This is a genomic window from Paenibacillus sp. J23TS9, from assembly GCF_018403225.1.
Taxonomy (GTDB): domain Bacteria; phylum Bacillota; class Bacilli; order Paenibacillales; family Paenibacillaceae; genus Paenibacillus_AQ.
Genome location: NZ_BOSG01000004.1, coordinates 1 through 57,671, shown reverse-complemented (window position 1 = coordinate 57,671; position 57,671 = coordinate 1). Strand labels below are relative to the sequence as shown.

Sequence of the window (57,671 nt, the reverse complement as noted above, 5' to 3'; positions counted from 1 at the left end):
TACTCTGCACAGTGACCCTAAACGAGATCTTTGAGGACGGAAAAGACATCAAGAAAGCATTGGATGATGCCCAGGCCCAAATCGAACAAGAATTGAAATAAGCAATCATGGTACCAAAACTTGAGAGCTGCTCTGTACCAGAGTAGCTCTCTTTCCAAAAGGGGTAGGAGGCTATGATAAAAAGATTTCTGTATTCGCAAAAAGTTGCTCCTTATGTGTTCGTGCTGCCATTCATTTTGGTTTTTCTTATTTTCTGGGTATATCCGCTGGGGAGTTCTCTGAGCATGAGCTTTCAAAAGGTGACGCTTGGACAGGATGCGCAGTGGGTGGGCTTGGATAACTATACCAAGCTCATGGGTGACAAGACCTTTTTCAAAGCAGTCGCCAACAGCGCGGTATACATGCTGCTGACACTTGTCATTTTGATTCCGTTTCCGATGCTGTTTGCCGTGCTGATCAACAGCAAGCTGATGTGGGCAAGGGAATTTTTTAAATCCTCCTTCTTCTTCCCGGCGCTTACTTCGGTTGTTGTTGCGGGTACGATTTTCCGGCTGATGTTTGGTGAGATGGAAGGGTCGATGATCAACAGCATTCTGGGCCTCTTCGGCATCGAACCCATGAAGTTTTTGAAGGGACAGGTAACAGGATATATTGCTTTGGTGGCGCTCGCCACATGGAGATGGACCGGGGTGAATATGCTGTATTTCCTTTCGGGGCTCAAGAATATTCCGGATGATTATTACGAAGCTGCTTCGATTGACGGTGCATCCAGATTCCAGAAGTTCACGAAAATCACGATGCCGCTGCTTAAACCAACTTCGATTTACGTCCTTACGATAAGTATCTACGCCGGTCTTGCGATGTTCATCGAGAGCATGATGCTGTGGAACGGAAATAACTCGCCCAAAAATATCGGTCTTACCATCGTGGGGTATTTGTACCGTCAAGGGATCGAGAAGAACAATCTGGGCTATGCGGCGGCAGTCGGTATTGTACTGCTTGCCATCACGATGATTATTAACCTGACTCAACTGGCATTCTCCGGAATGTTTAAGAAGGAGGATTAAGCATGAAAAAGGATATGGTGATGAAAACAGTCCTCTTTATCTTTTTTGCAGTTCTGGGTCTGCTTATTCTCATTCCATTCTATGCGGTAACGATTGCTTCGTTTAAGCCGGGCGGGGATCTCATTCGCTATGGTCTTAACCTGCGGTTTGATCTGTCCGTGATGAGCCTGGACAACTTCGCTTATTTGTTTACGGGAGATCATGCCTATTTTACATGGTTCTTTAATTCCTTATTTTTGACGGTTGCTCAGGTCGCTCTGACGTTAATCGTAAGCGCGACGGTTGCCTATGGCTTTTCGGCATATGAATTTAAGGGGAAAAACATTCTTTTTATATGTGTGCTTCTCATTATGATGGTTCCATTTGAGATTTTGCTGCTTCCGCTCTATACGCTGATTTTCAACATTGGACTGATGAACTCTTACTCTGCGATTATTTTGCCCGGGGTCGCGAGTGCGGCTACGATTTTCTTCTTTAGACAATATCTCAGTGGCATTCCCAAGGAAATTATTTCGGCAGGCCGTGTGGATGGCGCTTCCGAATACGGAATATACATTCGTCTGATTTTGCCGATCATGAAGCCGTCGTTTGCAGCCATGGCGATTTTGAACGGAATGAACAGCTGGAATAATTTCCTTTGGCCGTTCATGGTTCTCAGCGATGATAGAAAGTACACGCTGCCCATTGGTCTGAAGACGCTGCTTACTCCTTACGGCAACAACTATGATCTGCTTATCGTAGGCTCCTTCTTTTCGATTATCCCTATCTTTATCCTGTTCGTCGCCTTCCAGAAGTACTTTATCGATGGCATGACGGCAGGTGCGGTTAAAGGCTAGACCGTTTTGAAAAAAAAGTGATTTTCAATAAAACAACTGGCAGAGAGCGAGGAAGATTTGATGATTAAAATGCATATTAACACACAGCAGACCCATGGAACGATCAGCCGTTATTTGTACGGACAATTTGCCGAGCATCTTGGCCGATGCATCTATGAAGGCATATGGGTGGGAGAAGATTCGCCTATCCCGAATACGGAGGGTTACCGTAATGATGTTCTGAAGGCACTTCAGAATCTGAATATCCCGGTTCTGCGCTGGCCGGGCGGCTGTTTTGCGGATGAATATCACTGGATGGACGGCATCGGCCCCAAATCAAAACGGGCACGGATGATTAACAATCACTGGGGGGGCGTAGAGGAAAATAACCACTTCGGTACGCATGAATTTTTGCGCTTATGCGAGCTGCTGCAAACCGAGCCCTACATCAGCGGGAACGTGGGAAGCGGTACGGTACGTGAGATGCAGCAGTGGGTGGAATATATGACTCTTGACGGAGAATCGCCGATGGCCGGCCTGCGTAAGGAAAATGGGCGTGAGGAGCCGTGGAAGCTGCCCTTTTTCGGTGTGGGGAACGAAAACTGGGGCTGCGGCGGGAATATGAGGCCGGAATACTATGCTGATCTGTACCGCCATTATTCTACCTATGTCCGAAATTACGGCGGTAACCGGATATATAAAATCGCTTGCGGACCCAATACAGCCGACTATCACTGGACAGAGGTCCTGATGCGCGAAGCCGCAGGACTGATGGACGGTCTCAGCCTGCACTACTATACACTGCCTACGGGCGATTGGTCCGGAAGCAAAGGCTCTGCGACGGAATACGGCGTGGATGCGTGGTTCTCTACGATGAAGAACACGTTGTATATGGAAGAACTCATCGTCAAGCATTCCAAAATCATGGATAAATACGATCCTGAGGGCAGAGTCGGGCTCATCATCGATGAATGGGGCGGCTGGTATGATGTCGAGCCGGGTACGAATCCGGGATTCCTGTATCAGCAAAATACGCTTCGCGATGCATTGATCGCCGGTATCAATCTCAACATTTTTCATAATTACAGTCAACGCGTGAAAATGGCAAACATCGCCCAAGTGGTCAATGTGCTGCAAGCCATGGTGCTGACAGAGGGGGATCAGATGCTGCTCACCCCGACGTACCATGTATTTCATATGTATAAAGTACATCAGGATGCCGAACTGCTGAACGTATCGTTTGATAGTCCAATGTATAAGCATGGAGCAGAGATGATTCCGCAGATTAACATGTCTGCTTCGGTGGATGCAAATGGCGCCATTCACTTGTCAGTCTGTAACCTTCATCATGCGGAAAGTGCTTCAATCCGCTGCCTCCTGGAAGGAGCGGAAGGCAAGCAGGTGACAGGTACCATCCTTGCGCATTCTTCACTGAATGCCCATAACACATTCCAACAGCCTAACGAGGTTGTACCCGTGACATTTACTGGAGCCAAGCTGGAAGAAGGCGAGCTGATCGTTGAACTTCCGCCTGCCTCGGTAGTTGTTCTGGAACTGAAATAAGGTGGCTTATGATGGAGCAGCGTCAGAATCATTGTAAAGGATGCATGGAGAGTGTCCAGATCTCATCTGAAAAACTGGAACGGCTTGTGGAAATTGCGACCCGTGGCAGAGAAAGCGTGCCAGACGAAGAATACGCACGGCGTATGGAGCAATGTCAACAATGCCCTGGACTTCAGTATGGAACCACCTGCCGCTATTGTGGCTGCCTGATCGCCGTAAGGGCCCGCTTGCAGGATTCTGTCTGCCCGTTTCCGCTTGTTCCGAAATGGGATTCGTCGGCAGCCATATGATTTCCAATTAGACAAAACTGTGCTACATAAAGGAGAAACCAACATGAATACAAACCAGGAATACAACAATCCTATCGTATGGCAGCGAGCCGACCCGTGGGTGTATCAACACAGCGATCATTATTACTATTTTACAGCTTCCGTGCCGGAGTATGACCGGATTGAGATTCGCAGATCCCGAACCCTGCAGGGATTGGGTGAAGCTGAGCCTGTAGTGGCATGGCGAAAATATGACAGCGGCCCGCTCAGCGCGAATATTTGGGCGCCGGAGCTTCATTATATAAGCGGCAAATGGTACATCTACTTTGCAGCTGCGCGGACAACGGAGACAAAAGAAGGCCTGTTCGATCATCGGATGTACGTGCTGGAGAATGACTCTGCCAATCCAATGGAAGGGCAATGGGTTGAAAAGGGACAGGTTCGTACAAAATGGGAATCGTTCGCACTGGACGCAACCACATTTGAACATCAGGACGTCCTGTACTACGTATGGGCGCAGAAGGATCCGGAAATCGGGGGGAATTCGAATCTGTATATCTCGGCCATGAGAAATCCGTGGACGTTAACGGGGGAGCAGGTGATGATCTCGACACCGGAATACCCATGGGAAGCCATTGGTTTTAAAGTCAATGAGGGAGCGGCGGTTCTGAAGCGGAATGGGCGCATTTATATCAGCTATTCAGCCAGTGCTACAGATCACAACTATTGCATGGGTCTGCTGTATGCGGATGAATCGTCGGACCTGCTGAATCCTGCCTCCTGGGTGAAATCACCTCAGCCCGTATTCCAAACATCGGAAGAAAATGGTCAATATGGACCAGGACATAACAGCTTTACGGTTTCGGAGGATGGAAAAGATGTGATCGTGTATCATGCCCGCAATTATAAAGAAATTACAGGTGATCCGCTGTATGATCCAAACCGTCATACCAGAGCTCAGGTGTTTACCTGGAAAAAGAACGGGATGCCAGACTTCGGTGTTCCGGTTCCGGATGCATCGGTTAAGGAAATGAAGTAAGAAAATACCGGTCAAAGAGTCCGCTTTCCAAACAGCGGGCTCTTTTTTTATGAATTGATGCATCGTAACGGCTGATATGAACTGTTTGCAAATAAAATGTATACTACTGCTGAAGGAGACTTTATGTTGGAAGGAACTGAGCGGAGCGTGAAATAACATGAATTCCGTTTTTTATGATGGATTTTGGCTGTTTAAGGTTAAAGGGTATTATAGAGGAATAAAGTTATTGGAAGAAAATAGTTGGTCATACTAAGACATGATGGAGTCGATTGCCGTTGAATCATACAGAGCTGGATGATAAAAATGTTCAAATCGGCCTTTCGGGCTGGGGAGATCATGATGAAATTTATCCAAAAGGGACCAAAGCGGGAGAAAAGCTTCAGGTATACAGCAACCGCTTTCCGATTGTGGAGCTTGATAGCTCCTTTTATGCTGTTCCTTCACCGGAAAGAATGCAAAAATGGAGCGAACAAACGCCCGGTTCCTTCGGTTTCATTGTCAAAGCATATCAGGGAATGACGGGACATGCCCGTGGGAAAATTCCCTTTGCGGACACCAGGTCCATGTTTCAGGCTTTCCGGGAGTCGGCAGAAGAGATGCAAAAGGCGGGCAAGCTGAGGGCGATATTGTTTCAGTATCCGCCATGGTTTGATTGTGATCGGAAGCATGTTGAAATGCTGCGCAGAACCCGGGAATGGATGGACGGATTTCCGCTGGCTCTCGAATTTCGGCATCAAAGCTGGTTCCATGGGGAAATGATGGACAAGACACTCGCTTTTATGAGGGAGGAAGGCTGGATTCATTCGATTTGCGATGAACCGCAGGCAGGTGAAGGGTCCGTACCGATGATTCTTGAACCGACTCGAGACGATTTTACACTCGTCCGCCTTCATGGCCGGAATGCAGCCGGTTGGCATTCGAGCGGACAGCCCAATTGGCGGGAGGTCAGATACCTGTACCGGTACAATGAACAAGAACTTTTGGAATGGAAGGGAAATATTAGCAAATTACTCGAGTCGACCCAGAACTGCTGGGTCATATTTAATAATAACTCCGGCGGTGATGCTGCGGGTAATGCCATACAGCTGATGAATTTATTAGATTTGGATGCTCCCGAGCTGCCACCCGATCAATTGACGCTTTTTGAAGATTAAAGAAACCTATAAGTTTTATTGAAGATCTGACCCGTGTTGTAAACATTTTCATATGTAAAATGCCCTTTTGTCCTGATTGATCTGTTTTTTAGATCATAACTATATTAAATGGTTATTTCAGGTATGGAGAAGATATGTTTATAATAGAAGTTGAGCCGCTTTCATTTATGGTGAAACGGCTTACAAGAATCATTTTTTCAGATTTCCGTCCAACGCATAGAAGAATGGTTCGAAGAACAACTCATTCTATATGACTATTAAAAAATCAAGGCGGAGGTATCACTTTAGCGATGATAACCAATAAGAATGACACACAAACGCAGGGAGCCTGGGAAAACTACTACGGCCCCAACCTGGGATATGTTCAGGAACAGTATGAACGTTACGTGAAAGATCCTGATTCTGTGGATGAAACGTTCCGCAAAGTGTTTCAGATGTGGGGCGCACCTCCAATTGCGCCGGCTGCACTGGCACCGGTAAACGCAGCATCCGCCAGCGCGCCAATCGACAGCAGCATGCTGAAGAAGGGTGTGGATGCCGGCAAGCTTGTATGGAATATCCGTGCATACGGCCATCTGGCAGCAGACATCGATCCACTCGGCATCATTCCGAAGCCGGACACACGCATACTTGAACCTGAACAATACGGACTGAGTCAGTCCGATCTGACGGCTTTCCCTGCATCCCTGATCTGGGACGGGGCGCCTGAGAATGTTAGAACCGGTTGGGAAGCCATCCAGAAGCTGCGTCAAACATATACAGGAACCATTGCCTTTGAATTCAGCCATGTGCATGATACGGAAGAGCGCGTATGGCTGAACCGTCATGTCGAAAGCGGAATTTTCCCTGCTCCACTGAGTGAGTCGGAGAAAACGAACCTCCTTGAGAGACTGATCGAAGTTGAGCAGTTCGAGGAATTCCTGCACCGTACCTTTGTAGGGCAGAAACGCTTCTCTATTGAAGGTAATGACGTGCTGGTTCCAATGCTTGACGAAATGGTGCGCATCATGTCCGACGAAGGCGCAGAGCATATCCTGATGGGTATGGCACACCGCGGCCGTTTGAATGTTCTTGCTCATGTACTCGGCAAGCCATACGATAAGATTTTCTCTGAATTCCACCATTCGCCAAACAAGAAGCTGTTCCCTTCGGAAGGCTCGATGGGCATCAACTTCGGCTGGACCGGCGACGTGAAATACCATCTGGGCGCCAAACGTGTCCTGAAGGATGGCAGTGTCGTGCAGACCCGGATTACGCTTGCCAATAACCCGAGTCACCTTGAATTTGTAAATCCGGTTGTTGAAGGCTTTGCCCGCGCAGCGCAGGAAGATCGCACACAGCCAGGCTATCCGCAGCAGGATGTGAACAAGGCTGCGACAGTTCTGATTCACGGCGACTCCGCCTTCCCTGGCGAAGGCATTGTGGCGGAAACACTGAACTTCAACAAGCTTCCTGGCTTCCAAAATGGCGGTACGATCCATATCATCGCCAACAACAACATCGGTTTCACGACCGAAAGCCGGGATTCCCGTTCGACTCATTACGCCAGTGACCTGGCGAAGGGCTACGAGATTCCGATCGTCCATGTGAATGCTGATGATCCGGAAGCATGTATTTCCGCCATCCGCCTTGCGAGCGAATACCGCAATAAATTTAAGAAGGACTTCCTGATTGATCTGGTCGGCTACCGCCGATATGGTCATAATGAAACGGATGATCCGGATACAACGCAGCCGCTCATTTATAACAAAGTGAAGAGCCACCCTCGTGTTGTCAGCATCTATGCAGATGTACTGAACCAAAAAGGCGTGGTGAATAAAGAGCAGTCCAATGATATGATCCAGCAGGTTCAAAACCGCATGAAGGATGCTTACGACAAGATTAAGGATCTGGAGCAGGAGCCGGCGAATTCTCATCAGCAAACACCTGCTGAAGACCGGATCAAGGCGATTAAGACGGGTGTGCCACTGAACACGCTGCGTGAAATCAATACGGATCTGCTGAAGCGTCCCGCTGACTTCAATGTCTATCCGAAGCTGCAGCGTATTCTGGAACGCCGCGAATCCGCATTAAACGATGGTGAAAAGGTAGACTGGAGTCTAGCGGAAACGCTGGCCTTCGCAAGCATTATCGCTGACGGTAAACCGATTCGTCTTACAGGCCAGGATGCCGAACGTGCGACGTTCGCACACCGTAACCTGGTGCTGCATGATACGAAGAACGGTTCAACCTTCTGCCCGATTCACGAGCTTCCGCAGGCGAAGGCATCCTTTGCGATCTACAACAGTCCGTTATCCGAGGCTTCGGTGCTCGGATTTGAATATGGATACAACGTATATTCTCCAGAGACGCTTGTCATCTGGGAGGCCCAGTTCGGTGATTTCGCGAACTGCGCGCAGGTTATCACGGACCAGTTCATTTCGGCTGGACGTTCCAAATGGGGACAGAAATCAAGTCTGGTAATGCTGCTTCCTCACGGTTATGAAGGACAGGGACCAGAGCACTCCAGTGCACGTCTGGAACGTTTCCTGCAGCTTGGCGGCGAAGAGAACTTTACTGTTGTCAATCTGTCCAGTGCGGCTCAGTACTTCCACTTGCTTCGCCGTCAGGCAGCATTGACCGAAAGTGAAGATGCACGCCCGCTGATCGTGATGTCGCCGAAAAGCCTCATCCGTAATACGCGTGTTGCATCAAACGGGCAGGAGCTTAGCGAAGGACACTTCAAGCGTGTGCTTGAACAACAAGGTCTTGGCGGAAATCCTGAGCGTGTTGAGCGCCTGGTTCTCTGCAGCGGTAAAATTGCCGTGGAGCTTGAGGAAGCACTCGATAAAGAAGAAGAAGCGAAAGATTGGCTGCATATCCTCCGTGTAGAGCAGCTTTATCCGTTCCCTGAACAAGAAGTTCGTGAGATTCTCGCACGTTTTACAAATGTTAAGGAAATATTGTGGGTACAGGAAGAACCGGAAAACATGGGTGCTTGGCGTTATATCGAGCCTCATCTCCGTAAAGTGGCCCCGCAAGGTACGCCAGTAAATTACAACGGTCGTCCGGAACGTTCGAGTACCGCCAGCGGCTTCCAACAGATACACAGCTTTGAACAACAACAAATCGTATCTACGGCATTGAACCAAAAATCTATTAAGCATAACATCGCACTGGGGAGGTAGCAGGCAGTGAGCGAAATTACAGTACCGGCAATGGGTGAATCTATCACAGAGGGAACTATTTTTAAGTGGCATGTCAAAGAAGGGGACGCAGTTAACCAGGGGGATGTTCTTCTGGAGCTGGAAACAGATAAGGTCAATCTTGAAATCAGTGCCGAGGAATCCGGCATGGTCGAGAAGATTTTGAGAAATGATGGTGACACCGTTCAAATCGGCGAAGTTCTGGGCAGAATTTCTGCAGGTGGTGAAGCGGCTGCAGCTGCTCCAGCCAAAGAAGAGCCGAAGGCACAAGAGAAGGCAGCACCAGCACCAGCTGCTCCTAGTACGGCTGCACCAGCTGAATCTGCAAAAGAAGGGGATTCTTACCTCGCAGCATCACCGGCAGCACGCAAGCTTGCACGTGAGCAAGGCATTGATCTGGAACAGGTTAACCGTGATCCGAAGGGACGCATCTTCCAGGATAACGTGAAGAGTCACACGGAAGCACCGGCTCCGCGCCCATCGGCTCCAGCCCCTGCAGCAGCACCGGCTGAAGTAAGCCAGCCAGGCAAACCGGCTGAACGCACACGCATGTCCCGCCGCCGGGCAACGATTGCGAAGCGTCTGGTTGAAGCACAGCATACTGCTGCGATGCTGACAACCTTCAATGAAGTGGATATGACGGCTATCATGGATGTCCGCAAACGCCGTAAGGATGCTTTTAAAGAGAAGCATGAGATCGGTTTGGGCTTCATGTCCTTCTTTACGAAGGCGGTTGTGGGTGCGCTCAAGAAATTCCCGCATCTGAATGCTGAAATTGACGGTGAGGATATCATCGTGAAGAAATACTATGATATCGGCATCGCCGTATCGGCGAAGGAAGGTCTCGTCGTTCCGGTCGTTCGTGACGCGGATCGTCTGGGATTTGCCGAAATCGAGAAGGAAATTGCTTCGCTTGCTTCGAAAGCACGCAATAACTCTCTGGCATTGTCTGAGCTTCAAGGAGGCACCTTCACGATTACGAATGGTGGTACATTCGGTTCCCTGATGTCTACACCAATCCTGAATGCGCCGCAAGTAGGTATTCTAGGTATGCATAAAATCCAGCTTCGTCCGGTAGCGATTGACGCCGAACGCTCGGAGAACCGTCCGATGATGTACATTGCGTTGTCTTATGACCACCGGATCGTGGATGGCAGTGAAGCCGTCCGCTTCCTCGTAACGGTTAAGGAACTGTTGGAAGATCCAGAATCTTTGCTGCTTGAAGGCTGATCATTCGGTATCATATGAAAAAAGCCGAACCGTAATTTACGGTTCGGCTTTTTGTTTTGCATGAGAATACGTTCATCCGTTGACTTTTCAGTAGGACTGGACTATGCTGTATATATACCCTGTGGGGTATTTAAACCATACACATATTTTTGCTCCAAGAGAAGAAAAGGGGATTATCTATGACTTCATCAACCATATTTTATATCGTACTGGCACTCTTCGTCGTATGGATGCTCTACCGCATGTTCGCTCCTGTAAAAGGGCTTGTACAGCTTCGGGACGAGCCCTTTCGCAAGAAGTTGGAGGAGTCCAAGCAGAAGCATCTGATTGACGTCCGGGAAGTCCATGAATTCAAATCAGGGCATATTCCGGGCGCTGTGAACATTCCACTGTCCCAAATTGGAAGCAGAGCTTCAGAAATCTCCAAGGACAGCGATGTTTTCCTTTATTGCCAGAGCGGCATGAGAAGCAAGCAAGCATCTAAAATGCTGCTGAAGAGCGGTTTTCCGGAAGTGAATAACCTAATGGGCGGTATATCTTCCTGGACTGGAAAACGTATCCGTTAGAATAAGCTTCAACGTTAAAAGGGGCATCTCCAGAACTCCGCAAGTCGGATCTGGAGACGCCCTTTTTTTTAATCATATCACAGCGGTATTGCCTTCATTCACTGGCCGCTGGCATTTGAACCATCCTCCATCGATGGCTGCATCAGCTGGTCTGCAGGCGTGCTTGGATCATGCCAGTTGGTAATCAGCTTACGGATGTATTCGATATCCTCCTGATCCGGATCGTAATACCAGACGGAGTCACGCATAGCTCCTTTACCTTTAAGCATATAGTTGCTGAAGGTAGGCATGCTGCCTTCGTAGAAGGATTTGGCCAAGTCGATCATGAACGTGGAGTTCATGTTGGTTTTGAAATTGCTTCCGGCGACCTTGATCAGGTCCGGGATTTTCGTAATGTTTTTGATCTCAAGCGCTCTGGCCATGACGGCATCAATAAGAACCCGATGTCTCATGGTTCGATTGAAATCAGAATCCTCACGATAGCGGGCATAACTTAGTGCGTCGTCACCGTCATAAATTGATTTGTTAGGCTCGATCCGCAGCTTCTCATGAATCTTCTGCTTGTTTTCAATGACCTTGGTAATCGGCAGATGCACACCGCCAAGCTTGTCTACCACGTCTTTTAAGCCTTGAAAGTTAATGGTGGCATAGAAGTCGACATTGTTTCCAACCAGATTTTCAACCGTATCCACGCTTCGTTTAATTCCTCCGCGCGCATAAGCGGCATTAATTTTGCTCTTCTTATTTTCTTCAGCAATCTCGGTGTATGTATCTCGTGGTATAGAAATAAGTAGAATCTTGCTATCCTCTGGGCGTACGACAGAATAAATGACCGTATCGGAGCGTCCAGGTTCATTTTTGCGTTCATCCGTTCCAAGCAGGAGTAAGGAAAACGGGTTTTGAACCTTATCCGGCTTAACCTCTTCGTCGATTTTTTCATAGGATTGATCTAATGTTTCCGTAACGGTATCTTTCATTAAGGTGTCAAAAGCGAGTAATGCGGCTTGTTTCCTGAATATGTAACCGGCTCCTGCTATGAGTAGGAGGCAAACAAGCGTGATAAGCAGCCAGGTTCCTTTGCGCTTCTTTTTCTTTCTTTTTCGGGGGCGTGTTAGCCTTTGCGGCTCTTGATTTTCCATTTAAATCTCCTGTTTGGTTCGTCATGGGTCAAGCTGCTGGACAACAATTTACAAAATTTTCTTCTACTATTAAACTATTTTATAGTATTCTCTTAAAAAAAATCAACACATTGGGTCATGTCACTCGCCAGCAATCGATATTTTTCAACATCAAGGCAGCAAAAAAAGACGACATGATGTGCCGTCTTTTCAAATGAGCGTAGAATGGATTATATATAAAGGGGGACCATTCCTTCTAGTACAGGGCAGGGGTTTGCAGTCTATCGTTAAGCCGTTCTAATTTGCGGATAATTTCCTTTTGCCATCGGATGTCACCCAGCTGTTTTGCAAGATTCAGAAGATCCAAATAATCGTCAATCCGCATCTCTGCGCATTGCGCCGATGTTTTCACCATGCTCGTCGACTCCTTAACCGTTGATTGTAAATTACTTCTCTGAGAATCATTGTATCATAAACTCATTCTCAATGATAATCTTTCTCAATAAAAACATAAATTTTTTTTGGAGAGGAACATGCACACGATGGAAGCAACGTTAAAATGGCTGGATTGGGCCAAACAAATTCAGGGGATTGCTCAGACAGGTCTGGCATATACCAAAGATGTTTATGACAAGGAACGCTATGAGCAGCTCCGTGCGCTCAGTCTCGAGATCATGGGACAATACACGGATGTGGAGAGCAGCAAGCTGCTGGACCTCTTCGCAGGCGAATATGGCTATGCTACACCAAAGGTGGATATCCGCGGCGTTGTGATTCAGGATGATCGGATTCTGCTGGTGAGAGAGAAAGAGGAAGGGGAGTGGTCACTGCCTGGAGGCTGGGCCGATCTGCTGCTCTCCCCGTCGGAAATTGCGGTGAAAGAAGTCAGAGAGGAGTCGGGTTATGAGGTCAGGACGCTGCGCCTGCTTGCTGTGCTTGATAATCACAAGCATAATCCGCCCGCTCCTTATCATGCGTACAAGCTGTTTATTCACTGCGAAATTATCGGCGGCAAAGCTCAGGAGGGAGTGGAAACCAGCGGCGTAGCGTTTTTTGGCAAAGATGAGCTGCCGGAGCTTTCACAAAGCCGGAATACCGAAGAACAGATTAAGCTCATGTTTGATCTTCTGAAGAATCCGCAGCGTATTCCGGTATTTGATTGATGAATATATCTGATCAAACTGCTGCCTGTCGCAGCAGTTTTTCTTTTGCCTTAAACGTTCTACCATCTTCCTCGCCTATAAGCTTTATAGAAATTAACTGTTGGACGGATGGTAGCTGGTTTTGTAGTATTGTAGCTGCTATCCAATTTATACTGCTGAACGCTGCAACTGAGGAGGGTCATCATGCTGTCTACTTTTGTCCATACCATATATCAAGTGTTTCTTCCTATATCCTTGCCTGTGATCGGCGGGGCTCTGATTAAGCGTTTTAAGAAAATGGAAACAAAGCCGCTCTCCACACTATCCCTTTATTTGCTCAGCCCTGCGCTTATTTTTGAGACGCTGATGCACGCGGATATTTCATATGGAGATATAACTCAGACTGTACTGTTTACGATATTGAACATGCTGCTGCTCTGGGCGCTCGCGTCCGGGCTCGGCAAGGTGTTGATCCTGCCTGCGGCGGAACGTTCGGGTCTTACCCTGGTGGCCCTCTTCACCAACTGCGTCAATTACGGTCTGCCGCTTGTATTGCTGGCCTTCGGCCAAGCCGGAATGGATAAGGCCTCGGTGTATGTTATTTTACAGATTATCATTGTGAATACGATCGGGGTATATTTTGCGGCACGTTCACATTTTTCCATGAAGCAGGCAGCACTATCCATCTTCAAGCTGCCATCGGTGTACGCCGCTGCGCTGGCCGTTTTACTTCGCATGAGCGGATGGTCACTGCCAGAGGGCTTGGAGCAGGGAGTATCCATGGTATCGGGAGCCTATTCTTCGGTTGCCCTGTTTATCCTGGGTGCGCAGATGGTCAGTGTGAATGCCGGGGACGGTGCGAAGGCTGTTTATTCAGCTACAGTGCAAAAGGCATTTTATGCCGGTATGTCGCTCCGGCTGGTGCTTTCCCCGCTGGCATCCATGCTGCTGCTATTTTTGATGGGTGTACATGGTACGCTGTTTAACGTTATTCTGATTCTCAGCTCTATGCCGGCTGCGGTAAATGCGGTCATTCTGGCAGAGCAGTTCGATGCAGCGCCGAAGGTTGTGACACGCTGTATCTTATGGACCACACTGGCTTCGTTCATCCTGCTGCCGCTCATGATTGGCTGGCTTTCCTGACATTTACTTACGGCGCGGTTACCGTGTACTCCGGATTGTTAAAATGGATTTGATCCTTCAGACCAGAAGATTCGTAGATCCGGTTGTCATCCGTGATGAAAAAAGCCTCTACGCCAGCTTGTTTCTCGATATATTTCAAACCTTCTTCAAGCCCCATAATAAACACGGCGGTGGATAGCGCATCGGCATCCGCTGCCGAATCGGAAATAATGGTCACGCTTTTGAGCCCGCTTTGGCTTGGATAGCCTGTCCGCGGGTCGAGAATATGATGGTATTTGACTCCGTTTTCCACGAAAAAGCGTTCATAAACGCCGGATGAGTCAATCGTTTTGTTAATGATTTGTACGTTGCCAAGTGAAGTGCCGCGGCTTTGGTCGGGATCCTGCAGACCGATATTCCAGCTAAGCCCACCGGGCTTGCTCCCCATAGCGATAATGCTGCTTCCCCCAAGATTAATCATCGCGCTTTCCACCTGTTGTTTCTTCAGATATGCGGCCACACGGTCGGCGGCATACCCCTTGCCAATCCCCCCGAGATCAAGTGCCATTCCAGGCCGGGTCAGTTTAATCGTTCTCTCCCCAGCATTCAGAAGAACATCCTTATACCCGATCAGGTTCATAGCCTGAGTAAGCTCATTGCTGGCCGGAACATGTGCCCCCTCGTTGCCAATATTCCAGAGGCTGACCAGCGGTCCGACAGTGGGATCATACAAGCCGCCGGTTTGTACGGCATAATCCAGAGCCTTTTTCACCACTTCAAACGTATCCTGCGATACATGTACCGCTTGCTTACCCGCACTCTGGTTGACTTTATACAGCTCACTGGTCTGCAATGTACGGCTCAGCCCGTGGTCCATGGTTTCCAAAAGATTCTTAATGTCATCAAGCTGCTGAGGCAATGCATGCTCCCCGTACAGCTTCACATTCACAACGGTATCGAAGATAAAGTAGGTTTCTGAAATGGCTGCCGCCTGTTTAGCCTCGGCTTTAGCCTCTGGACCGGCTCCGGATAAGAAAGGGAGGCTGCCCCGTCCAGAAACGGCCGCACCGGCTGCGATGAGTACCAATGCAAGTATCCCTATCATCCATTTTCGTTTCATCATCCATCCCCCCATGGCTCTTATCTGTTTCATCATTTCTTCTAATCACATCATACTTGCGGGTGGGGGATCCCGCTGTGTCATTCCTCATGTAGACAAAATTTAAAATTATCCTTTTCGGTATTTGAGAATGCATCCGAGGATCGTGAGCATAATGAGAAGCGATACGGAGTTCGTAATCAGAAAGGCAAACCCTACGCCTCCGAGTGCCATATGAACGGCATACACCTCCATGAGTGCAATACCGGCCACAAGAAACAGGAATGTTTTATTATTGAGATCCTTAACGGATTTGGTCCGCAGAATTTGAATGATTTGTGGGATCCAGGCAACGGCCAGGATTAGCCCGCCAATAAGCTGCATGATTGCATATATCATCTAAAAGCTCTCCTGTCTGATCTTTTTGGGGTTAATATATGCAGCAGATGCCCAGAAACGTGAATGTTCTGCTTGATGTCTGTTAGAATAAGAAGTAATGGCAAAATATGACCTTCTAAGAAAAGAAGCTGAATTTGGAAAGGATGACATGATGCTGACGATTACGGAATTTCAGGTAGAACATATCAAGGACCCATTCCGCATTTTGGAGGGCAAGCGTTATGAGTATAAGCTGGACATTGAAGTACCGGAGGATGATGAGCTTTATTCGGAGAACGGACTGTTTGTTCGGGCTTTATACAGTGTCCAGGAGGATGGAGGCAAACTCGTTAAATACGACTTGTATGAGAAGTCAACAGAAGTCTACCTCGATTTTGACCTGGAGGACGATGAGGTACAGGTGATCGAGGCATTCTGTCGTGATCATCTGGGAGATGCTGAGGAATGAAGCATGTTGCTACGACCGTGCCCTACGGGTATGAACCGCCAAAAGAGCAGTACAAAGGTACGCTGATCTACTATGACATCTTTGAGGATACAAGCGATCAAGAATTGGATAAGGCGGAGAAAATAGCGGAGGAACGTAATTTCTCGCGATTTGTGTTGTACCCGCTGCATGAAGAAACGGTAAGACGTATGCTGAAGCATCCGGTCATAGCTTATTACAAACGGGAGCAGCAGCTTGAAAGCTGGAAGCAGGATCGCGGTTCTCAAGCGGTTATTGAGGGTTTTGAAGCGAAACGAAAAAAATATACCCCGATGGATTCAGCTCTGCGGCATCTGACCGAGAAATATCCTGCGCCGCATTTTCTTTACCTCACACCTGAGATGGCTAATTTATTTGCTTCCTATTCTTCATTTGCCGAATGGATCGTAAAGCTGCGTCTCATTTTGGCGGACAAGCCGGACGATCTGCACCCGCTGCTGGAGAAATACCGGAGCCGGTGGGATGTGGCAGGGGAACCGAAAGAAGAAGGATAGGCGTCTCAATCTGCAAAAGAAAGCCGGCAGTTCCCTGCCGGCTTTTTGTATGCCATCATACATGTTTCCAAAAAATGTACATGCAGTTGCTCATTCCTGTAAAGCCCGTTAAACTTAAGGGTAGTCGTTTTCATAAGATTTTAAGAAGCGATCGTATTCTCTTGAAAATTTCAAAACCATTTTCCAATAGATTTCGTTAGGAGTTCTTAAGTTTATGAGTGTAGAGATGATGACACTGGAACGGGCACAGCAGCTGCTGCAAACCTATTATGGCTATCCGGATTTCCGGGAAGGACAGAAAAGAATCGTCCTCAGTTTGCTCGATGGTAGCGACACACTGGGTATTATGCCGACGGGCGGAGGCAAGTCGATCTGTTACCAGATTCCTGCGTTAATGCTTCCTGGACTGACGCTGGTCGTTTCGCCTCTCATCTCGCTGATGAAGGATCAGGTGGATGCGTTGACCGCGATGGGCATCCCGGCTGCGTATATCAACAGCACACTGAGCGGCAAAGAGGTTAACGAACGGATTCGCGCGGCGAAACGCGGGGATCTGAAGCTGCTTTATGTCGCGCCTGAACGGCTTGAAGTGGATTGGTTCCGGGACGAGATGAACACGTTGTCCATTTCCTGCGTAGCGGTCGATGAGGCTCACTGCGTATCCCAGTGGGGGCATGATTTCCGGACAAGCTACCTGTCGGTGGCCCCATTCGTCCAGAGTCTGCCTGAGCGCCCGATCGTAGCAGCCTTTACGGCTACGGCGACACAGGAAGTTACGGGGGATATGGTTCGGCTCCTGCGCCTGGAGCAGCCGGAAGTATTTGTTACGGGTCTGGGCCGTGACAATCTGGCCATGTCGGTGCTGCGCGGAGAGAACAAGCGTGAGTTTGTGCTGAAGTACGCCGCAGTTCATGCACATGAGCCAGGGATTATATACGCTGCGACCCGCAAGGACGTAGATGATTTATATGAACGCCTGAGAAGTTCTGGAATTGCGGCAGGAAGATACCATGCCGGTATGACCGATGATGAGCGGGCTGCAAGTCAGGAAGCTTTTTTGTACGATGATATTCGGGTTATGGTGGCAACGAATGCTTTTGGCATGGGAATCGACAAATCCAATGTGCGGTATGTCATTCACTTCAATATGCCGAAAAACATGGAGGCTTATATTCAGGAAGCCGGACGTGCGGGACGTGACGGTGAGCCCAGCCAATGCATCCTGCTGTTCAGTGCCCAGGACATTATGACACAGAAGTTCTTGATTGAGCAGAACCCGCAGGAGTCGGAACGTAAAGCGAATGAATACCGCAAGCTCCAGCAGATGGTGGATTACTGCTATACGACGAGATGTTTGCGCAATGCCATGCTGGATTATTTCGGTGAAGAGCATCAGGATGAACCGTGCAAGATCTGCAGTTCATGCACGGATGAGCGTGAGCTGGTGGATATGACCATTGACGCGCAAAAGATCTTCTCATGCATTCACCGCATGCGGGAGCGCTTTGGCGTATCCATGGTGGCTTCTGTGCTTAAAGGCTCCCGCAATAAGAAGGTGCTCCAGTATGGATTCGATGATCTGTCGACTTACGGGGCGATGTCCAACCGGACGGAAAAGGAGATATCTGAGATCATCAATGTCATGGCTTCAGAAGGCTACCTGGTACTCTCCGAGGGGCAGTACCCGGTGCTGAGGCTCCAGCCGCCGGCAGCAGAGGTATTGAAGGGGCAGCGCCACGTGATGCAGCGCATGCCTGCCAAGGGAGTTACAGAGGCTGCGGGTGGCCGCTCCGGTGGCTCGCGCAGACATGACCATTCGCAATCGGCTGTCAATGAGACGGTATTCGAGCAGCTTCGTCTGATCCGGCGCGAGCTTGCGGGTAAGGAGCATGTACCTTCTTATATTATTTTTAATGATGCAACGCTGCGGGAGATGAGCGTGGTATGTCCGCAGACCGAAGTAGAAATGCTGAATGTTAAAGGTGTCGGCGAAGTAAAATTCCGCAAATATGGCCAGCCCTTCCTTGATTTTTTCCGGGAACAGGGCGAGGTTCAAGACGACAGCGATTATGAATAACAGAAGGAATGTGAATCCATGAAAGTCATTTTAACTACCCTGAATGCCAAATTCATTCATACTTCATTGGCGATCCGCCTTTTGAAGGCTTACAGTGAGCATGAGTTTGATATTGAGCTGACTGAATATACGATTAAGGATCCGGTGATGAATATCGTTTCGGATCTGTTCCAGCGGAGGCCCGACGTGATCGGCTTCTCATGTTACATCTGGAATATTGAAGAGACGCTAAGAGTCATCGACATTGTCCGAAAGGTCATGCCGGAGGTGAAGATTATCCTCGGCGGACCTGAGGTTTCCTATGACACAGGAATCTGGATGGATCGCGCGCGTGGTGTGGATTTCATCGTCATGGGAGAAGGCGAAGAGACGCTGCATCATCTGCTGCAGATGATCGAGGGAGACCGGAAGTATCATTTTGTGTACGGTATCGCTTATCGGAAAGGTGACGAAGTCATCATCAATCCTCCCCGTCCGAAAAGTGATCTGAATTTGCTTCCGACCCCGCACCGTTTTCAGGAGGATATTTCGAATCTCGGCAAGCGTATCGTTTATTTTGAAACGAGCCGCGGCTGTCCGTTCCAATGCCAGTTCTGCCTGTCGAGTATCGAAAATGGCGTGCGCTATTATGATATTGAGCGGGTCAAGGCTGACATCACGTATCTGATCGATAACGGGGCGAAGATCATCAAGTTTTTGGACCGGACCTTTAATATCAACCATACCTATGCGATGGAAATGTTTAAATTCCTGATTGAAAATAATCGGGGCTGCGTATTCCAATTTGAAATAACAGCGGATATTATGCGGCCCGAGGTGCTTCAGTATCTGGCGGACAACGCCCCGGAAGGCATTTTCCGGTTTGAAATCGGCGTTCAGTCCACGAATGATCCGACGAATGTGCTGGTGAAGCGCAGGCAGAACTTCGAAAAGCTGTCGCGGACCGTCAATATTATCAAGAACAGCGGAAGAATCGCTCAGCACTTGGATCTTATCGCTGGTCTGCCTGAAGAAGATTATGATACATTCCGTAAAACCTTTAATGATGTGTTTGCGCTCAGACCGGAGGAACTGCAGCTTGGATTTTTGAAGATGCTGCGGGGAACCGGGCTCAGAATGAATGCTGAAAAATACGATTATACGTATATGGACCAAGCCCCGTATGAAATTTTGGGCAGCCATAAGCTTTCATTCGGAGATATTGTCCGTTTGAAGCGGCTGGAGGATGTGTTGGAGAAATACTGGAATGCCCACCGCTTGGACCACACATTAAATTATTTAATGAAACATGAGTTTGAATCGCCATTCGATTTCTTCCAGGAGTTCGGGGATTACTGGGAAGGGCAGGACTGGCAGAAAATCGGCCACCAGCTTGAGGATTTATTCACCCGTTTGTCTGCGTTCCTGACGTACCGGGGAGTGAAACGGATGGATGTGGTGCTCGGACTGATGAAGCTGGATTATTTCCTCAACCATAAATATAAGCCGCGCAAAATCTGGTGGGATACACCGATTACGAAAGACGAGTGGAGCTTGTTTATGAGGACGGTTATGGAGCAGCCGGAGGCGGTATCGGGTAACTTCGCTGAGCTCCATTTGAGCGAACGAGAGCTGCAGAAGCATGCGGTACTTGAGGTGCTTCCGTTCTCTCTGAATGATGTGCTGGCAGGGGGAACAGGAGAGCCGCAAGAAGAAGAGGACCGTGAGAAGCAGCTGCTGATGGTGCTCTACCAGCAGGATGAAAGCGAACAGCCGATCTATTACACTATGAAGCTGTCATCTGCAGGCTCTGCTGCCCAGTAATAAAGCTGATCATTCAATGCATGCAAAAAATGCTCTTGGCCGTGAAGGAAGATCTTCACGGAACCAAGAGCATTTTCTTTTGTCCATCCCAATGGATGATGATATCATTCACACTTTAGCCGGGATATGCCGCTCCAGCCAATCCAGTACGTCGGCTGTAACCTCGTCCCGGTTAATCTCATTCAGCATTTCATGACGCCCTTCCGGATACAGCAGGCATTCCACATCGGAGACGCCAAGCTTGCGGTACACAGATTCCAGCCGGCGGACGCCCTTGCCGTTCATACCGACAGGATCCCGCTCACCGCTAAAGAGATAGACGGGCTTATTCCTCGGAATGCCCTCGTATCTGGCTGGCTGCTGTATTTCCTGAAGCAGACCGAAAAAATCCCTGAAAAAGGCGGTTGTACAGATTGCCCCGCAGAATGGATCCTCAATGTAACGGTCGACTTCATCCGGGTCCCGTGACAGCCAGTCAAACCGCGTACGAGACGGGGAGAAGGAGCGGTTGAATCCGCCGAAGACCATGGCATTCATCATCAGGCTGCGGTGTGTATCTCCCTGAATCGAGCGCTGGATGGAAGACAAGACTTTGCCGGCCTGCAGCATGCCGCGAGGTCCGTTGGTTCCGGATAGTATAAAGCCGTCGAAGCCTTCAGACTTCGTCATCATGATCTTTTGGACCAGGAATGAACCCATGCTGTGTCCCATCAGAAAGAGAGGAACCCCGGGATGATTGTCTCTCACCATCCTTCCCAGCTGCGCGAGATCCTCAACCATCAGCTGGAAGCCGTTTTCTCCAATATCTCCAAGCCGCTCGATCGAGCCAGCAGTTAGCCCATGACCGCGCTGATCAGGTGCATATACGGCAATACCTGCCTGAGTCAGAGCAGAAGCAAAGCGAGTGTAACGCTCCGCTGTCTCACACATGCCATGTGCAATCTGCAATACTGCCTTGATGGAAACTCCCGGATCGGGAAGCCACTTATACACATGTAATTTTGTTCCATGCGGGTCAGTCATCGTAAAGGTTTGCTCGAGCAATACCATCACTCCCTCATCATCCAATCGGAACCCATATTCTAATCTATGCTTCTTTCAGGAAGGGACGATCATCATTCCGGCAAATAAGAACGAAGTACAGTAGCCTGTCCTTCCAAAGTGTAGGAACCCAGATTTGCCGGAAGGAGGAAGCATTGGCCCGCTTTATATTCCATTGAGCCGTTGTTCCAGCTGAGTGTACCAGCGCCTTCGCATATAACAAGAATGGTGAAACTTTCTGGCGTGGTCTCCAGATTCCAAGATCCGCCCACTATTCCCTTTTCAACAATGAAGTAAGGAGACTGGGCAAGCTGGAGCCATTCCCCGGCGTTGAGTCCGTCTGTTTTCATGGTGGTGGCGCCGGAGCCTTCAAATGCGGTTACATTTAAGGAATCCTCAATATGAAGCTCGCGCGGCTTGCCGTCGAGTCCGGGACGGTCGTAATCGTAAATGCGGTATGTAGTATCCGAGTTTTGCTGGATTTCCGCTACGACTACGCCTGCACAGAGGGCATGGACCGTTCCGGCCGGAATATAGAAGGTGTCTCCGGCTTCAACAGATACCTCTTGCAGCGTATCCATTACGGTTCCATTTTCCAAAGCCTCTTTCATGCTCTCGCGTGTGACGCCATCCTTCAAACCGTAGATGATTTTGGCTCCGGGTTTGGCATCCAGCACATACCACATTTCGGTTTTGCCAAGCTCGCCTTTCGGGAGGCCTTCATAATCATCGGTTGGATGTACTTGTACCGAAAGATTGTCATTGCAATCCAGCAGCTTGATCAGCAGCGGAAAACGTCCGTTTTTTTCGGAAAAGCCCTTGCTGCCAAACCATTCCTTGCCCAGCTGCTCACGAATCTGGTCGAGTCCTTGCCCAGCCAGCTCGCCGTTCACGACAGAAGTCGTTCCGTTTGGATGATCGGCGATCATCCAGCCTTCACCGATATGTCCTTCGGGAGGGGTGAGCCCGAATTGCTCAAGGGCGCGGCCGCCCCAAACGCGTTCTTTGAATTCAGGTTGGAATTGTAATGGATAAGGTTGTGTCATAGTTGCATCTTCCTTTCATAGTGAAATAATCTGATTAATGAATTAAACCGCATATCTATCTATGTTAAGGTGCACATGATGAATGTGTCACTGCGGTCTACCGCTTTTTCTCAATGGCAATAACGTAAGGTGAATCACTGCGCTGGAGCTGTCTGTACATCACGGATTGATAGTGATCCTGCGGCAGACGGGAAGCCCATGCTGTAACAGCATCAGCTTCTGTTTCTCCGCCGGCATGGCCGGGGTAGAGCACCGCCGTAATGATACCCTTCGGTCGAAGCAGTAATAACGCTGCGTCCAGAGCGTGGAGAGTACTTTCGGTCTCCGTAATAATTTTCTTGTCGGCTTCCTGCGAAGGCAGGTACCCAAGATTGAACATGATGGCGCCGATGCTGCCCTGGGATTCGGGAGGAAGAGATTCCTTCATCCGGGCATGGCTGGCAAGGAACAGGGAAACGGAAGCCAAGCTGTCAGCCGGCTCCCGGGAGATACGTTCCTTTGCAAGCTCAAGTGCCTGCTCCTGGATATCAAAGCCGTAAATACGGCCTTTAGAGCCAGCTAATTTGGCGAGAAATACGGTATCGGCCCCTGTACCCACCGTGGCGTCTATGGCAGTATCACCCGGCTGTAAGCGGCCTTCAATCTGCTTGTGCGCGAAGCTGAGCACGGATAGAAAGCCCATTATGCGTTCCTCCAGTATTTACCCTGCCATGAGTCGCGTGATTTCAGCTCGGCATCAATGCCATTGAGCACTTCCCATTTCTTCATGCTCCACATCGGACCGATGAGCAGCTTACGCGGAGCATCGCCTGTGAGACGGTGGACGATCATTTCCGGCGGGAGCATTTCCAATGTATCGACGATCAGCTTGATGTATTCATCCTGTTCCAAAAACCGCAGGAGGCCGGCTTCATACTGCCGTACCATCGGCGTACCCTTCATAAGATGCAGAAGATGAATTTTAATTCCCTGCACATCCATCTTCGACACGGCACGACCGGTTTCAAGCATCATTTCATGAGTTTCCTGAGGCAGACCGTAAATGATGTGTGCGCACACCCGTATGTTGCGCTTGCGGAGCTTTTCAACAGCATCGATGAAGCACTGTGTGTCATGTGCGCGGTTGATTAGCTCGGATGTCGAGTCATGTACTGTCTGCAGCCCCATTTCTACCCAAAGGTATGTCCGCTCGTTCAACTCGGCCAGGTATTCGATGACATCATCCGGCAGGCAATCGGGACGGGTAGCGATGGATAAACCGACGACACCAGGCTGCTCTAAAATAACCTCATAATATTCCCTCAGCTCTTCAACCGGAGCATACGTATTGGTGTATGCCTGGAAATATCCGATGTATTTGGCTTGGGGCCATTTCAGATGCTGCTTGTCGCGTATATCATTGAATTGGGTTACAAGATCATCACGGCGTTTGCCGGCAAAATCACCCGATCCTCTGGCACTGCAGAAGGTGCATCCGCCTCTGGCGATTGTGCCATCGCGGTTGGGACAGGTAAAGCCTGCATCGAGCATGACCTTAAAGACCTTTTCGTCAAACACCCCGCGCATTTCGGTATTCCAGGTATGAAATCTTTTATCTCCCCACAGAAGCGGAGAGTCAGTTGTTGGTAAATTCATTCGAGGTACTCCTTTTATGCATGTAAACCAGGCTGCAACCCGGCAAGCTTTTCGATGATATATTCGCAATGAAAATAACATCAAAAAGAGGTTCGGCACTTCTGTGAAAGTACGCCCGAAAGGCGTTTTCTCTTCACTTGATCTATTGTAGCAAAAAAAATCTATAAAGGGTATGAGAGCACCGAAGAATCAAGTCATGATAGGCGAAAAACGGGCATATGATTTATTGAAATAACTTACACGAAATGTTATATTTATTTTAGCGTCAGCAGCTCTCATCTTGGGTAAATACATTATAGAATTCATAAAAGCATGACGTCTCGGCTACCATATGATCCGTGAGGTGATAATGATGAATTCTTTAACCGCAGAAGCTTTAGAGAAGGGTAAAATTGCCGTGGAATTGACTCCCGAGGAAGCGCTTGCGCTGACAGGCGTCAAATTTAACGGTAATCCAGAAGTGACGGCGGAGGCACGCCGCAAAATTCGAAAAGCCTTCGAAAAGACATTTGATTTTCAGTATCAAGATAGGTTAGACTAGCAACAATGAATTCGTTGGACCCCAATTCCAAATAGATATGGAAAAGGAATTCTGCGCCTTTCTGCTTACAGAGAGGCCGGGATTCTTTTTTCTTTTTTTCGGAGATACGACCCGCTTACGTGTAATTTGTTCGCAGGAGCTCTTTACATTTGGCCGCATCTTCGGCACAATATTGCAGTAGCTGTCCGCAGCAGAATTCCTTATATTGCTCGGATATCAGACAGTTCAGTATGAAAGCGGAGGTATATCATGCGTTTACGCGGCAGAAAAGGAATCCGGGAGAATCTGGAGGAGCAGGAAGGCTTCGTTATTCTCGATCCCCGGTCGTATAAAGGGAAATGGCATACATTATTCGGTAATGATCATCCCATTTATGTAGAGCTTGGTATGGGGAAAGGACAGTTCATCAGTCAAATGAGCTTCCGTAATCCCGACATTAATTTTATTGGTATCGATATGTACGATGAGCTGATTCGCCGGGCTAGTGAAAAGGCTCGCTTGGCCTGGTCCGAGCGCAATGTCGAGGATCCTCCGAATTTGCGTCTGGCTTTGGCAAATGTGGAGTTTCTGGAGGAAGTTTTTGCAGAAGGGGAACTTGAACGGATCTTCCTGAATTTCAGTGATCCTTGGCCAAAAGCAAAGCATGCACGCCGCCGTTTGACTCATCCGCGGTTTTTGGAGAAATATCGGGGTTTATTGAATGCAAACGGTGAAATTCATCTGAAGACGGACTCGCAGACTTTATTTGAATTTTCATTGAATGCCTTTGCCGACTATGGTCTGCAAATGACGAATATTTCGCTTAATCTTCACCGGGAAGGGCCTAATGAAGCGCATGTCATGACCGAATACGAAACGAAATTTTTCGGACAGGGCGTTCATATCCACCGCTGTGAGGCAATTGTGGGGGATGAGGCGCTTGAGCGTTATCAGGAGCACCGTCTCGACAATTACCGCATGCAGGACAAGCCGCAGGCGGGGGAGCAGCAGCCAGACCAAGAATAATGTCTGTATTTAAGAGAAGCTATTTATTCATCTATAAAAAGAAGGTGCCTTCCTATGAAGGCACCTTCTTTGATTCCAGCATATCAATGATGCTTTGCGCGCTTTCCATGGGGCGGTAAAGAGCGATGCTCTTCAACTGTTCCTCCCTGCGCTGGCGTATGACGTTCAGCTCGTTCATGAGCATTTTCATCCATTTAACGATGACTTCCAGGGAAGAAATAAGCTCACCTAAACCTTGGGCGGTGAAATATTGACAATTTTCTTCCTCTTGGCCCGGCAGGGGATGATGAAAGAGCATTGGAATGCCCTTCGCGAGTCCCTCGGTGCAAGTCATTCCGCCTGGCTTGGTTACGAGAAGATCAGATACCTCCATCAGCTTGTCCACTTCAAGCGTGAAGCCGATCAGACGGATGTTGGGATGATTATAACGCGGGTCCTGTTCAAGCTTCTTTAATACCTTTTCATTATTACCAAGACAGAAGAGAATCTGAACATCATCCCTCCAGCGGGTCAGAAAGTCATTGATGACCTCATCGCTCATGATACCCCAGCCGCCGCCCATCACCATCACGGTGGGCATATCCTTTAACTGAAACTTTTTACGGATATCTTCCTTTTCCGGATGCTCCCAAAAGCTGGGATGAACCGGAATGCCGGTCACTTTAATTCTGGCTGCCGGCACCCCTTGGTTGATCATCTTATTGCGCACCTCTTGGGTGGAGACAAGATACCGGTCGACCTCGGGGCTGATCCAGGTTCCATGGGCGTCATAGTCAGTAATGACCGTGCACAGCAGAATCTTTTCACCAAGACGCTTCAGACGTGATATGACGGCACTCGGGATCGGATGCGTGCATACGACAATATCCGGTCTGAGCTGGTTGACGACATTTTTCGTATGAGTATAAAAAATGCGGTGCAGCGCCAGTGTGGTTAACCGATTCAGCGATTTGTTATATTGATGGCGGTACATCATCCCGACCAGCCTTGGCTGGGAAAGCACGGTTTTTTTATATGCTGTAATGATTAAAGGTGCGACTTTTGGGTTCAAAAAACTGCCAAGTTCAAGGACTTTCGTCTGAACATTCGGTGATAGTTTGCGTAGACTGCTTGAGAGTGCGTACGCAGCTCGAGTATGTCCAGCACCAAAGCCTTCAGATAATAACAATACTCTCTTTTTTATCACTCTCAGTTCACCTGTTCCTGCTTGTTTTTCCATATATCCCAGATTATCGGCTTTAGGGCCACAATGCAACTGTTACTGCGGCTACAGATGTACCTATTATAGCGCCTGCAAGCACATCTGAAGGGTAATGTAGACCTAAATAGATTCGGGACACCCCTACCAAAAGGCCCAGCGGCAGAAACAGATATACCCATTCCGGATGTCCCAGGATCAAAGGAATTGCCAGAGAAAAGGCGGCCGTCGTGTGTCCTGACGGGAAGGAATGATCCTTAAGCGGATTGCGGAAGGTACGCGTACCCGGCAGGGCTAGATGGGGGCGCAGCCTCGGATACAGCTTCTTGGCAGCCGCGACAGGAACATGGCTGACTGCCAGGGAAAGGGCGGCCTGTGCACCGGACTTGCTCCAGGAAGAAGAGCCGAAGTACCAAATAAGTACACTGGAGGCAATGGTAAAGGTGGCTCCTCCCAGATTTGTAAGATAATAAAGCCAGAAATTGAGAAAACGGTTATGGAGACGTCCATTGATATATTGAAAAAGCTTCCTGTCGATCAGTATGAATCTCATGAGCAAACGTCTCATTCCATTCCCCCGTTTAATGCCTTGATCAGGCTGTATTTGAACTCGCGGCGGACCCGGATAGCTTCCACTTTTTATTAATCATATTTTCTATTCGTGTCTTTTTCAAGGCGGAAGTCCTGTATTCCGAGTAAAGGGGAGGTAATTTTGACTTCACTTTACAGAACCTTTACAATGATTCAAACAGCGGCAAACTGTTTAAGAGATCAGAAAGTAATTCTTCAAATGCGGCGTCTTAATTCCGCAAGAACAACTACCGCTTACGCGGTTAGTCTTCTGCTAGGGTACTCTGATGGATGTTTTCTTAAATAAAAGAATTGATATTCAGGATCAACTTTTTGTGGACTTATCTCGTTTATAAATATGCAATACGGTTATGATGTCAATTGATTAGTGAAATGATGATTAAAAAAGGAGGGACTAAAGAAATAAAAACTTGCTAAATAGCTGAAAATAAGAACTAACGGTCATGAATATAAGCTTGGAGTACCTCAGGCGGTCAGAATAACGCTTCTATTCCCCTTTTCAGGAAGATGAGGAGTTATTACGCTTTTGACAAAAAGCTGAAAACCGTGGAAAATCGATATGTCGTTCGAAGACATACCGAATAATTAATTTCGAATGCAAAGGGTCTTAAGGGTCATAGAAAAAAGAACCGTAAAAAAGAATCCGTAATCTACAGAGAGAAAATCGATTATGAGGGGTAAAAAAGGGGGGTTCTGAGAAACATGATAGACGCCATATTTATCGCGCTGCAAATTGTTCTGGCTGCGATCGGTGTATACCAGTTTGTGTTCTCGATTTTGGGTCTGCGCAGGAAAAAGAAAAAACAGCATTACCCGGCAACAAAGTCCTTCGCGGTGCTCGTAGCCGCCCATAATGAGGAGCAGGTCGTCGGAGCGCTGATGGAGAACCTGAAGCAGCTCGACTATCCGAAGGAATTGTACGATGTTTTCGTGATTTGCGATAACTGTACGGACAATACGGCGAAGATCGTCCGGGAGCATGGCATGAATGCCTGCGTACGCACGAACAACAATCTTCGCGGCAAAGGCTATGCCATCGAATGGATGCTTAAAGAATTGTGGGCTCTGCCTCGCCAGTATGACGCTGTCGTGATGTTCGATGCTGACAACTTGGCGGATGTGAACTTCCTGAAAGAAATGAACGACGATTTGTGCTCCGGCGCACGCGTCATTCAAGGATACATTGACACTAAGAATCCAGAGGATTCCTGGATCACGGCCGCTTACGGTATTTCGTATTGGTACATCAACCGTTTGTGGCAGCTTTCGCGCCATAACATGAATATGGCTAACTTCCTCGGCGGTACGGGAATGTGCTTTGAAACCAACCTGCTAAAGGAAATCGGCTGGGGAGCAACAAGTCTGGTCGAAGATTTGGAGTTTACGATGCGCAGCGTCAAACGCGGTGTGTATCCGAAGTTTAATTACGATGCCAAAGTATTTGACGAAAAGCCGCTGACATTCAAAGCCTCGGCAAGACAGCGTCTGCGCTGGATGCAGGGACACTTTACGGTTGCGCGCCGCTATTTCTTCCCTCTGCTGTGGCAGAGCATCAAGGAACGCAGTATAGTTAAGCTGGATCTTGCTTTGTATGGAGCTAACGTATACATCGTACTACTGACTTTCCTGATGACAGCAGTGATGTGGCTTGACAGCACGTTCTTCCACGGTCCGCATATTGCGAACCTGTACGGCTACCTGCCTGTATGGCTCAGCTTTACAGCTATTGCCGCGAACGTATTTACATTCCTGGCAGCCATGTTCCTGGAAAAGGTTACTTACAAGAAGGTGTATCTGTATCTGATACTCTTCCCGATCTACCTGATTTCCTGGTACCCGATTACGTTCTATGCGTTCTTCACGCAGAACAACAAGCAGTGGAGCCATACCGAGCATACGCGTGTGGTTCGTCTGGAGGAAGTACAGAGCAAGCAGGGATAAACTTGTCTTTTGAGGTTGACAACTGCCTTACTCATGTGTTAAAGTACTCAAGTACGTTAATAACAAAATGGATTTTCAAGCAGAAGCACCAGCTTCTCACCTGACTGACGAAAGTCTGCGGGTTATGGTCCGATGATTTATGAATGCGAAATTTCATGAAGAATTGATCATAGGGATGCTGGTAGATGACACCGGTATCCCTTTTTATTTTGCTTTGCAAAGAATAACCATTTGATCTGGAGGTGGACGGTTATCAGTAAGGAACATATGATTAATGACGAAATTCGGACAAAAGAGGTTCGTCTTGTTGGAGCGGACGGAGAACAAATTGGTATCAAGCCAACTCGTGAAGCTCTGCAGATGGCAGTGGATTTGAATCTTGATCTGGTGAATGTGGCGCCACAGGCTAAGCCTCCGGTGTGCCGCATTATGGATTACGGTAAGTTCCGTTATGAGCAGCAAAAGAAAGAGAAGGAAGCCCGTAAGAACCAGAAGATCGTTGATATCAAAGAAGTGTGGTTCCGAGCTAACATTGAGGAGCATGATTACCAAACCAAGCTTCGCAATGTCGTCAAGTTTTTGAATGAAGGCGACAAAGTGAAATGTTCTGTCCGTTTCCGCGGACGTGAAATCACTCACGCCAACATCGGCCAGAAGATTTTGGAACGCGTCAAAGCAGAGGTTGCTGAAATTTCTGCGGTTGAACGCCAACCGAAACTGGAAGGCCGTAGTATGATTATGATTCTGGCTCCTAAAGCCCAATAGTCCTGAGGAGGAAGTACAATGCCTAAAATGAAAACACACAGCAGCCTGAAAGGCCGCTTCAAAGTAACTGGTTCCGGTAAAGTAACTCGTTACAAAGCTTACAGAAACCATTTGCTTTCCCACAAGTCCAAACGCGCTAAACGTGTATTGGCAGGTAACCCAGAAATGGCTCCGGGGGATGTAAAACGCTTGAAACAAGGCTTGGCTAACTTGAAATAGTTAACAACACATTTTTGGGAGGTTTATTATTATGGCAAGAGTAAAAGGCGGATTCGTTGTTCGTCGTAGACATAAGAAAGTATTGAAACTTGCAAAAGGTTATTTCGGTTCCAAACACCGTATTTTTAAAACAGCTAACGAACAAGTGATGAAGTCTTTGGTATATGCATACCGTGACCGTCGTACAACAAAACGTAACATGCGCAGACTTTGGATCGTTCGTATCAATGCGGCTGCCCGCATTAACGGTCTGTCTTACAACAAACTGATGCATGGTTTGAAATTGGCTGGAGTGGACATCAACCGCAAAATGCTGGCTGATCTTGCTGTGAATGATATCACTGCATTCAACTCTATCGCTACTGTTGCTAAAGAAAAAATCAACGCTTAATTATAGCGTTATTTTATAGAAAAAACCGCCTTAACCGGCGGTTTTTTTATGGAGTAAAAACGATGGTTGCACCTGTAGTAAATAATCTGACATGAGTCAGAGGCAATCATCTGAAAAGATGGCATTTTATACCGGGATGATGTGGTAATCTTTTAACGCATTAACGCGTATTGTCACATAACATGACACTTCGCTTACGCAGGTTGTCATTATTTGTCTAAATAAAGCGCTTTCTTTCGTTTTTATCCAAAAAAAGTTTTCAATTCTGATATAAATATGCTGGATTTTGACGTTTCGAGAAGGTATAATCTGAAATGTGAAAAGTCCAACATTTGTACAAGCTCATTCCCGCAATTAATTGACCATAGATCAATTGCTGACTAAGCTGTACGAATGAGAGGAAAGAATTCATTCTGGGGGGACAAATTTCAATGAAAAAGATGTTCAAGTTGTCGCTGATCATGCTGCTCGCGTTTTCAGTCGTACTCGCTGGTTGCGGTAAAAAGAAAGAAGAGACAAATGCATCCGGCGGAGATACTGCAGGGACTGCAAAGTCCAGTGTTAAAGTAGGTCTGGTAACTGACGTGGGCGGGGTTAATGATAAATCCTTTAACCAATCCGCTTGGGAAGCTCTTGAAGGTTTGCAGAAGGACAAAGGTATCGAAGTTCAATATCTGCAAAGTAAGTCCAAGGAAGACTATGTTACAAACCTGAACAAATACGTTAAAGGTAAATATGACCTCACTTGGGGTATCGGTTTTGACCTTGGCGAAGATATGAAAACCGTTGCAACACAAAATCCGGATGCAAAACTGGCGATCATCGATGCTACTGTAGATGCTCCTAACGTGCGTTCCGTAACTTTTGCTGAAAACGAAGGTGCTTTCCTGGTTGGTGTCGTTGCAGGTAAAATGACGAAAACAGGTAAAGTCGGCTTTGTCGGCGGTTCCGAAATTCCGGTTATCAAACGTTTTGAAGCAGGCTTCAAGGCTGGCGTGAAAGCTGCCAATCCAAGCGCTGAACTCAAAATCAACTACACTGGCGCATTTGACAAGCCTGACCAAGGTAAAGCAGCTGCAGCTACAATGTACAATGACGGCGTAGACATCATTTTCCACGCTTCCGGCGCAACCGGTACTGGCGTATTTAACGAAGCTATTTCCCGTAATAAAGCAGGCGGCAGCAAAGTTTGGGTTATCGGCGTTGACAAAGACCAATCTCTGGAATTTGGCGATGATGTAACTCTGACTTCAATGGTTAAAGGTGTATCCACTGCAGTTGACAAGGTTACTAAAGAAGTAATCGACGGTACGTTCAAAGGCGGATCCGAAACTCTGGGTCTGAAAGAAAACGGTGTTGGCCTGGCTGATACTTCGACCAAAAACGTTCCTGCAGATGTGTTGAAGGAAGTTGACAGCTACAAGGAAAAAATCATCAGCGGCGAAATTAAAGTTCCAGAGGAATAATATTATCCGCTCTGATCATCTGAGAATTTAATGCGTTTATTAAACGGCAAGGCTGGTTGATATAACTAGCCTTGTCTTACGTTCTTTGGCCAAAATTATGATATAAGGGTGATCTCATGGATGCAGCAACCCCTGTCGTTGAGTTGAAGCAAATAACCAAACGCTTTCCCGGCATCGTTGCCAACGACTCCATCAGCTTAAAGCTGCACAAGGGCGAGATCCATGCACTGCTCGGTGAGAATGGTGCAGGAAAATCAACCTTGATGAACATTGTTTTCGGATTGTACCAGCCGGATGAAGGCGGGATCGAGGTCAATGGCGAACCAGTCATGATCGACAGCCCTAATAAGGCGATTGAGCTGGGCATCGGAATGGTGCATCAGCATTTCAAGCTCGTACAGCCGTTTACCGTAACCGAGAATATCGTACTGGGCATGGAGCCTAAAAAAATGGGAGTCCATCTTGATTATAAAACCTCGGTTGCCAAAATTAAGAAGCTTTCCGACCAGTACGGTCTCAAAGTTAATCCGAATGCCAAGATTCAGGATATTTCTGTCGGCATGCAGCAGCGTGTCGAAATTTTGAAGACGCTTTATCGCGGCGCTGACATTCTCATTTTCGATGAGCCAACAGCTGTCCTGACACCGCAAGAAATCAGTGAATTGATGGGAATTATGAAGCGTCTCGTCGAGGAAGGTAAATCAATCATCCTCATCACACACAAGCTTAAGGAAATTATGCAGATTTCAGATACGGTTACGATCATTCGTCGCGGCAAGGTCATCGATACTTTGAAAACAGCAGAGACCAATCCGAATGAACTTGCGGAGAAAATGGTCGGACGCAGCGTATCCTTCAAAGTGGACAAAAAACCTGCGACGCCGAAAGAGACTGTGCTTGAAGTTAAAAACTTAACTTTGAAAAATAAGGACGGAATCGCTGTACTGGACGGTCTGAACCTGAATGTCCGGGCAGGGGAAATTCTGGGAATCGCCGGTGTCGACGGGAATGGACAAAGTGAACTGATCGAGGCTTTAACCGGTCTCAGTCATGTGGATAGCGGTATTATCGAGCTGAAAGGCAAGGATATCACGAATAAAAATCCGCGCCATATCACAGAAAGTGGCGTGTCCCACATTCCAGAAGACAGACATAAGCATGGACTCGTTCTTGATTTCTCCATGAGTGAAAATATGGTGCTCGAAACCTATTATCAATCACCGTATAACAAAGGCGGCTTTTTGAATAAGAATGCGATTGACAAACAGGCATCGCGCCTGATTGAGCATTTTGACGTCAGAACCCCTAGCATCGAGACGAAAGCCCGTTCCCTGTCTGGTGGTAACCAGCAGAAGGCGATTATAGCCCGGGAAATAGATAAGAATCCTGATCTGCTCATTGCAGCACAGCCGACGCGTGGTCTGGATGTTGGTGCCATTGAGTTCGTGCAAAAGCAGCTTGTTGCACAGCGTGATCAAGGCAAAGCCGTACTCCTGATCTCTTTCGAGCTGGATGAAATCATTAACGTATCCGACCGGATTGCCGTGATCTATGAAGGACAAATCGTTGGTGAGGTTCTGCCTGAGCAAACCAATGACCAGGAGCTTGGTCTCATGATGGCGGGCAGTAAGATTGCGGGAGGTACAGCATAATGAGTAAAGTATTTAAAATATTTTCCCTAAACAGCCTCCTGGTACCGCTGGTAGCCATTGTTCTTGGTCTCATTGTGGGTGCTATCATTATGCTGATTGGCGGCTATAACCCGCTGCTCGCATACAGCTCCTTATTTTCGACTGTTTTCGGTAATGTGTATGATTTCGGTGAAGCCATCCGCGAAATTACCCCGCTGATTATGACAGGCCTTGCGGTTGCGTTCGCGTTCCGCGCCGGTCTATTTAACATCGGTGCCGAAGGTCAGTACATTATGGGTATGACTGCAGCCTCTGCAGTAGGTATTAAATTGACGGGCCTTCCCATTGTTGTGCATGCGCTGGTAGCTATTATTGCTGGCGGACTTGCTGGCGGGATTTGGGCGGGCATTACCGGTTACCTGAAGGCCAAGCGGGGTGTAAACGAGGTTATTATCTCGATTATGCTGAACTGGACGGCTTTGTATTTCAGTAACTATATCGTGAGATCCTTCCTGCTCCAGAAGGGCCAGCAAAGATCTGAGGAAATTAAGGATACCGCCTCGATTTCCATCGGCTGGCTGTCTACCGCATTCGATAATGCGCGGATGCACTGGGGGACGATCATTGCTATTTTGGCTGCCGTATTCTTCTTTATTTACATGTGGAAGAGTAAGCAGGGTTATGAACTTAGAGCGGTAGGACACAATGGGGATGCAGCCAAATATGCCGGTATGAACGTGAAGAAGAATATCGTGAAAGCAATGTTCATCAGTGGTGTCTTTGCCGGTTTGGGAGGCGCTTTCCAGGTACTGGGTGTATTCCATTATCAAGCGATCTTTACGGGCTCTCCTGGCGTTGGCTTCGACGGAATCGCAGTTGCGCTGATCGGTATGAATCATCCGTTCGGTATTCTGCTGTCCGCATCGCTGTTCGGCGTGCTGACTTACGGATCTGCAGGCATGAGTTTTGGTGCTGGTGTTCCACCTGAAATTATTCGTATCGTAATCGGTTCGATTATATTCTTCATTGCTGCACAAGGCATTGTGCGCTGGGTTCTAAAGCCCTTGTATCTTAAGCGCAAGAAAGAGAAGGTGTTGTAAATGGATTGGATGACAACAATCGGCCAGCTGATTAATACGACGCTCGTATTTTCTACGGCGCTCATCTTTGCTGCCATCGGCGGCATCTTCTCTGAACGTTCCGGTGTAACCAATATCGGTATTGAGGGCTTGATGACCTTCGGTGCATTTGCCGCGGGTGTAGCATCCTTTTATGCGGAAGACGCAGGTATGGGAGCGGCATCTCCATATATCGGTATTCTAGCTGCTCTGGTCATGGGTATTATCGCTTCCCTGATTCATGCTGTCGCCTCAATTACGTTTAAGGCGGACCAGGTCATCAGTGGTGTCGTCATTAACTTTTTGGCAGCGGGAAGCACGCTCTACATGGTTAAATTGTTGTTTGACGGCGCAGGCGAAACCACGCTGTTGAAGGAAGGGCTGGAGAAATGGCCTGTCCCGTTCCTGTCGAAAATTCCGATTATCGGGGAAGGTATTTTTAACAACTACCCGACAACCTATCTGGCCATTATTTTGGTGCTGGTAGCTTTTTATGTGTTGTACAAAACTTCGTTCGGGCTTCGCCTCCGTGCTGTTGGTGAACATCCAAGTGCTGCGGACACGGTAGGTGTAAAAGTACTGCGTATGCGTTATATCGGTGTTATTTTGAGTGGCGCACTTGCTGCTCTCGGTGGTGCAACCATCACTTTAACGACGACAAACACGTTCTCGCATAATACGATTTCCGGTCAAGGTTTTATCGCGATCGCTGCGATGATTTTCGGTAAATGGAATCCGCTTGGAGCCTTTGGCGCGGCTGTTTTCTTCGGCTTTTCACAGGCAATTGGGAACTACTTCCAGTTGTTCGCGTGGTCCAAGGATATTCCTCAAGAATTTATCTACATGCTGCCTTATGTTCTCACGGTTATTGTACTCGTGGCTGCAGTCGGGAAATCTTCCGCACCTGCCGCACTGGGGGAACCGTACGACCCGGGCAAACGATAATCATCAAACGCATATTCAATCATGTCAAAGAGGCTGCACTCCATTAATTGGGGATGCGGCCTTTTTTTGTGGAGGCTGTAGCTAATCGGTTAAGACTGGGCATCAAACTTGAGGTACACCGGGCTATGGAACAAGCGCATTGGTAACTTGCGGAATAGACTGCCAGTGAACACATTTGGAGGAGGGGTCTCATGCAACAGTCTGTTACCCGTAAACAAGCGCAAAAGCTGATAGGTCAACATATAGTGGCTGTCAAAAAAGACGGTAACCTCGTTACCGGCAAACTTGTTCGCATATCTGGCAACCGCCTGATTCTTCAGCGTTCCAAAGGGAAAACCGTACAAACCAAGGCGATAATTCCTCTCGTCTTGTTCGATCTTTTGGCCATTGGAACAGCTCCATTTGCCGGCGGCTTCTACGGCGGTGGCGGATTTGGTTACGGTCCTGGTCCCGGGCACGTTCCATACGGCGGCGTTCCGGGATATGGTTATGGAGGGTATCCAGGAGGATATCCGGGAGGATTTGGATTTTTCTAAGAGATCATACCGTATCAACTCCGAAGACGGTGTAATCCGGATCTCTGGATCTCGTAAGAAAATCTCCCGCTAAAAGCGGTCTGTCTTGCGTGTAACTACGTCGACAGACTTTTTTCTTGAGCCGGACTATAATGTTTTTTCCAGCTCATGACAATGATTTTGAGTGTGGTATCGCACTGTAACATAACCCAGTTTTTTATAAAAAGATAGACCGCTGGCATTACCGGCATCAACCATCACTTTGGACCGTTTGCACCCGCGTGACACTGCGAATTTTTCAGCATGAACCATCAGCGTATTGCCCCATCTTTTGCGCTGTGATTCGGGTGCGACGGCCAACATATCGATATACAGCAGGTCGCCATGCAGGATGTAATGAACAAAGCCAAACGGGTTATCCTCGTAATTTTGGCATGCTATCAAGGTAATCCCACGGCCCAATCTTTTGGGAATATCCTTGCGAACGGCTTCAAGCTGAACCGTGTTTAAATGTGAGAGTGGGACAAGTTGGGAATCGATTAATCGCATAATGAACGCATCGTCTTGTTTGGGTCTCCGATACCTGATCATCACGTCTGTCCTCCCTTCAAGATGGGCTTCATCAAAGATGAATACATGTCATCATATGAGGGAAGGCAGAAGTAGGTGTGTAGTCTATTGTGTTGGTGATTTTCTGCTTTTAAAAATAAGGGTATTGACTTTTAAGTTCGATGAATCATATAATGTGTCTAAACATTTTAACGAATATATCGTGATCGGCAATGAAGAGGACGAAGTTTAAAGGGCCCTTTTGCTCAGAGAGTGTGAGGAATTGCTGTAACCTCCACCAAAATCCCTTTTATACGAGCTCACCTCGGAGCTGTTCTCCTGAAAAGCGCTAAAGCTTATTAGGGAGAATCGTCAAGTCCACGTTACGGACTTTGGGTATGGAAACGGCTGACTCTCTAGAGTGTCGATCCTTATTTTCTATACCTGGTGAGGCCTAGCATTGCGAGATGCATGGCAAATATGGGTGGTACCACGGAAGCACAACCTTTCGTCCCTCACGCAGAATCATTCTGCGTGGAGGACGGAAGGTTTTTTGTTTTTTTTGAAAGTTACATGTATGTAAATTATGAGGAGGAGGATGACTGATGAGCGCGCAAATTCCTGAAGTGCGGTCTACAGAACAACTACGTGAGAAATGGATGAAGCCGGAAGTCATTACCGGCTCGGAAATATTGCTTCGCAGCCTTTTACTTGAAGGCGTCGAGTGTGTTTTCGGATATCCAGGTGGGGCAGTGCTTTATATTTACGATGCGATGTATGGATTTGAGGATTTCAAACATGTGCTAACTCGTCATGAGCAGGGAGCCATTCATGCGGCAGACGGCTATGCAAGAGCGAGCGGTAAAGTCGGCGTATGTATTGCAACATCGGGACCGGGGGCGACAAACCTGGTCACAGGAATTGCCACAGCTTACATGGATTCCGTTCCTCTGGTAGTCATTACAGGCAACGTGGCCACTACACTGATCGGAACCGATGCTTTCCAGGAAGCCGATATCACCGGCATTACGATGCCGATTACGAAGCACAGCTACCTGGTTAGAGACGTGAAAGATCTGCCGCGGGTCATTCATGAAGCATTCCACATCGCTTCAACTGGCCGCAAAGGTCCGGTACTGATCGACATTCCAAAGGATGTTTCAGCAGCATTGACTTTGTTTGAGCCAAGCAGCAACGCGGTAAACCTTCGCGGATATAATCCACGGATGGTGCCAAACAAACTGCAGTTGGATAAATTGGTACAGGCGATTGAGGATGCCGAGCGTCCGATGATTCTGGCAGGAGGCGGGGTTATCTACTCCGGAGGCCATGAAGAGCTCTTCGAATTCGTGAAGCGGACAGAGATTCCGATCACGACAACGCTTTTGGGACTGGGAGCTTTCCCAAGCGGTCATGAGCTTTGGACCGGGATGCCGGGAATGCACGGAACCTATACGTCGAATATTGCGATTCAGGAGTCGGATCTTCTGATCAACATCGGAGCCCGATTTGATGACCGGGTAACAGGCAAACTGGACGGATTCGCCCCTCATGCCAAGATTGTGCATATCGACATTGATCCGGCGGAAATCGGTAAGAACGTTCCGACAGATATCCCGATTGTCGGTGATGTGAAGACGGTTCTGGAGATGCTTAATCCGGAAGTGAAGCGTGCGGCTAAGGCGGATGCCTGGAGAACCCGGATTCAGCAGTTGAAAATGGAGCAGCCTTACCGTTATCAGGATTCCGATACAGTTCTCAAACCACAATGGGTTATCGAGATGCTGAACGACACGACCAAAGGCGAAGCCATTGTTACGACGGACGTTGGACAACATCAAATGTGGTCGGCTCAGTATTATAAATTCAACCAACCGCGGTCATGGATTACATCTGGCGGACTGGGAACGATGGGATTCGGATTGCCTTCTGCAATCGGTGCCCAGATGGCTCATCCGGAACGCCTGGTCATCTCGATCAACGGTGATGGCGGCATGCAAATGTGCTCGCAAGAGCTGGCGATATGTGCCATAAACAACATCCCGGTCAAAATTGTTATCATCAACAATCAGGTGCTGGGCATGGTCCGTCAGTGGCAGGAGTTGATTTACGACAACCGTTACAGCCACATTGATCTGGAAGGCAGTCCTGATTTCGTGAAATTGGCTGAGGCATATGGTGTTAAAGGGCTCCGGGCAACCAACAAGGAAGAAGCCCACAAAGCTTGGGCGGAAGCGCTTGAAACACCTGGACCTGTCGTTGTCGAATTCGTGGTCAGCAAGGGTGAAAACGTGTACCCGATGGTAACTCAAGGCTCGACCATTGATCAAATGTTGTTGGGAGATGCATAAATATGAGTACGAGACATACCATCGCCGTTCTAGTTAATGACCAGCCGGGCGTTTTGCAAAGGGTCTCCGGACTGTTTGGCCGACGCGGATTTAATATTGAAAGTATCACAGTAGGACAATCGGAAGAAGTAGGACTCTCGCGGATGGTGATTGTGACCATTGGTGATGAGCAAACACTGGAACAGATTGAAAAGCAGCTGTATAAGCTGATCGACGTCATTAAAGTCATCAATCTTAGCTCCAATCCTATGGTGGCAAGGGAGTTGGCGCTCATCAAGGTTAACGCCGAACCGGCCAACCGTCCTGAAATCATGGGGGTTGTTGAAACTTTCCGGGCATCGGTGGTTGACATCGGCAGCCACAACCTGATGGTGCAGGTGGTAGGGGATACCACTAAAATTGACGCTATGATTGAGCTCTTAAAGCCATACGGCGTTCGCGAGCTATCCCGAACCGGCGTTACAGCGATGATTCGCGGAAATGTATAATCATGCAATGAAAACGGATTAAATAAAACACCCGCTTAAAGAGCGGGGGTTTGAAGAGATCGGCATAGAAGCAAGTCAGGGTCTCTTGAAACACCCGCTCTTCATAAGGGTTCTTTTTAAAAATAAAGGAGGATTTATTAACATGGCAGTTACTACTTATTATGAACAGGATGCAGAACTTAGCGTATTGAAAGGCAAAACAGTTGCGGTGATCGGTTATGGTAGCCAGGGTCATGCCCAAGCACAAAACCTGCGTGACAGTGGTGTGAAAGTAATTATCGGCCTTCGCGAAGGAAAATCTTTTGATAAAGCAAAAAATGATGGTTTTGAAGTTCTCTCCGTTGCTGAAGCAACAAGCAAAGCGGACATCGTACAAATCCTGATGCCGGACGAAACTCAAGCTTCGGTTTATAAAAATGACATCGAACCAAACCTGAAAAAAGGTGCAGCTCTGATGTTCTCCCATGGCTTCAACATCCACTTCGGACAAATCGTGGCTCCTAAGGATGCGGACGTGCTTCTGGTAGCTCCAAAATCCCCAGGTCACATGGTTCGTCGTACTTACGTTGAAGGCTTCGGCGTACCGGGTCTGATCGCAATCGAGCAGGATGCAACCGGACAAGCCAAGCAAATTGGCCTTGCTTATGCAAAAGGTATCGGCTGTACACGTGCAGGGGTTATCGAAACTTCCTTCCGTGAAGAAACCGAAACCGACCTGTTTGGTGAGCAGGCTGTACTTTGTGGCGGTGTGACTGCCCTGATCAAAGCCGGCTTCGAAACTTTGGTTGAAGCAGGATATGCTCCTGAAATGGCATATTTCGAATGCTTGCATGAAATGAAGCTGATCGTCGACATGATTTATGAAGGCGGCATGGCTAACATGCGTGATTCCATCTCCAACACTGCCGAGTATGGTGATTATGTAACTGGACCACGCGTCGTAACTGATGAAACGAAGAAAGCAATGAAAGAAGTACTTAACGATATCCAACAAGGTAAATTCGCACGCGACTTTATTCTTGAAAACCAATCGAACCGTGCATTCCTGAATGCGACTCGCCGCAACGAAGCTAACCATCCGATCGAAGTTGTTGGTGCCCAGCTGCGTGAAATGATGCATTGGATTAAGAAATAATTCATAATTATACGATATTATTCCCTTTTGATGCGGCCGTGCATATGCGTGAGCCGCATCAGAAGTTTTAAGAGATTATTTATTCGGGGTCCCCACAAGGTTTTTGGAAGGCTTCGAAGCAGAAGCGCCACGTTGTGGGGGTTTTTTTTAAGAGGTTTTGTATGATGAAGGAGGTGCCTTGGACTTGCGAAAAATTTATGTGTTTGACACAACATTACGCGACGGGGAGCAGTCTCCTGGCGTAAACCTGAATACCCGTGAGAAACTCGAGATTGCATATCAGTTGGAAAAATTGGGCATCGACCGTATGGAGGCAGGCTTCCCTGCCGCATCTCCTGGAGATTTGGCAGCGGTGAACGCGGTAGCTAAAGCGGTGAAGGATGTAACCGTCATCGGCTTATCCCGTTCCAGAGAACAGGACATCGATGCTGTTCGTGAAGCACTGATTGGTGCACAGGATCCTTGCATCCACATCTTTTTGGCCACTTCGCCGATTCACCGGAAGCATAAGCTGCGTATGGAGAAGGAGCAGGTGCTTCAAACCGCACAATCCGCTCTGCAGTATGCGAAGAAGTATTTTTCCAAGATTGAATTTTCTCTGGAGGATGCTGGACGCACCGAGCTGGATTTCATGGTTGAGATGGTCTCAATGGCAGTGAATGAAGGTGTGAAAGTCGTCAATATTCCGGATACGGTCGGATACCTGAACCCTTCGGAATATGGTGCGATCTTCAAATACCTGAAGGAAAATGTTCCGGATATCGAGAAGGTGCAGCTCAGCGCGCATTGTCATAATGATCTCGGAATGGCCACGGCCAATACACTCGCCGCTATCCAAAACGGTGCCGACCAGATTGAAGGGACCGTTAACGGAATCGGTGAACGTGCAGGCAATACGGCGATTGAAGAGATTGCCATGGCGCTGGAGACCCGTCAGGAATTTTTCGGTGCCAAGACTTCTATGAATTTGTCGGAAATTTCTCGCACAAGCCGTTTGGTCAGTAAGCTTACTGGCATGGTGGTTCCGGGTAATAAAGCGATTGTCGGTGCGAACGCCTTTGCCCATGAATCCGGTATTCACCAGGATGGCATGTTGAAAGAGAAAACGACGTATGAAATCATGACTCCTGAAACCATCGGTCTGAAAGAAAGCAAGCTGGTACTTGGCAAGCACTCAGGGCGCCATGCATTCCGTGAAAAACTGCTAGACATGGGATATGAGCTGGATGAACAGCAGCTGAACCAGGCTTTTGCCAGATTCAAAGTGCTTGCGGACAAGAAGAAGGAAGTATCCGATGACGATATTATGGCTCTGGTAGAAGAGAAGCTGGTGGATACACCGGAAGTTTTCCAACTGGAAACGATCTACGTTACCTATGGCAATCGTTCGGTTCCTACAGCCCAGGTACGTATTATCAAGGATCAGGATCAGGAGCTTGAAGAGGAAGCGGAAGGTAATGGTTCGGTAGATGCGATTTATAACGCGATCGATAAAGCGACCCGTGAAGAGGTCACCTTGTCCGATTACTCCATCAAGTCGGTCTCTCGTGGTAAGGATGCGCAGGGTGAGGTTCATGTAGTCCTGACCCAAAATGATGTATCCGCGCAAGGACGCGGGCTCAGCACAGATATTCTGGAGGCCAGTGCGCGTGCTTACGTGGATGCGCTAAACCAGCTTATCGAGAAGCGCAAAACATTCAGCAAGAGAGAACGGGCAAGCTTGTAAGAAGATTGAATTTTTCTTGCCAGCAGACATATCAAAAGGCAGACCGCAGATGGCGGCCTGCCTTTATTTATTTATCAGGACATTTTTATACTTGTTAGGCAATAAATTTCAAAAACAATTACCAAGCGTAGGCTTCCGGAGCTTCACCGCCCGGTCCTGGGAAAATTTCATCCAACCGCTTTAATACGGCTTCATCCAGCTTAATCTCAACGACGCGCAGCGAGCTTTCAAACTGCTCCAATGTGCGAGGACCGATGATTGGCGCTGTGACTGCAGGATGAGTCAGCAGCCAGGCAAGCGCGACATTATCCTGTGGTTCGCCAAGCTCGTTGCATAATTCTGCGAAGGCTTCAAGCTGAGCACGATGTTTCTCGATTTTGTTCGGGTTGTTGCCGCTGCGGGTGCCTTCCAGCTTTTTCAGCGCATTACGTCCAAGCATGCCCCCGTCCAGCGGGCTCCAAGGAATCACGCCGAGTCCCATAGCTTTTGCGGCAGGAAGGACTTCCAGCTCAGGCAGACGGCAGTTCAGGTTATATTTATGCTGTTCTGCCACGAGGCCGAGGAAATGACGTCTTTGCGCTTCACCCTGGGCTTGGGCAATCTGCCAGCCCGCAAAGTTGCTGGAACCGACATAACCGATTTTGCCCTGCGACACCGCGAGCTCGAATGCACCCCACAGCTCATCCCAGGATACATTGCGGTCCACATGATGCATCTGATACAGCTCGATATGATCGGTTTGCAGACGCTTCAGCGAGCCTTCCAGATGACGGCGGATTTTGTACGAAGACAGACCCTCCGTGCTGTTCGGACCGTCAGCCGGGTCATGCATGTTACCATGGATCTTGGTAGCGAGTACAACTTTTTCGCGGCGGCCTCCGCCTTGAGCGAACCAGCGGCCGATGATCGTTTCAGTAAGACCGGAGTTCTGACCCCAGCCATAAATGTTAGCGGTGTCAAAAAACTGGATTCCGGCATCCAAGGCAGCATCCATGATGCGGAACGCTTCCTTTTCATCCGTCGCCGGGCCGAAATTCATCGTACCCAGACATAAGCGGCTGACCTTCAGACCTGATTTACCGAGATAGGTGTATTGCAAAATCGTTCAACTCCTTCGGCGATTTTTTTGGACTATGCAAGAATCAATTTCATAATACCTTAAGCTGCTTCAATCAAGGCTATATATAGATCCAAACGGTTTTATTGGTCTATATATAGTTTCAATTTTATCGTTTTAGTGAGTTATGAAATTGATTCACAATACTATTTTAACTGGAATAATCAGGATAGGGCAACTTGAGATTCGATTTAAAAGACCGATGATCACGGCATAACACCTGTTTATAGGAGAAAACTATAAAGGTGATAGATTCTATATCTTGGTCAACAGCCTTGAGAATGTGATACAACATAGATAGATAATTAGATCAGTGAGAAGTAACCATAAGGAGTGACGGAAAACATGCCAGAAGTGAAGAAAATTGCCGTAATCAGCGGAGACGGAATAGGACCAGAGGTCGTAGCGGAAGCCGAGAAAGTGCTTAAACGTACAGAAGAACTGTTTGGATATACTTTTGAAACAGAGCATGCTCTGTTTGGCGGTATTGCCATAGACGAAAAAGGCACACCTCTTCCGGAAGAGACATTGTCCGTTTGTAAAAATGCCGATGCTGTTCTGCTTGGCGCTGTAGGCGGTCCAAAATGGGACAGCAATTCCAAGGAGCTGCGCCCGGAAACCGGCCTCCTGGGCATTCGCAAAGCACTCGGGTTGTTCTCCAATCTTCGTCCGGCCGTTGTGTTCGACTGCCTGAAGGATGCTTCGACACTGAAACCGGAAGTGCTTGAAGGAACGGATCTGATGGTCGTACGTGAACTGACCGGAGGAATCTATTTTGGAGACAAGTTCAGACGCCAGGGTGAGCATGGCGAAGAAGCGGTTGATACTTGCGTATACAACGTAGCTGAAGTAGAGCGCATTGTGCGCCAAGGCTTCGAAATTGCCCAAAAGCGCCGCAAGAAGCTTGCTTCCGTCGACAAAGCTAACGTGCTTGAAACCTCGCGCCTGTGGCGCGAAGTCGTCATCCGTGTAGCTGCAGATTATCCGGATGTTGAGCTGGAGCATGTACTCGTTGATAACTGCGCTATGCAGCTGCTCCGCCGTCCGGCAAGCTTTGATGTTATCGTGACGGAAAATATGTTCGGAGATATCCTCAGTGATGAAGCGGCTATGCTGACCGGTTCCATCGGTATGCTGGCATCAGCTTCGATGGGCGAGGGTGCATTCGGATTGTTTGAGCCGGTACATGGCTCTGCACCGGATATCGCGGGCCAGAACCTGGCTAACCCGATTGCAACGATCCTGTCGCTTGCCCTGATGTTCCGTCTGACATTCAATTATGCCGATGCGGCGGATGCCATTGAAGCAGCGGTATCCCAGGTACTGAACGAAGGACATCGTACGAGCGATATCGCCGTGGATAAGAGCAAAGCGATTGGTACGCGTGAGATGGGAGATCTGATTGTAGCAGCCATCAAGAAGTAATACGTACAGATGACTGAGATGAACATAGCAGGCGGGTGTCACTTCATTAAAGTGATACCCGCTTGTTGCATGTATTGAGGGGATATAGTACATACTTAAAATCGGAATGTAGACGAGCTTCAAAGTAACTACATATTAATAGGAAGCTTTTGTTCACGAAAACATCTTATTTATAATTATTATAAATAAATAACGTTTATAGTCTTGACTTTGAAAAGGACGAATGATACCATTTTAAATGTAGATTCCACAGGGATCACATATACTATGAAATAAGAAAAACTATTGTTTTTCTTTCATATAGAATGGAATGAAAGGTTAGCTTTTCAATCATTCTATATATATCTCAAAGGAGGATTTTTAAACATGGCAGAACGTTTAGTAGGTAAAGCAGCTCCTGATTTTACAATGGAAACCGTAACAGGTGACGGATCCGACTTCAGTAAAGCAAGTCTGACCGACTACCGCGGTAAATGGCTCGTATTCTTCTTCTATCCTCTGGACTTCACATTCGTGTGCCCGACTGAGATTACAGCACTTAGCGATGCTGCAGACCAATTCAAAGCACTTGACGCTGAAATCTTGGGCGTAAGTACAGACTCTATCCACAGTCACAAAGCTTGGATCACGACTCCAAGAGATTCCAACGGTCTGGGACAAATCAACTTCCCACTGGCTTCGGACATCACTAGATCCGTTGCTAAAGACTACGGTGTATACATCGAAGAAGAAGGCGTAGCGCTGCGCGGCTTGTTCATCATCAACCCTGAAGGCGAACTGAAATATCAAGTGGTTAACCACAATGATATCGGCCGCAGCGTTGAAGAAACTCTCCGTGTTCTGCAAGCTCTGCAATCCGGCGGATTGTGCGCAATGAACTGGAAACCAGGAGACAAGAACCTGTTAGCCTAACATTAAATATGGACAAGCCCCCTTTGCCGGCTGTGAGGTTAGTATCTCATACCGGCAACGGGGGCTTTTTACACCTTTGCGGTTTGAATAATTCGTTTAAACCCAGGGAAATACGTTGATATATAACAGGAAGAAAATGCAGGAAATTTATGCTGTCCGTTGAAACGGAAAAAGGAATTGACATAGAATAAAGCGAATACATTATGAAGAATACGGTGGAATCAAGAGGAGGGTGAACTAGCATGAGTTATTGCTGCGGAGCGAGTATGGTTGGAACCAAGGGAACATTAAAACATTATCGCACTCAGGTCCACAATGTTCCCCTGCTGTTCTGTCCCGTGTGCCACCGGGTTGAAGTTCATTACAAGGTTGAGAATGAATATGAAATTTTAGCTGAATATGCGCATGGTGACGGAGCTGGGGAGATTGATTTCCAGGACTATGTCGTGGAAGATGACGAGACTATTTTCGAAAATGTCGTCAATTGCGAAAAGGAGGATCCCAAGGACATCGTACAAAGCCAAATTGATATGGCGCTGGACTTGTTGACCATAGCCAAACAAATGCAGGACGAGAAATGGGAGGGCGAATTAAAGAAAAGATTGGCCGTTATGAGCCAGCGGAGGCTGCGATTGCAGCATAAGGCATGATCATCATAGCGTATCTATTGTAATAGGGAGCAATCCCTAAAATGATAGGTGTAAAAAGCATCGGTACATGTGGATTCATGTATTTGGTGCTTTTGTTTTCATTCAATGGAGGGGGTTCATATGTTAAGCTAAAAGGAATTCCTCTAATATGAAGGCAGCGGCCATTTAATTAGAAAATTTAACCATAATTTTGTTTTTTCGACAGTTTCTCCGATTGAGTTTTCCGGCTACCTTGTCTATGATAAAACTATCTTTCTTATTGTTTGTCTATAGATGTAAGAATAAGAGATGGGGGAGAGAATGAATCTTTCATTTTCTTGAAAAGGGGGAGTATCGTGTTGAGCGATATCCAGGAGACGTTGCTACAGTCCCTTGAGGCTTTTCAATCTACGCAGCTGGTGAAGAACAAGTATGAAAATATTTTGGAGCACTTGGATAGCGGTGTAATGCTGTTTGACAGCGAAGGTGTGCTGACGTTTATTAATGTGCAGATGGCCAGGCTGCTGGAAGTGTCCCGTAAATCCCTTACGGGCTGTACATTGCTGCAAATTTTGCGACATCCACAGCTAAGCCGGTTCAAGAAAAAGAAAATCCTGCGGATTTATCGTGAAACGATTTTCCACTGCAAAAAATACCATGAGCTGACGGATGAATCCGGTCGCCAGTGGCTGCTTACCGTAACGTACGGCGATCAAATGGATGGAGATTATTTGTTTAGCGTCAAGGATGTGTCGGATTTTAAGCAAATTGAACAAACCGCCTATAGGAACGACAAGCTTGCCATGCTTGGAAAAATATCCGCCTCCATTGCACATGAAATCCGAAACCCGCTAACTGCAATCCGAGGCTTTATTCAACTGCTGCGACCCCATCTGATTAAATTAGGAAAAGATGAATACGCCCGCATTATCCTTATGGAAATCGATAGAGCCAATGATATCATATACGAATTTTTGAATTCCTCAAAGCCTTCCGCCCCTCAGACCACGGTTATTCCGGTACTTTCCTTGCTTAAGGAAGTCGTGCTGCTGACCGAGAGTGAGGCTTTGATGAAAGGCTGCCAAGTGATGCTGCATGACGACATCCCGCCTCTACATATCTCAGTTGACGTGAAGCAAATCAAGCAGGTAATTTTAAACATGGTTAAAAATGCGATGGATGCGATTGATCACCTAAGCGGTGAAAATGGCGGGTTAATTGAAATCCAGACGAATCGCGACAACAAGAACGTACATATCTGCATTACGGACAATGGTAAAGGGATGGACCATAATACGCTCTCTCATCTGTTTGATCCTTTTTTTACGACGAAGGAAAGCGGGACAGGCCTCGGACTGTCAGTGAGCTACCGGATTATCAAAAATCATAAAGGGTATATCGCCGTCAACAGCACCGTTGGCAAAGGAACTGAATTTGTGATTTCTCTGCCGATTGTGGAGATGATCTAGTTTTGTTTTTTGGGCAAAAGAAACGGTCTTTGGAGTTGCTTTGGACAAACGTGGAATAATATATATGATTAAACGTCCGAAAACTTCAAGACAAAGGAAGATCGCCCATGAATGGATATTACGGTTCTGAACATATACAGGTATCAATGGATTGGAAAGAAGATCTCGACGCAGGGCAGTATGATGTTGACGCGTTTATTGTATTGGTATCACCCCAGGGCATTCAGGATGGAAGCATGCAGCAGGTGTGGAATTCAATGCTTATGCCTTTGATGGAGAGTCATCTGTTTCAGGCTGCGCCTTTTCAAACGTATGCCGTCCCGCTTCCGGGACGCGGAGAATACCGGACGGTGATTTTTGTGGGTGCTGGCGAGCGCCCTCTAACATCAGAGGAACTAAGAGTAGCATCTGCTCAGGCAGCAAGGCAGGCATTAAAAATGAGGGCGAAAAAGCTGGCATGGGAGCTCAGCTCACCGCTGCTTACCTTTTCGGTGGAGCAAAATGCTCTTGTAGCCGCCCAGGCAATAACGGAAGGAATGATCTTAGGCTCCTACCGCCATAAGCAGTATAAAAAGAATACTTCCTCCTACAAGGGAATTGAGCAGCTGATATTTTTGCGAAAAGGTAAGGTTTCGGCTGCTGAATTATTGGATTGGGAGGTTGGCATTCAGCGCGGAAAGGCATATGCTGAGTCCACTTGTCTGGCTAGAGATTTAACCAATTTGCCAGGAAACTTCCTGGTACCTGACGATTTGACCAAGGCCGCCATGGAGATCGCGGAAAAGCATGGATTCGAATCAGCTGTTCTGGATGAAAAGCAGCTAGAGACGCTGGGTATGGGCGGACTGGTTGCTGTCGGAAAGGGCAGTGTGCATCCGCCGCGACTGATAATGATCAAATATCAAGGCAGAGCTGAATGGAGCGATGTTACAGGCCTTGTTGGTAAAGGCATTACATTCGATACAGGAGGCATCTCGCTGAAAAAGCGGGTTGGGATGGAGGAAATGATCAGCGATATGGGCGGTGCTGCCGCTGTGCTCGGTGTCATGAATGCCTTGGGCATCCTTAGGCCTGCGGTTAATGTCGTGATGGTAATCCCCACAGCTGAAAATATGCCGGGAGGCAATGCATTCAAGCCGGGAGATATTATTCATAGCCTCAGCGGGCGGACTATAGAGGTTTTAAACACCGATGCGGAAGGCAGGATTGTGCTTGCGGACGGCATGACCTATGCGAGGCAGCAGGGAGCTGTTAAGCTCATTGATGTCGCTACGCTCACGGGAGCTGTACTGTCGGCTCTGGGTGACATAGCCACAGGGGTGGTTACGAACGACGATACCATGCTCGAGGAGTTCATTCTGGCCTCCAAACGAACCGGTGAGAAGGTATGGCCCCTGCCTGCATATAAGGAATTCTGGGATATGCTGAAAAGCGATGTGGCCGATCTTAGCAACAGCACGGGGGCTAGGGGCGCTGCGATCACCGCAGGCTTATTTATCGGTACCTTTGCAGAGGGGCTGCCCTGGATCCACCTGGATATTGCAGGTACGGCTTTTGTGAATAAGGAGCGGGGGGTCAATCCGAAAGGGGCGACAGGAGTCATGGTCCGCACCATTACCGAATGGATTCTTTCACAGGAAGCAATGAAAAAATAACTATGAAAAATGGGCAGCCCCTGGTTCCTTTGGGAACTTGGGGCTGCCCATTATTTTTCTAAGAGCATTCTGTCAGCTGTGAAAATGCAACGATGATTATTTTTCTTTTGGCTGGATTCTGGAACGGATGTCTCCTGCGTTATTGGTGTGAGGCATGGTTGCTTCCGGAATAGAACAGGCTGACTGACAGGATTTGTTCAGGGAGCAGGAAGCGCAGGCACCTTTCTTACTCTTTTTTACATAACGGAAAAGTGTCCATGCAGCATAGGCGAAAATAACGCCGATAATCAAAATATCAATCAAGGATATGCACCTCATTTCTGTAAGGTCGGGCCACAACTTAAGACAAACCCAACAAATGGCCGCCCTGATAAATAATCAGAGATATAAGATAAGCAAGAACGACTGCATAACCGATGGAAAATATCGTCCAGCGCCAGGAGGAGGTCTCCTTGCGGATCACACCCACGGTAGCCAGACATGGCGTGTACAGCAGCACAAATGCCATGAAGCTGAATGCCTGAAGGGATGTAAAGCTATGCGCGATCTGTCCTTGTAAGCCTTCCATATTAGGGACGTGATAAATGATATTCATGGTTGAAACGACGATTTCCTTTGCTAAAAATCCGGTCAACAGTGAAGAACCTGACTGCCAGGTCCCGAAACCGAGTGGTGCCAGCAGCGGGGCCATCAGCCCGCCAATTTTGGCTAGGAAGCTGTTATTCATCTCCACACCGAAGCCTCCCGGTCCGCTGTAGGAGAGGAGCCAGATCAGCACTGAGCCGCCAAGAATGAGTGTGCCGGCTTTTCTCAGGAATCCTTTGCCTTTTTCCCAGGTACCCCGCATCAGGGTGCGTCCCTGAGGTAACCGATATGGTGGCAGTTCTACGATAAACACGGAGGATTCATTCTTCAGCAAGTAAGATGAGAATACCTTGCACAGCAGCAGCGCCATCGCAATGCCGAGTACATACATGGATAGAACGACAAGTGCCTGGTGGCTCTGGAAGAAGACGCCTGCGAACAACGCGTATACCGGCAGTCTTGCTGAGCAGGACATCAATGGAATGAGCAGAGTGGTCAGCAGCCGATCCTTGGGCTGTTCAATGCTGCGCGCCGACATGACGGCGGGTACATTACAGCCAAACCCGATGATAAAAGGAATGAAGGCCTTGCCGTTCAGGCCGACGGCCTCCATGAGACTGTCCATCAATAGACTGACACGAGCCATGTAACCCGAATCCTCGATAAAGGATATGATAAGAAACAAGATGAAAATTTGCGGAATAAAGACAAGTACTCCGCCCACACCGGCCACGATGCCGTCTACGATCAAAGCGTGGGTGAAGGATGAAGCGCCTGCCAGATCCAGCGCTTTATTGATTCCGTCACTTACCGTTCCTGATATAAATCCGTCCAGCACATCCGACAGCGGATTGCCGATCCAGTCAAACGTAACTTTAAAGAGCAAAAACATGAATATAAGAAAAATCGGTATGCCGAAATAACGATGGGTCAAAATGTTGTCCAGGCGTTCTGTCAAATTATGCGGCTTTTGCGAAGAACGATCCATGGCTGCAGAGCATAGTTTTTCGATAAATCCGGTGCGTACTGAACGTATCCAATCCGGCAAGGAGGAGGGAAGTCCCATCTGCTGGAGCTGTTCTTCACAGTTTTTGCTAATGTCGTTCACTAAATTCATATCTATTTTGGAGGATAATGCTTGAAGAATAACTGGGTTTTGTGCGAGCAGCTGGAGTGCAACCCAGCGGTGATTCGGCAGTCCGGATGTGGTTGCGAGCAGGCTTTCAATGTCTGTTATGGCTGCTTCTGCCGCTCCATAGTCCAGTTTTAATTCTGGCGACGCTGCAGCCGGGATTTCCTTCAGCGTACTCAAAACCTTCGAGCTGCCCTTGCCTGTACGGGCGACGAGCGGAATAATGGGAACTCCGAGCTGTTCCTGAAGCCTATGAATATCCACATGTATACCGCGGTTTGCGGCCACATCCATCATGTTTAGCCCTAGGATGATCGGACGCCCATATTCCAGCAGCTGAATGCTAAGTGCGAGATTTCTCTCCAACTGGGAGGCATCCACAATATTGATGAGAGCGGAGGGTGTTTCTTCCATTAAATACTGTGCAGCGACACTCTCATCTCTGGATAGGGGATGCAGGGAGTATATGCCTGGCAGATCGACCAGCTGGCCGCCGCCATTTTTTAAGTCTCCGATCTTTTTTTCTACGGTGACACCAGCCCAGTTGCCTACATATTCATAGGAGGTCGTCAGTGTGTTGAAAAGTGAAGTTTTACCAGTATTCGGATTACCGACCAACGCAAAGGAGCTCAACAGATCGACACCTCAATTTCTTTCGCCTCTTTCAGGCGGATGCCGAAAAGCTGCCCGTTGCATTCCAATGTGATAGGACCTCCAAAGGGACCACGCTGCTTCATGAAAACAGTGGAGCCTTCATGAACGCCAAGATCATACAAGCGCTGGCGCAGAATTGGATTCATTTCTTTGATTGCATATATGGAGCCTGCTGTACCAGGCTTTAAATTCAACAGTTGAGTTGGCTGATTCATTCGCTGTATTCCCCCAGAAGAGAGTGATAATCAATCTCATTTCACTCTGTAATATAGCATGCGGGAGGGGGAGGCTACAATATCTATCCTTCTTCCAATATGTATATATTTTGAATTATGCCTGGAATGCGAATAAATGTATATTCATCTTTACTTTAGCACTGTAATTCAAGTATGATAAAATAATAAATTTCATCATGGAAGGGGAAGTTTTTGTTGAAGACAAATCCCTGTAAGATTGTGGATTGTACAATTCGTGACGGTGGACTGGTGAACAATTGGGATTTCAGCGTTGAATTTGTACAGAGCTTGTATGCCGGACTGAATGAGGCTGGCGTTGACTATATGGAAATTGGCTATAAAAATTCCCCTAAGCTGCTTAAGGGCGCCGATCAAGCGGGACCATGGCGGTTTTTGAATGATGACTTCCTGCGCCAGGTAATTCCTCAAAAGGGTAAAACTAAATTATCCGCTCTTGTCGATATTGGCCGGGTAGATGTGGATGATATTTTGCCGCGAACGGAAAGCATGCTCGATCTGATCCGTGTTGCCTGTTACATTAAAGACGTGGACAAGGCGTTGGAATTAATTCAAACATTCCACGACCGCGGATACGAGACCACACTGAACATCATGGCTTTGTCCAATGTCATGGAGAATGAGCTCCTTGAAGCTTTTGAAATGATTAAGGACAGCGTGGTCGATGTCGTGTATATCGTCGATTCCTACGGAAGTCTGGATCACAAGGATGTTGAATATCTGGTAGAAAAGTTTAAAAACTATCTGCCGAATAAACGCTTAGGGGTACATACGCATAACAATATGCAGCTTGCGTTCTCCAACACGCTGACTGCTGCTGAGCACGGGGTGGAATTGCTGGATGCGTCTGTGTTCGGTATGGGGCGCGCTGCGGGCAACTGTCCGACTGAGCTTCTTGTAACGCATCTGAAGAATACACACTACACGTTGCGTCCGGTGCTGGATATCATCGAACGCTTCATGATTCCACTTCGTGAGAAGGAAGAATGGGGTTATCTCATTCCTTACATGATTACAGGTACGCTGGACGAGCATCCGCGCTCGGCCATGGCACAGCGTGCATCGAAGGATAAGGATAAATATGTGGAATTCTATGACAAGCTGACCACGCCGGAAGTTAATTTCGACACGAATTAATCAGCAGAAGAGTGAAAAAGCTTGACCGCATAAATTGCGGCCAAGCTTTTTTTTATAACGGAAGCTATTTGATGCGGACATATTCCCGTTCTCCTGTTTCCTTATTGTAATATACCTGATACTTGCAACCGTCCCGCGGGTCTACAAATATCTCAGGAGTAGGCGTGAACTTACCGCTCAAGAGATCCCTTTGTACAGCGTCTTCATCTTTGCGGCGGTACCTGCGATCGAAGAAGCGCCAACTGAGCCAGAGCAGAAGTAAAAATACGACAAGCTGCAGACCGTAAATCAAGATGATACCCACAATTGCACCCATATGAATGTCCACATTAACCGATAGGTCTCGTTCTGACCACGGTACCATATGCGACGATCTCGCTCATATTGTTGCCGATATCCCCGCTGTCGAAGCGCATCATCACAATAGCATCTCCGCCCATGGCATGCGCATTTTGCACCATCCGGTCCATGGCCTGCCGTCTGGCATCCTCAATCATCTGTGTGTACTGCTTCACTTCTCCGCCAACCAGTCCCTTTAATGATGCCATAATATCGCCGCCGATTCCCCGAGCCCGGACAACGACACCAAATGTCGTGCCCAGCACTTCAACAACCTCATGATTATGTATGTGCTCTGTCGTAACTACGATCATCCATATTCACTCCTTCAGTGTGATATCTTATTTTACGATTGAAGGCGAAAAAGGATTCAAATATTTATTCATCCATGTCTTCTGTCGAAGAGTGGCAGAGGCTGTAAAATTATTGTCTGATCCTAGCAGGAAAAGGGGGAAATATGTGGAATTATTTAGCGTGAAACCATCTTCATTATTTTAGGATAACCCGGGGGTCAGATGGCTTTATGCGTACAAGAGTCGAGGAGAAACGAACGATCAAAGCAGCCCTATGGGGGATAGCGTTATTTGCAGCACTACAATTGGCAGAATCAGCGTTTGCGTTTCAGGTATTGGATAAAGATGCATTCATAACAGTTTTTATTCTTCTTAGCAGCTGCTGTGTGGCAGTGGGATTTTCTATTTTCTCACAGGGGTGGCTTTTGTTTTCACACAAGCTATCACGCTACAGGCTATATACGGCCGCGTTATTTTTATGCGTGGCGGTTTGTGATCTTTTACAGACCTTAAGTCTGATGGGAGTTTCGCTTTTTGGTTACACCCTTACAGCGAATAACGGTTTATGGCTGCTCATTCTTTCAAAGCTCCTATTTGCAACCGGGATTTTATGCATTTACAGCTTGAAGGATTCCATGGTCTCGCTCGCGCATAAAAGCATTGTTTTCACGGCGACAAGTTTGCTTACGGTGATGTGCATTGCTGCTTTTGTGATATGGAACCGTGTTTTACCGCCACTGACAAGCAGTGGAAGCATGAACAATCTTATGAAGCTGATGGGTCTTGTGATTGTGGCTGTCTGTCTGAGCGGCATGGCTGCCATCGTATATCGAGGCCGAAAGGAACGGGCTCCCTCGCTTCTGATTATTATCCGTGCTTTGATTTACATTACCATCGGCCAAGGTCTGATTATTAGTGCCGAAAATACATACGATATCAACTATTTACTAGGAGTTCTTTGCGGTAGCGTGTCTTATTATCTGATGTTAAAAGGTGTTTACCGGCTGACTATTGAAGATCCATTCCGTGAGCAGCAGCGCATCGAGGCTAAGATGAACTATCTTGCTTTTCATGATGACCTTACAGGACTGCCCAACAAGCGGCGGCTGAACCAACGTCTGGGCAGGCTGGTGCAGGGAAGGGATAACGGCAAGTCCGGAATCGTGGTATTCAATGTTAACAGGTTTAAGAATATCAATGATTCGCTTGGACATCAGGCCGGGGACCAGCTTCTGCAGATGGTGGGAGACCGACTGAAGCGTAATTCTCTTCCTAAAGAAGAGGTATTCAGCATGGGCGGCGACGAGTTTGCTTTGATCATTCCTTCGCTAGTCGACGTGGATTCAGCGATAAGCCGGGTCAGAGAACTGCTGGAGCTGTTTGAAAAGCCCATAACGATTGACGATTATGATTATCATATTTCATTATGCGCAGGTATGGCCGTCTATCCAGAAGACGGAGACACGGCGGAAGAGGTCATTCAGCATGCAGACACTGCAGTACATCATGCGAAGGACTACGGTATAGATGTGCGCCATTTCGTACCTTCGATGCAGCGTAAGGCTAAGGAAAGACTCAAGCTGGAAAATGATCTTCGCAAGGCTCTCGAACGGAATGAGTTTTATCTGGAGTATCAGCCGCTGGTTCACTTGGAAACAACTGAAATTGTCGGCATGGAGGCACTCTTGCGGTGGAAGCATCCAAAAAGAGGTAACGTCTCGCCGCTGGAATTCATTCCATTGGCTGAGGAGAGCGGCTTAATTGTCCCGATCGGTGAGTGGGTGCTCCGGACGGCCTGCACGCTGAATAAAGAGTGGCAGGACGCAGGTTACAAGCCGATTTGTGTGTCCATCAATCTGTCTATGCGTCAGTTTCTGCAGCCGCAGCTGGCAGACCAAATTGGCCAAATATTGAATGAAATCGGGCTGGAACCCAAGTATGTGGAGCTTGAGATTACAGAAAGCATGACGTTTGACAAGGAAACGGCCTTCGAGCAGTTGCGCCGGTTGAAAGAGCTTGGTGTCTTTATCAGCATCGATGACTTTGGCACAGGTTACAGCTCACTGCATTACCTGAAGAACATGCCGATCGACAGGCTCAAGATTGACCGTTCCTTCGTCCATGAGGTCATGAGTGATCATAACGATGCTGCCATTGTATCCACCATCACGTCCATGGCTCACCACTTACAGCTTAAAGTGACTGCCGAAGGGGTGGAAAATGAGGAGCAGCTTCGTTTCCTGAGAGAACAACGCTGTCATGAGGGACAGGGTTATTATTTCAGTAAGCCAATCCTTCCTAAGGATTTTGAGAAGACATTTCTACTGCATTAGCCATGATAGCGATGTCCAAGCAAAAAAAGAGTTGCATATCCCGCTTACTCGTGATATATTATTTCTTGTCTTCACTACCATGAAGTCGTGAGTATCAGCGGGATGTAGCTCAGCTTGGTAGAGCACCTGGTTTGGGACCAGGGGGTCGCATGTTCAAATCGTGTCATCCCGATACTTTGTTTTCGATGCGGGTGTAGTTCAATGGTAGAACTTCAGCCTTCCAAGCTGATAGCGTGGGTTCGATTCCCATCACCCGCTCCATACATAAAACATAACGCCGAAAGGCGTTTTTTTTATTTGAGCGGTTGTGTGGGAGAGAACCGACGCAGCGTGGGGGCGACCGTCCGAGCCTGCTTCACCGGGTAGTCCCACCGAGGACGCGCGTCAACATTTCCTCTATACCGCGAGCTGGAAGCTCGCATTTAAATCAAAATGTTGAGTATTCCCATCACCCGCTCCATACATAAAACATAACGCCGAAAGGCGTTTTTTTATTTGAGCGGTTGTGTGGGAGAGAACCGACGCAGCGTGGGGGCGACCGTCCGAGCCTGCTTCACCGGGTAGTCCCACCGAGGACGCGCGTCAACATTTCCTCTATACCGCGAGCTGGAAGCTCGCATTTGAATCAAAATGTTGAGTATTCCCATCACCCGCTCCATACATAAAACATAACGCCGAAAGGCGTTTTTTTATTTGAGCGGTTGTGTAGGAGAGAACCGACGCAGCGTGGGGGCGACCGTCCGAGCCTGCTTCACCGGGTAGTCCCACCGAGGACGCGCGTCAACATTTCCTCTATATCGCGAGCTGGAAG

55 protein-coding genes and 2 tRNA genes (1 of these 57 running past the window's edge) are annotated in these 57,671 nt (G+C 47.9%); 40 read left to right on the top strand and 17 right to left on the bottom strand.

Annotated features, from left to right (window positions below):
• From KJS65_RS21760 to KJS65_RS21715, 10 genes are all read left to right on the top strand, one after another.
• Positions 1 to 101, top strand: the final stretch of a protein-coding gene (locus KJS65_RS21760) for an ABC transporter substrate-binding protein (protein ID WP_213651956.1). The gene continues 1,234 nt to the left of window position 1, outside the view; 101 of the gene's 1,335 nt are visible here — the last part of the coding sequence; its start codon lies off the left edge, out of view; its stop codon occupies positions 99 to 101.
• A gap of 72 nt (positions 102 to 173) precedes the next feature.
• Entirely contained in the window at positions 174 to 1,067 is an 894-nt protein-coding gene (locus KJS65_RS21755) for a carbohydrate ABC transporter permease (RefSeq protein WP_213651955.1), read from the top strand.
• A 2-nt stretch (positions 1,068 to 1,069) separates the two neighbouring features.
• Positions 1,070 to 1,903: a carbohydrate ABC transporter permease gene (locus KJS65_RS21750; RefSeq protein ID WP_213651954.1), complete on the top strand. Its 834-nt coding sequence runs from the start codon at positions 1,070 to 1,072 to the stop codon at positions 1,901 to 1,903.
• A gap of 60 nt (positions 1,904 to 1,963) precedes the next feature.
• Positions 1,964 to 3,445: an alpha-N-arabinofuranosidase gene (locus KJS65_RS21745; RefSeq protein WP_213651953.1), complete on the top strand. Its 1,482-nt coding sequence runs from the start codon at positions 1,964 to 1,966 to the stop codon at positions 3,443 to 3,445.
• A gap of 8 nt (positions 3,446 to 3,453) precedes the next feature.
• Entirely contained in the window at positions 3,454 to 3,735 is a 282-nt protein-coding gene (locus KJS65_RS29960; RefSeq protein WP_306432983.1) for a DUF6171 family protein, read from the top strand.
• Positions 3,736 to 3,778: 43 nt separating this feature from the next.
• Complete coding sequence (locus KJS65_RS21735; RefSeq protein WP_213651951.1) at positions 3,779 to 4,753, top strand: glycoside hydrolase family 43 protein; 975 nt, start codon at positions 3,779 to 3,781, stop codon at positions 4,751 to 4,753.
• Between the two features lie 269 nt (positions 4,754 to 5,022).
• On the top strand, positions 5,023 to 5,907 hold the full coding sequence (locus KJS65_RS21730; protein WP_374706207.1) for a DUF72 domain-containing protein: 885 nt from the start codon (positions 5,023 to 5,025) through the stop codon (positions 5,905 to 5,907).
• Positions 5,908 to 6,197: 290 nt separating this feature from the next.
• On the top strand, positions 6,198 to 9,074 hold the full coding sequence (locus KJS65_RS21725) for a 2-oxoglutarate dehydrogenase E1 component (RefSeq protein ID WP_213651949.1): 2,877 nt from the start codon (positions 6,198 to 6,200) through the stop codon (positions 9,072 to 9,074).
• A gap of 6 nt (positions 9,075 to 9,080) precedes the next feature.
• The gene (gene odhB / locus KJS65_RS21720) at positions 9,081 to 10,322 is read left to right on the top strand and encodes a 2-oxoglutarate dehydrogenase complex dihydrolipoyllysine-residue succinyltransferase (protein ID WP_213651948.1); all 1,242 of its coding nucleotides are present in this window, start codon (positions 9,081 to 9,083) and stop codon (positions 10,320 to 10,322) included.
• Positions 10,323 to 10,501: 179 nt separating this feature from the next.
• A complete protein-coding gene (locus KJS65_RS21715) occupies positions 10,502 to 10,888 on the top strand; it encodes a rhodanese-like domain-containing protein (RefSeq protein WP_213651947.1) in 387 nt (128 codons plus the stop codon).
• A gap of 98 nt (positions 10,889 to 10,986) precedes the next feature.
• On the opposite strand, the gene KJS65_RS21710 is transcribed toward KJS65_RS21715, so the two are convergent.
• Together KJS65_RS21710 and KJS65_RS21705 are read right to left on the bottom strand one after the other, a co-directional pair.
• Positions 10,987 to 12,027 (bottom strand): LCP family protein, encoded by a 1,041-nt coding sequence (locus KJS65_RS21710; protein WP_213651946.1) that lies wholly within the window; start codon positions 12,025 to 12,027, stop codon positions 10,987 to 10,989.
• 235 nt (positions 12,028 to 12,262) lie between these two features.
• The gene (locus KJS65_RS21705) at positions 12,263 to 12,421 is read right to left on the bottom strand and encodes a hypothetical protein (RefSeq protein ID WP_213651945.1); all 159 of its coding nucleotides are present in this window, start codon (positions 12,419 to 12,421) and stop codon (positions 12,263 to 12,265) included.
• 127 nt (positions 12,422 to 12,548) lie between these two features.
• Here KJS65_RS21705 and KJS65_RS21700 point away from each other — a divergent pair, with 127 nt between their 5' ends.
• Both KJS65_RS21700 and KJS65_RS21695 read left to right on the top strand, forming a co-directional pair.
• Positions 12,549 to 13,169, top strand: coding sequence for an NUDIX hydrolase (locus KJS65_RS21700; protein ID WP_213651944.1), 621 nt, complete (start codon positions 12,549 to 12,551; stop codon positions 13,167 to 13,169).
• A gap of 183 nt (positions 13,170 to 13,352) precedes the next feature.
• On the top strand, positions 13,353 to 14,291 hold the full coding sequence (locus tag KJS65_RS21695) for an AEC family transporter (RefSeq protein ID WP_213651943.1): 939 nt from the start codon (positions 13,353 to 13,355) through the stop codon (positions 14,289 to 14,291).
• A gap of 7 nt (positions 14,292 to 14,298) precedes the next feature.
• On the opposite strand, the gene KJS65_RS21690 is transcribed toward KJS65_RS21695, so the two are convergent.
• Both KJS65_RS21690 and KJS65_RS21685 read right to left on the bottom strand, forming a co-directional pair.
• A complete protein-coding gene (locus KJS65_RS21690) occupies positions 14,299 to 15,393 on the bottom strand; it encodes an FAD:protein FMN transferase (protein ID WP_306432982.1) in 1,095 nt (364 codons plus the stop codon).
• A gap of 105 nt (positions 15,394 to 15,498) precedes the next feature.
• Positions 15,499 to 15,768 carry a PQ-loop domain-containing transporter gene (locus tag KJS65_RS21685; protein WP_136603983.1) on the bottom strand — a complete coding sequence of 90 codons (270 nt, stop codon included), beginning with the start codon at positions 15,766 to 15,768 and terminating at the stop codon, positions 15,499 to 15,501.
• 97 nt (positions 15,769 to 15,865) lie between these two features.
• On the opposite strand from KJS65_RS21685, the gene KJS65_RS21680 reads away from it, so the two are divergent.
• The 4 genes from KJS65_RS21680 to KJS65_RS21665 all read left to right on the top strand — a co-directional run bounded on the left by KJS65_RS21680 (position 15,866) and on the right by KJS65_RS21665 (position 20,629).
• Positions 15,866 to 16,216: a DUF6509 family protein gene (locus tag KJS65_RS21680; protein WP_374706206.1), complete on the top strand. Its 351-nt coding sequence runs from the start codon at positions 15,866 to 15,868 to the stop codon at positions 16,214 to 16,216.
• Positions 16,213 to 16,749 carry a hypothetical protein gene (locus tag KJS65_RS21675; RefSeq protein WP_213651942.1) on the top strand — a complete coding sequence of 179 codons (537 nt, stop codon included), beginning with the start codon at positions 16,213 to 16,215 and terminating at the stop codon, positions 16,747 to 16,749. Before KJS65_RS21680 ends, KJS65_RS21675 begins: the two co-directional genes overlap by 4 nt.
• 214 nt (positions 16,750 to 16,963) lie before the next feature.
• Complete coding sequence (recQ, locus tag KJS65_RS21670; protein WP_213651941.1) at positions 16,964 to 18,826, top strand: DNA helicase RecQ; 1,863 nt, start codon at positions 16,964 to 16,966, stop codon at positions 18,824 to 18,826.
• Positions 18,827 to 18,844: 18 nt separating this feature from the next.
• On the top strand, positions 18,845 to 20,629 hold the full coding sequence (locus KJS65_RS21665; protein WP_213651940.1) for a B12-binding domain-containing radical SAM protein: 1,785 nt from the start codon (positions 18,845 to 18,847) through the stop codon (positions 20,627 to 20,629).
• 108 nt (positions 20,630 to 20,737) lie between these two features.
• Here KJS65_RS21665 and KJS65_RS21660 read toward each other — a convergent pair whose 3' ends face one another.
• The 4 genes from KJS65_RS21660 to mnmL all read right to left on the bottom strand — a co-directional run bounded on the left by KJS65_RS21660 (position 20,738) and on the right by mnmL (position 24,351).
• Positions 20,738 to 21,673 carry an alpha/beta hydrolase gene (locus KJS65_RS21660; RefSeq protein WP_213652341.1) on the bottom strand — a complete coding sequence of 312 codons (936 nt, stop codon included), beginning with the start codon at positions 21,671 to 21,673 and terminating at the stop codon, positions 20,738 to 20,740.
• Positions 21,674 to 21,744: 71 nt separating this feature from the next.
• Positions 21,745 to 22,716, bottom strand: a complete 972-nt coding sequence (locus tag KJS65_RS21655) for a type I phosphomannose isomerase catalytic subunit (RefSeq protein WP_213651939.1) — start codon at positions 22,714 to 22,716, stop codon at positions 21,745 to 21,747.
• A 97-nt stretch (positions 22,717 to 22,813) separates the two neighbouring features.
• Entirely contained in the window at positions 22,814 to 23,398 is a 585-nt protein-coding gene (mnmM, locus tag KJS65_RS21650; RefSeq protein WP_213651938.1) for a tRNA 5-(aminomethyl)-2-thiouridylate-methyltransferase MnmM, read from the bottom strand.
• A complete protein-coding gene (gene mnmL / locus KJS65_RS21645) occupies positions 23,398 to 24,351 on the bottom strand; it encodes a tRNA modification radical SAM protein MnmL/YtqA (RefSeq protein ID WP_213651937.1) in 954 nt (317 codons plus the stop codon). The genes mnmM and mnmL overlap by 1 nt, the downstream gene beginning before the upstream one ends.
• Positions 24,352 to 24,703: 352 nt before the next feature.
• Here mnmL and KJS65_RS21640 point away from each other — a divergent pair, with 352 nt between their 5' ends.
• Positions 24,704 to 24,892, top strand: a complete 189-nt coding sequence (locus tag KJS65_RS21640; RefSeq protein WP_213652340.1) for a hypothetical protein — start codon at positions 24,704 to 24,706, stop codon at positions 24,890 to 24,892.
• Positions 24,893 to 25,141: 249 nt separating this feature from the next.
• Entirely contained in the window at positions 25,142 to 25,897 is a 756-nt protein-coding gene (gene trmB / locus KJS65_RS21635; protein WP_213651936.1) for a tRNA (guanosine(46)-N7)-methyltransferase TrmB, read from the top strand.
• A gap of 52 nt (positions 25,898 to 25,949) precedes the next feature.
• Here trmB and KJS65_RS21630 read toward each other — a convergent pair whose 3' ends face one another.
• Both KJS65_RS21630 and KJS65_RS21625 read right to left on the bottom strand, forming a co-directional pair.
• Positions 25,950 to 27,083 carry an MGDG synthase family glycosyltransferase gene (locus tag KJS65_RS21630; protein ID WP_244864709.1) on the bottom strand — a complete coding sequence of 378 codons (1,134 nt, stop codon included), beginning with the start codon at positions 27,081 to 27,083 and terminating at the stop codon, positions 25,950 to 25,952.
• Between the two features lie 52 nt (positions 27,084 to 27,135).
• Positions 27,136 to 27,663 carry a phosphatase PAP2 family protein gene (locus KJS65_RS21625; protein WP_213651934.1) on the bottom strand — a complete coding sequence of 176 codons (528 nt, stop codon included), beginning with the start codon at positions 27,661 to 27,663 and terminating at the stop codon, positions 27,136 to 27,138.
• 725 nt (positions 27,664 to 28,388) lie between these two features.
• Between KJS65_RS21625 and KJS65_RS21620 the strand changes: the two genes are divergently transcribed.
• From KJS65_RS21620 to KJS65_RS21580, 9 genes are all read left to right on the top strand, one after another.
• Complete coding sequence (locus KJS65_RS21620) at positions 28,389 to 29,627, top strand: glycosyltransferase family 2 protein (RefSeq protein WP_213651933.1); 1,239 nt, start codon at positions 28,389 to 28,391, stop codon at positions 29,625 to 29,627.
• 267 nt (positions 29,628 to 29,894) lie between these two features.
• Entirely contained in the window at positions 29,895 to 30,392 is a 498-nt protein-coding gene (gene infC, locus KJS65_RS21615) for a translation initiation factor IF-3 (protein WP_213651932.1), read from the top strand.
• Between the two features lie 18 nt (positions 30,393 to 30,410).
• Entirely contained in the window at positions 30,411 to 30,611 is a 201-nt protein-coding gene (gene rpmI, locus KJS65_RS21610) for a 50S ribosomal protein L35 (protein ID WP_136603996.1), read from the top strand.
• Between the two features lie 31 nt (positions 30,612 to 30,642).
• Complete coding sequence (rplT, locus tag KJS65_RS21605; protein WP_136603997.1) at positions 30,643 to 31,002, top strand: 50S ribosomal protein L20; 360 nt, start codon at positions 30,643 to 30,645, stop codon at positions 31,000 to 31,002.
• A 431-nt stretch (positions 31,003 to 31,433) separates the two neighbouring features.
• Positions 31,434 to 32,468, top strand: coding sequence for a BMP family ABC transporter substrate-binding protein (locus KJS65_RS21600; RefSeq protein WP_213651931.1), 1,035 nt, complete (start codon positions 31,434 to 31,436; stop codon positions 32,466 to 32,468).
• 116 nt (positions 32,469 to 32,584) lie between these two features.
• Positions 32,585 to 34,120, top strand: coding sequence for an ABC transporter ATP-binding protein (locus KJS65_RS21595; protein WP_213651930.1), 1,536 nt, complete (start codon positions 32,585 to 32,587; stop codon positions 34,118 to 34,120).
• Complete coding sequence (locus KJS65_RS21590) at positions 34,120 to 35,199, top strand: ABC transporter permease (protein WP_213651929.1); 1,080 nt, start codon at positions 34,120 to 34,122, stop codon at positions 35,197 to 35,199. The genes KJS65_RS21595 and KJS65_RS21590 overlap by 1 nt, the downstream gene beginning before the upstream one ends.
• Positions 35,200 to 36,162 carry an ABC transporter permease gene (locus KJS65_RS21585; RefSeq protein ID WP_213651928.1) on the top strand — a complete coding sequence of 321 codons (963 nt, stop codon included), beginning with the start codon at positions 35,200 to 35,202 and terminating at the stop codon, positions 36,160 to 36,162.
• Between the two features lie 191 nt (positions 36,163 to 36,353).
• Complete coding sequence (locus tag KJS65_RS21580; protein WP_213651927.1) at positions 36,354 to 36,698, top strand: hypothetical protein; 345 nt, start codon at positions 36,354 to 36,356, stop codon at positions 36,696 to 36,698.
• A 126-nt stretch (positions 36,699 to 36,824) separates the two neighbouring features.
• On the opposite strand, the gene KJS65_RS21575 is transcribed toward KJS65_RS21580, so the two are convergent.
• Positions 36,825 to 37,268 (bottom strand): GNAT family N-acetyltransferase, encoded by a 444-nt coding sequence (locus KJS65_RS21575; protein WP_136604003.1) that lies wholly within the window; start codon positions 37,266 to 37,268, stop codon positions 36,825 to 36,827.
• 563 nt (positions 37,269 to 37,831) lie between these two features.
• Between KJS65_RS21575 and ilvB the strand changes: the two genes are divergently transcribed.
• From ilvB to KJS65_RS21555, 4 genes are all read left to right on the top strand, one after another.
• Positions 37,832 to 39,577 (top strand): biosynthetic-type acetolactate synthase large subunit, encoded by a 1,746-nt coding sequence (gene ilvB / locus KJS65_RS21570; RefSeq protein ID WP_213651926.1) that lies wholly within the window; start codon positions 37,832 to 37,834, stop codon positions 39,575 to 39,577.
• 2 nt (positions 39,578 to 39,579) lie between these two features.
• Positions 39,580 to 40,065, top strand: coding sequence for an acetolactate synthase small subunit (gene ilvN / locus KJS65_RS21565; RefSeq protein WP_213651925.1), 486 nt, complete (start codon positions 39,580 to 39,582; stop codon positions 40,063 to 40,065).
• Positions 40,066 to 40,207: 142 nt separating this feature from the next.
• Positions 40,208 to 41,200: a ketol-acid reductoisomerase gene (ilvC, locus tag KJS65_RS21560; RefSeq protein WP_136604006.1), complete on the top strand. Its 993-nt coding sequence runs from the start codon at positions 40,208 to 40,210 to the stop codon at positions 41,198 to 41,200.
• Between the two features lie 184 nt (positions 41,201 to 41,384).
• The gene (locus KJS65_RS21555; RefSeq protein ID WP_213651924.1) at positions 41,385 to 42,926 is read left to right on the top strand and encodes a 2-isopropylmalate synthase; all 1,542 of its coding nucleotides are present in this window, start codon (positions 41,385 to 41,387) and stop codon (positions 42,924 to 42,926) included.
• Between the two features lie 118 nt (positions 42,927 to 43,044).
• Here KJS65_RS21555 and KJS65_RS21550 read toward each other — a convergent pair whose 3' ends face one another.
• Positions 43,045 to 44,025 carry an aldo/keto reductase gene (locus tag KJS65_RS21550; protein ID WP_213651923.1) on the bottom strand — a complete coding sequence of 327 codons (981 nt, stop codon included), beginning with the start codon at positions 44,023 to 44,025 and terminating at the stop codon, positions 43,045 to 43,047.
• 363 nt (positions 44,026 to 44,388) lie between these two features.
• On the opposite strand from KJS65_RS21550, the gene leuB reads away from it, so the two are divergent.
• The 5 genes from leuB to KJS65_RS21525 all read left to right on the top strand — a co-directional run bounded on the left by leuB (position 44,389) and on the right by KJS65_RS21525 (position 50,133).
• Positions 44,389 to 45,468: a 3-isopropylmalate dehydrogenase gene (leuB, locus tag KJS65_RS21545; protein ID WP_213651922.1), complete on the top strand. Its 1,080-nt coding sequence runs from the start codon at positions 44,389 to 44,391 to the stop codon at positions 45,466 to 45,468.
• Positions 45,469 to 45,834: 366 nt separating this feature from the next.
• Positions 45,835 to 46,380 (top strand): peroxiredoxin, encoded by a 546-nt coding sequence (locus KJS65_RS21540; RefSeq protein ID WP_213651921.1) that lies wholly within the window; start codon positions 45,835 to 45,837, stop codon positions 46,378 to 46,380.
• Between the two features lie 242 nt (positions 46,381 to 46,622).
• Positions 46,623 to 47,030, top strand: a complete 408-nt coding sequence (locus KJS65_RS21535; protein WP_213651920.1) for a hypothetical protein — start codon at positions 46,623 to 46,625, stop codon at positions 47,028 to 47,030.
• A gap of 335 nt (positions 47,031 to 47,365) precedes the next feature.
• The gene (locus KJS65_RS21530; RefSeq protein WP_213651919.1) at positions 47,366 to 48,478 is read left to right on the top strand and encodes an ATP-binding protein; all 1,113 of its coding nucleotides are present in this window, start codon (positions 47,366 to 47,368) and stop codon (positions 48,476 to 48,478) included.
• Between the two features lie 107 nt (positions 48,479 to 48,585).
• Positions 48,586 to 50,133: a leucyl aminopeptidase gene (locus KJS65_RS21525; RefSeq protein WP_244864708.1), complete on the top strand. Its 1,548-nt coding sequence runs from the start codon at positions 48,586 to 48,588 to the stop codon at positions 50,131 to 50,133.
• 96 nt (positions 50,134 to 50,229) lie between these two features.
• Here KJS65_RS21525 and KJS65_RS21520 read toward each other — a convergent pair whose 3' ends face one another.
• Genes KJS65_RS21520 through KJS65_RS21510 form a run of 3 tightly spaced genes read right to left on the bottom strand, consistent with a single transcriptional unit; the run spans position 50,230 to position 52,719 of the window.
• Entirely contained in the window at positions 50,230 to 50,451 is a 222-nt protein-coding gene (locus KJS65_RS21520) for a FeoB-associated Cys-rich membrane protein (RefSeq protein WP_213651918.1), read from the bottom strand.
• Between the two features lie 22 nt (positions 50,452 to 50,473).
• On the bottom strand, positions 50,474 to 52,483 hold the full coding sequence (gene feoB / locus KJS65_RS21515; protein ID WP_213651917.1) for a ferrous iron transport protein B: 2,010 nt from the start codon (positions 52,481 to 52,483) through the stop codon (positions 50,474 to 50,476).
• The gene (locus tag KJS65_RS21510) at positions 52,480 to 52,719 is read right to left on the bottom strand and encodes a FeoA family protein (RefSeq protein WP_136604015.1); all 240 of its coding nucleotides are present in this window, start codon (positions 52,717 to 52,719) and stop codon (positions 52,480 to 52,482) included. The genes feoB and KJS65_RS21510 overlap by 4 nt, the downstream gene beginning before the upstream one ends.
• Before the next feature lie 216 nt (positions 52,720 to 52,935).
• Between KJS65_RS21510 and KJS65_RS21505 the strand changes: the two genes are divergently transcribed.
• Positions 52,936 to 53,895, top strand: a complete 960-nt coding sequence (locus tag KJS65_RS21505; protein ID WP_211146957.1) for an aldolase catalytic domain-containing protein — start codon at positions 52,936 to 52,938, stop codon at positions 53,893 to 53,895.
• Positions 53,896 to 53,959: 64 nt separating this feature from the next.
• On the opposite strand, the gene KJS65_RS21500 is transcribed toward KJS65_RS21505, so the two are convergent.
• Positions 53,960 to 54,211, bottom strand: coding sequence for an HD family phosphohydrolase (locus KJS65_RS21500; RefSeq protein WP_213651916.1), 252 nt, complete (start codon positions 54,209 to 54,211; stop codon positions 53,960 to 53,962).
• A 13-nt stretch (positions 54,212 to 54,224) separates the two neighbouring features.
• On the bottom strand, positions 54,225 to 54,548 hold the full coding sequence (locus tag KJS65_RS21495; RefSeq protein WP_213651915.1) for a YbjQ family protein: 324 nt from the start codon (positions 54,546 to 54,548) through the stop codon (positions 54,225 to 54,227).
• 209 nt (positions 54,549 to 54,757) lie between these two features.
• On the opposite strand from KJS65_RS21495, the gene KJS65_RS21490 reads away from it, so the two are divergent.
• The 3 genes from KJS65_RS21490 (at position 54,758) to KJS65_RS21480 (ending at position 57,121) form a co-directional block, all read left to right on the top strand.
• On the top strand, positions 54,758 to 56,860 hold the full coding sequence (locus tag KJS65_RS21490) for a bifunctional diguanylate cyclase/phosphodiesterase (protein ID WP_213651914.1): 2,103 nt from the start codon (positions 54,758 to 54,760) through the stop codon (positions 56,858 to 56,860).
• 98 nt (positions 56,861 to 56,958) lie between these two features.
• Positions 56,959 to 57,032 (top strand) — tRNA-Pro (locus tag KJS65_RS21485).
• A 15-nt stretch (positions 57,033 to 57,047) separates the two neighbouring features.
• A tRNA-Gly gene (locus KJS65_RS21480) sits at positions 57,048 to 57,121 on the top strand.
• The last annotated feature ends 550 nt before the right edge of the window (positions 57,122 to 57,671 follow it).

Coding starts and splice junctions, on each gene's coding strand:
- KJS65_RS21715 (WP_213651947.1), top strand. CDS start 10,502: ATGACTTCATCAACCATATTTTATATCGTACTGGCACTCTTCGTCGTA.
- KJS65_RS21735 (WP_213651951.1), top strand. CDS start 3,779: ATGAATACAAACCAGGAATACAACAATCCTATCGTATGGCAGCGAGCC.
- KJS65_RS21640 (WP_213652340.1), top strand. CDS start 24,704: ATGAATTCTTTAACCGCAGAAGCTTTAGAGAAGGGTAAAATTGCCGTG.
- KJS65_RS21580 (WP_213651927.1), top strand. CDS start 36,354: ATGCAACAGTCTGTTACCCGTAAACAAGCGCAAAAGCTGATAGGTCAA.
- KJS65_RS21585 (WP_213651928.1), top strand. CDS start 35,200: ATGGATTGGATGACAACAATCGGCCAGCTGATTAATACGACGCTCGTA.
- KJS65_RS21700 (WP_213651944.1), top strand. CDS start 12,549: ATGGAAGCAACGTTAAAATGGCTGGATTGGGCCAAACAAATTCAGGGG.
- KJS65_RS21695 (WP_213651943.1), top strand. CDS start 13,353: ATGCTGTCTACTTTTGTCCATACCATATATCAAGTGTTTCTTCCTATA.
- KJS65_RS21685 (WP_136603983.1), bottom strand. CDS start 15,768: ATGATATATGCAATCATGCAGCTTATTGGCGGGCTAATCCTGGCCGTT.
- KJS65_RS21535 (WP_213651920.1), top strand. CDS start 46,623: ATGAGTTATTGCTGCGGAGCGAGTATGGTTGGAACCAAGGGAACATTA.
- KJS65_RS21705 (WP_213651945.1), bottom strand. CDS start 12,421: ATGGTGAAAACATCGGCGCAATGCGCAGAGATGCGGATTGACGATTAT.
- KJS65_RS21750 (WP_213651954.1), top strand. CDS start 1,070: ATGAAAAAGGATATGGTGATGAAAACAGTCCTCTTTATCTTTTTTGCA.
- KJS65_RS21500 (WP_213651916.1), bottom strand. CDS start 54,211: ATGGGTGCAATTGTGGGTATCATCTTGATTTACGGTCTGCAGCTTGTC.
- rplT (WP_136603997.1), top strand. CDS start 30,643: ATGGCAAGAGTAAAAGGCGGATTCGTTGTTCGTCGTAGACATAAGAAA.
- KJS65_RS21600 (WP_213651931.1), top strand. CDS start 31,434: ATGAAAAAGATGTTCAAGTTGTCGCTGATCATGCTGCTCGCGTTTTCA.
- leuB (WP_213651922.1), top strand. CDS start 44,389: ATGCCAGAAGTGAAGAAAATTGCCGTAATCAGCGGAGACGGAATAGGA.
- KJS65_RS29960 (WP_306432983.1), top strand. CDS start 3,454: ATGATGGAGCAGCGTCAGAATCATTGTAAAGGATGCATGGAGAGTGTC.
- KJS65_RS21755 (WP_213651955.1), top strand. CDS start 174: ATGATAAAAAGATTTCTGTATTCGCAAAAAGTTGCTCCTTATGTGTTC.
- KJS65_RS21665 (WP_213651940.1), top strand. CDS start 18,845: ATGAAAGTCATTTTAACTACCCTGAATGCCAAATTCATTCATACTTCA.
- KJS65_RS21525 (WP_244864708.1), top strand. CDS start 48,586: ATGAATGGATATTACGGTTCTGAACATATACAGGTATCAATGGATTGG.
- KJS65_RS21495 (WP_213651915.1), bottom strand. CDS start 54,548: ATGATCGTAGTTACGACAGAGCACATACATAATCATGAGGTTGTTGAA.
- ilvC (WP_136604006.1), top strand. CDS start 40,208: ATGGCAGTTACTACTTATTATGAACAGGATGCAGAACTTAGCGTATTG.
- trmB (WP_213651936.1), top strand. CDS start 25,142: ATGCGTTTACGCGGCAGAAAAGGAATCCGGGAGAATCTGGAGGAGCAG.
- KJS65_RS21595 (WP_213651930.1), top strand. CDS start 32,585: ATGGATGCAGCAACCCCTGTCGTTGAGTTGAAGCAAATAACCAAACGC.
- rpmI (WP_136603996.1), top strand. CDS start 30,411: ATGCCTAAAATGAAAACACACAGCAGCCTGAAAGGCCGCTTCAAAGTA.
- KJS65_RS21675 (WP_213651942.1), top strand. CDS start 16,213: ATGAAGCATGTTGCTACGACCGTGCCCTACGGGTATGAACCGCCAAAA.
- KJS65_RS21490 (WP_213651914.1), top strand. CDS start 54,758: ATGCGTACAAGAGTCGAGGAGAAACGAACGATCAAAGCAGCCCTATGG.
- KJS65_RS21620 (WP_213651933.1), top strand. CDS start 28,389: ATGATAGACGCCATATTTATCGCGCTGCAAATTGTTCTGGCTGCGATC.
- KJS65_RS21540 (WP_213651921.1), top strand. CDS start 45,835: ATGGCAGAACGTTTAGTAGGTAAAGCAGCTCCTGATTTTACAATGGAA.
- KJS65_RS21680 (WP_374706206.1), top strand. CDS start 15,866: ATGGCAAAATATGACCTTCTAAGAAAAGAAGCTGAATTTGGAAAGGAT.
- recQ (WP_213651941.1), top strand. CDS start 16,964: ATGAGTGTAGAGATGATGACACTGGAACGGGCACAGCAGCTGCTGCAA.
- KJS65_RS21655 (WP_213651939.1), bottom strand. CDS start 22,716: ATGACACAACCTTATCCATTACAATTCCAACCTGAATTCAAAGAACGC.
- mnmL (WP_213651937.1), bottom strand. CDS start 24,351: ATGAATTTACCAACAACTGACTCTCCGCTTCTGTGGGGAGATAAAAGA.
- KJS65_RS21725 (WP_213651949.1), top strand. CDS start 6,198: ATGATAACCAATAAGAATGACACACAAACGCAGGGAGCCTGGGAAAAC.
- mnmM (WP_213651938.1), bottom strand. CDS start 23,398: ATGGGCTTTCTATCCGTGCTCAGCTTCGCGCACAAGCAGATTGAAGGC.
- KJS65_RS21575 (WP_136604003.1), bottom strand. CDS start 37,268: ATGATCAGGTATCGGAGACCCAAACAAGACGATGCGTTCATTATGCGA.
- ilvN (WP_213651925.1), top strand. CDS start 39,580: ATGAGTACGAGACATACCATCGCCGTTCTAGTTAATGACCAGCCGGGC.
- KJS65_RS21590 (WP_213651929.1), top strand. CDS start 34,120: ATGAGTAAAGTATTTAAAATATTTTCCCTAAACAGCCTCCTGGTACCG.
- KJS65_RS21710 (WP_213651946.1), bottom strand. CDS start 12,027: ATGGAAAATCAAGAGCCGCAAAGGCTAACACGCCCCCGAAAAAGAAAG.
- KJS65_RS21690 (WP_306432982.1), bottom strand. CDS start 15,393: ATGATGAAACGAAAATGGATGATAGGGATACTTGCATTGGTACTCATC.
- KJS65_RS21510 (WP_136604015.1), bottom strand. CDS start 52,719: ATGAATCAGCCAACTCAACTGTTGAATTTAAAGCCTGGTACAGCAGGC.
- KJS65_RS21520 (WP_213651918.1), bottom strand. CDS start 50,451: ATGAGGTGCATATCCTTGATTGATATTTTGATTATCGGCGTTATTTTC.
- infC (WP_213651932.1), top strand. CDS start 29,895: ATGATTAATGACGAAATTCGGACAAAAGAGGTTCGTCTTGTTGGAGCG.
- ilvB (WP_213651926.1), top strand. CDS start 37,832: ATGAGCGCGCAAATTCCTGAAGTGCGGTCTACAGAACAACTACGTGAG.
- KJS65_RS21625 (WP_213651934.1), bottom strand. CDS start 27,663: ATGAGACGTTTGCTCATGAGATTCATACTGATCGACAGGAAGCTTTTT.
- KJS65_RS21745 (WP_213651953.1), top strand. CDS start 1,964: ATGATTAAAATGCATATTAACACACAGCAGACCCATGGAACGATCAGC.